This is a genomic window from Bradyrhizobium sp. S3.2.6 (assembly GCF_040546885.1).
GTDB lineage: Bacteria > Pseudomonadota > Alphaproteobacteria > Rhizobiales > Xanthobacteraceae > Bradyrhizobium > Bradyrhizobium cytisi.
Genome location: NZ_JBEPOS010000001.1, coordinates 167,058 through 222,879, shown reverse-complemented (window position 1 = coordinate 222,879; position 55,822 = coordinate 167,058). Strand labels below are relative to the sequence as shown.

General features: G+C 64.2%; 54 protein-coding genes, 1 tRNA gene and 1 riboswitch (2 of these 56 only partly in view). Of the genes, 21 read left to right on the top strand and 34 right to left on the bottom strand.

Features of this window, described 5'->3' with window-relative positions; all coding sequences use genetic code 11:
- Together leuS and ABID58_RS01070 are read right to left on the bottom strand one after the other, a co-directional pair.
- Positions 1-727, bottom strand: the 5' end (the start) of a protein-coding gene (leuS, locus tag ABID58_RS01075) for a leucine--tRNA ligase (protein WP_354031215.1). 1,925 nt of this gene lie to the left of the window's left edge; only the first 727 of its 2,652 coding nucleotides appear in the window; the start codon lies at positions 725-727; the stop codon falls past the left edge of the window.
- A 257-nt stretch (positions 728-984) separates the two neighbouring features.
- Positions 985-2,682, bottom strand: coding sequence for a diguanylate cyclase domain-containing protein (locus ABID58_RS01070; protein ID WP_354031214.1), 1,698 nt, complete (start codon positions 2,680-2,682; stop codon positions 985-987).
- 104 nt (positions 2,683-2,786) lie between these two features.
- Between ABID58_RS01070 and ABID58_RS01065 the strand changes: the two genes are divergently transcribed.
- A complete protein-coding gene (locus ABID58_RS01065; protein WP_354031213.1) occupies positions 2,787-3,476 on the top strand; it encodes a YggS family pyridoxal phosphate-dependent enzyme in 690 nt (229 codons plus the stop codon).
- Positions 3,477-3,615: 139 nt separating this feature from the next.
- On the opposite strand, the gene ABID58_RS01060 is transcribed toward ABID58_RS01065, so the two are convergent.
- Together ABID58_RS01060 and ABID58_RS01055 are read right to left on the bottom strand one after the other, a co-directional pair.
- The gene (locus ABID58_RS01060) at positions 3,616-4,389 is read right to left on the bottom strand and encodes a 2-keto-4-pentenoate hydratase (RefSeq protein ID WP_354031212.1); all 774 of its coding nucleotides are present in this window, start codon (positions 4,387-4,389) and stop codon (positions 3,616-3,618) included.
- Between the two features lie 6 nt (positions 4,390-4,395).
- Positions 4,396-4,965, bottom strand: coding sequence for a L,D-transpeptidase family protein (locus tag ABID58_RS01055; RefSeq protein ID WP_502916376.1), 570 nt, complete (start codon positions 4,963-4,965; stop codon positions 4,396-4,398).
- Between the two features lie 202 nt (positions 4,966-5,167).
- Here ABID58_RS01055 and ABID58_RS01050 point away from each other — a divergent pair, with 202 nt between their 5' ends.
- Together ABID58_RS01050 and ABID58_RS01045 are read left to right on the top strand one after the other, a co-directional pair.
- Positions 5,168-5,854, top strand: coding sequence for a response regulator transcription factor (locus ABID58_RS01050; RefSeq protein WP_007598630.1), 687 nt, complete (start codon positions 5,168-5,170; stop codon positions 5,852-5,854).
- 58 nt (positions 5,855-5,912) lie between these two features.
- Entirely contained in the window at positions 5,913-6,356 is a 444-nt protein-coding gene (locus ABID58_RS01045) for a cyclic nucleotide-binding domain-containing protein (protein WP_148752762.1), read from the top strand.
- 42 nt (positions 6,357-6,398) lie between these two features.
- Here the strand turns inward: ABID58_RS01045 and ABID58_RS01040 are convergent, their stop codons facing one another.
- From ABID58_RS01040 to ABID58_RS00980, 13 genes are all read right to left on the bottom strand, one after another.
- On the bottom strand, positions 6,399-7,874 hold the full coding sequence (locus tag ABID58_RS01040; protein ID WP_354031211.1) for a hypothetical protein: 1,476 nt from the start codon (positions 7,872-7,874) through the stop codon (positions 6,399-6,401).
- A 97-nt stretch (positions 7,875-7,971) separates the two neighbouring features.
- Positions 7,972-8,787, bottom strand: a complete 816-nt coding sequence (gene xth / locus ABID58_RS01035) for an exodeoxyribonuclease III (protein WP_148752764.1) — start codon at positions 8,785-8,787, stop codon at positions 7,972-7,974.
- 128 nt (positions 8,788-8,915) lie between these two features.
- Positions 8,916-9,674 (bottom strand): outer membrane lipoprotein carrier protein LolA, encoded by a 759-nt coding sequence (locus ABID58_RS01030; RefSeq protein ID WP_148752835.1) that lies wholly within the window; start codon positions 9,672-9,674, stop codon positions 8,916-8,918.
- Positions 9,675-9,826: 152 nt separating this feature from the next.
- Complete coding sequence (locus tag ABID58_RS01025) at positions 9,827-12,298, bottom strand: DNA translocase FtsK (protein WP_354031210.1); 2,472 nt, start codon at positions 12,296-12,298, stop codon at positions 9,827-9,829.
- An 8-nt stretch (positions 12,299-12,306) separates the two neighbouring features.
- Positions 12,307-13,521, bottom strand: coding sequence for an aminotransferase class I/II-fold pyridoxal phosphate-dependent enzyme (locus tag ABID58_RS01020; RefSeq protein WP_354031209.1), 1,215 nt, complete (start codon positions 13,519-13,521; stop codon positions 12,307-12,309).
- Positions 13,522-13,826: 305 nt separating this feature from the next.
- Positions 13,827-14,231: a GFA family protein gene (locus tag ABID58_RS01015; RefSeq protein WP_354031208.1), complete on the bottom strand. Its 405-nt coding sequence runs from the start codon at positions 14,229-14,231 to the stop codon at positions 13,827-13,829.
- Between the two features lie 221 nt (positions 14,232-14,452).
- A complete protein-coding gene (locus ABID58_RS01010) occupies positions 14,453-15,901 on the bottom strand; it encodes an ammonium transporter (protein ID WP_148752768.1) in 1,449 nt (482 codons plus the stop codon).
- 38 nt (positions 15,902-15,939) lie between these two features.
- Positions 15,940-16,278, bottom strand: coding sequence for a P-II family nitrogen regulator (locus ABID58_RS01005; protein WP_027535364.1), 339 nt, complete (start codon positions 16,276-16,278; stop codon positions 15,940-15,942).
- Between the two features lie 393 nt (positions 16,279-16,671).
- Positions 16,672-17,274, bottom strand: a complete 603-nt coding sequence (locus ABID58_RS01000) for an ATP-dependent Clp protease proteolytic subunit (RefSeq protein ID WP_148752769.1) — start codon at positions 17,272-17,274, stop codon at positions 16,672-16,674.
- Positions 17,275-17,314: 40 nt separating this feature from the next.
- Positions 17,315-17,665 carry an SRPBCC family protein gene (locus ABID58_RS00995; RefSeq protein ID WP_354031207.1) on the bottom strand — a complete coding sequence of 117 codons (351 nt, stop codon included), beginning with the start codon at positions 17,663-17,665 and terminating at the stop codon, positions 17,315-17,317.
- Positions 17,662-17,976, bottom strand: coding sequence for an ArsR/SmtB family transcription factor (locus ABID58_RS00990; protein ID WP_354031206.1), 315 nt, complete (start codon positions 17,974-17,976; stop codon positions 17,662-17,664). Before ABID58_RS00990 ends, ABID58_RS00995 begins: the two co-directional genes overlap by 4 nt.
- Positions 17,977-18,018: 42 nt before the next feature.
- On the bottom strand, positions 18,019-19,320 hold the full coding sequence (locus ABID58_RS00985; RefSeq protein WP_354031205.1) for an ammonium transporter: 1,302 nt from the start codon (positions 19,318-19,320) through the stop codon (positions 18,019-18,021).
- Positions 19,321-19,457: 137 nt separating this feature from the next.
- Complete coding sequence (locus tag ABID58_RS00980) at positions 19,458-19,796, bottom strand: P-II family nitrogen regulator (RefSeq protein WP_008142802.1); 339 nt, start codon at positions 19,794-19,796, stop codon at positions 19,458-19,460.
- A gap of 235 nt (positions 19,797-20,031) precedes the next feature.
- Between ABID58_RS00980 and ABID58_RS00975 the strand changes: the two genes are divergently transcribed.
- The gene (locus ABID58_RS00975) at positions 20,032-20,919 is read left to right on the top strand and encodes a DUF4339 domain-containing protein (RefSeq protein ID WP_148752773.1); all 888 of its coding nucleotides are present in this window, start codon (positions 20,032-20,034) and stop codon (positions 20,917-20,919) included.
- Between the two features lie 3 nt (positions 20,920-20,922).
- Here ABID58_RS00975 and tesB read toward each other — a convergent pair whose 3' ends face one another.
- Complete coding sequence (tesB, locus tag ABID58_RS00970) at positions 20,923-21,786, bottom strand: acyl-CoA thioesterase II (RefSeq protein WP_148752836.1); 864 nt, start codon at positions 21,784-21,786, stop codon at positions 20,923-20,925.
- A 139-nt stretch (positions 21,787-21,925) separates the two neighbouring features.
- Here tesB and ABID58_RS00965 point away from each other — a divergent pair, with 139 nt between their 5' ends.
- Positions 21,926-23,143 carry a ubiquinone biosynthesis hydroxylase gene (locus tag ABID58_RS00965; RefSeq protein ID WP_148752774.1) on the top strand — a complete coding sequence of 406 codons (1,218 nt, stop codon included), beginning with the start codon at positions 21,926-21,928 and terminating at the stop codon, positions 23,141-23,143.
- Positions 23,144-23,171: 28 nt separating this feature from the next.
- Here the strand turns inward: ABID58_RS00965 and ABID58_RS00960 are convergent, their stop codons facing one another.
- Both ABID58_RS00960 and ABID58_RS00955 read right to left on the bottom strand, forming a co-directional pair.
- Entirely contained in the window at positions 23,172-23,369 is a 198-nt protein-coding gene (locus ABID58_RS00960; RefSeq protein WP_148752775.1) for a Trm112 family protein, read from the bottom strand.
- A gap of 69 nt (positions 23,370-23,438) precedes the next feature.
- A complete protein-coding gene (locus ABID58_RS00955) occupies positions 23,439-23,969 on the bottom strand; it encodes a TetR/AcrR family transcriptional regulator (protein WP_354031204.1) in 531 nt (176 codons plus the stop codon).
- 91 nt (positions 23,970-24,060) lie between these two features.
- On the opposite strand from ABID58_RS00955, the gene ABID58_RS00950 reads away from it, so the two are divergent.
- From ABID58_RS00950 to ABID58_RS00925, 6 genes are all read left to right on the top strand, one after another.
- Positions 24,061-24,411 carry a hypothetical protein gene (locus ABID58_RS00950; protein WP_354031203.1) on the top strand — a complete coding sequence of 117 codons (351 nt, stop codon included), beginning with the start codon at positions 24,061-24,063 and terminating at the stop codon, positions 24,409-24,411.
- Between the two features lie 40 nt (positions 24,412-24,451).
- Complete coding sequence (locus tag ABID58_RS00945; protein WP_354031202.1) at positions 24,452-25,249, top strand: crotonase/enoyl-CoA hydratase family protein; 798 nt, start codon at positions 24,452-24,454, stop codon at positions 25,247-25,249.
- A 3-nt stretch (positions 25,250-25,252) separates the two neighbouring features.
- Positions 25,253-26,065: an SDR family oxidoreductase gene (locus ABID58_RS00940; protein WP_148752779.1), complete on the top strand. Its 813-nt coding sequence runs from the start codon at positions 25,253-25,255 to the stop codon at positions 26,063-26,065.
- 209 nt (positions 26,066-26,274) lie between these two features.
- Positions 26,275-26,553, top strand: coding sequence for a PepSY domain-containing protein (locus ABID58_RS00935; RefSeq protein ID WP_187435015.1), 279 nt, complete (start codon positions 26,275-26,277; stop codon positions 26,551-26,553).
- A gap of 82 nt (positions 26,554-26,635) precedes the next feature.
- The gene (locus tag ABID58_RS00930; RefSeq protein WP_148752781.1) at positions 26,636-27,226 is read left to right on the top strand and encodes a cytochrome b/b6 domain-containing protein; all 591 of its coding nucleotides are present in this window, start codon (positions 26,636-26,638) and stop codon (positions 27,224-27,226) included.
- A gap of 234 nt (positions 27,227-27,460) precedes the next feature.
- The gene (locus tag ABID58_RS00925; RefSeq protein WP_354031201.1) at positions 27,461-29,962 is read left to right on the top strand and encodes an EAL domain-containing protein; all 2,502 of its coding nucleotides are present in this window, start codon (positions 27,461-27,463) and stop codon (positions 29,960-29,962) included.
- A gap of 12 nt (positions 29,963-29,974) precedes the next feature.
- On the opposite strand, the gene ABID58_RS00920 is transcribed toward ABID58_RS00925, so the two are convergent.
- Both ABID58_RS00920 and trxA read right to left on the bottom strand, forming a co-directional pair.
- A complete protein-coding gene (locus ABID58_RS00920) occupies positions 29,975-30,652 on the bottom strand; it encodes an LON peptidase substrate-binding domain-containing protein (RefSeq protein ID WP_148752783.1) in 678 nt (225 codons plus the stop codon).
- A gap of 33 nt (positions 30,653-30,685) precedes the next feature.
- Positions 30,686-31,609 (bottom strand): thioredoxin, encoded by a 924-nt coding sequence (trxA, locus tag ABID58_RS00915; protein WP_354031200.1) that lies wholly within the window; start codon positions 31,607-31,609, stop codon positions 30,686-30,688.
- 274 nt (positions 31,610-31,883) lie between these two features.
- Between trxA and ABID58_RS00910 the strand changes: the two genes are divergently transcribed.
- A tRNA-Gly gene (locus ABID58_RS00910) sits at positions 31,884-31,958 on the top strand.
- Positions 31,959-32,024: 66 nt separating this feature from the next.
- On the opposite strand, the gene ABID58_RS00905 is transcribed toward ABID58_RS00910, so the two are convergent.
- Entirely contained in the window at positions 32,025-32,597 is a 573-nt protein-coding gene (locus ABID58_RS00905; RefSeq protein ID WP_148752785.1) for a TetR/AcrR family transcriptional regulator, read from the bottom strand.
- A 107-nt stretch (positions 32,598-32,704) separates the two neighbouring features.
- Here ABID58_RS00905 and ABID58_RS00900 point away from each other — a divergent pair, with 107 nt between their 5' ends.
- The 4 genes from ABID58_RS00900 (at position 32,705) to ABID58_RS00885 (ending at position 36,795) form a co-directional block, all read left to right on the top strand.
- On the top strand, positions 32,705-33,391 hold the full coding sequence (locus ABID58_RS00900; RefSeq protein WP_354031199.1) for a glutathione S-transferase family protein: 687 nt from the start codon (positions 32,705-32,707) through the stop codon (positions 33,389-33,391).
- A 116-nt stretch (positions 33,392-33,507) separates the two neighbouring features.
- Entirely contained in the window at positions 33,508-34,494 is a 987-nt protein-coding gene (locus tag ABID58_RS00895; RefSeq protein WP_354031198.1) for an NAD-dependent epimerase/dehydratase family protein, read from the top strand.
- A 344-nt stretch (positions 34,495-34,838) separates the two neighbouring features.
- Entirely contained in the window at positions 34,839-36,107 is a 1,269-nt protein-coding gene (locus ABID58_RS00890; protein WP_354031197.1) for a PQQ-dependent sugar dehydrogenase, read from the top strand.
- A gap of 94 nt (positions 36,108-36,201) precedes the next feature.
- Positions 36,202-36,795, top strand: coding sequence for a c-type cytochrome (locus ABID58_RS00885; protein WP_354031196.1), 594 nt, complete (start codon positions 36,202-36,204; stop codon positions 36,793-36,795).
- Positions 36,796-36,832: 37 nt separating this feature from the next.
- On the opposite strand, the gene panE is transcribed toward ABID58_RS00885, so the two are convergent.
- From panE to ABID58_RS00865, 4 genes are all read right to left on the bottom strand, one after another.
- Positions 36,833-37,756: a 2-dehydropantoate 2-reductase gene (gene panE / locus ABID58_RS00880; protein WP_354031195.1), complete on the bottom strand. Its 924-nt coding sequence runs from the start codon at positions 37,754-37,756 to the stop codon at positions 36,833-36,835.
- A 105-nt stretch (positions 37,757-37,861) separates the two neighbouring features.
- A complete protein-coding gene (locus ABID58_RS00875) occupies positions 37,862-38,476 on the bottom strand; it encodes a 2-hydroxychromene-2-carboxylate isomerase (RefSeq protein WP_354031194.1) in 615 nt (204 codons plus the stop codon).
- Between the two features lie 90 nt (positions 38,477-38,566).
- Entirely contained in the window at positions 38,567-39,916 is a 1,350-nt protein-coding gene (locus tag ABID58_RS00870; RefSeq protein ID WP_354031193.1) for an MATE family efflux transporter, read from the bottom strand.
- 85 nt (positions 39,917-40,001) lie between these two features.
- Positions 40,002-40,598, bottom strand: a complete 597-nt coding sequence (locus ABID58_RS00865; RefSeq protein ID WP_354031192.1) for a DUF2239 family protein — start codon at positions 40,596-40,598, stop codon at positions 40,002-40,004.
- Positions 40,599-40,748: 150 nt separating this feature from the next.
- On the opposite strand from ABID58_RS00865, the gene ABID58_RS00860 reads away from it, so the two are divergent.
- The gene (locus ABID58_RS00860; protein WP_148752794.1) at positions 40,749-41,414 is read left to right on the top strand and encodes a glutathione S-transferase family protein; all 666 of its coding nucleotides are present in this window, start codon (positions 40,749-40,751) and stop codon (positions 41,412-41,414) included.
- Positions 41,415-41,434: 20 nt separating this feature from the next.
- Here ABID58_RS00860 and ABID58_RS00855 read toward each other — a convergent pair whose 3' ends face one another.
- Together ABID58_RS00855 and ggt are read right to left on the bottom strand one after the other, a co-directional pair.
- Positions 41,435-42,730: an MFS transporter gene (locus ABID58_RS00855; RefSeq protein WP_354031191.1), complete on the bottom strand. Its 1,296-nt coding sequence runs from the start codon at positions 42,728-42,730 to the stop codon at positions 41,435-41,437.
- Between the two features lie 94 nt (positions 42,731-42,824).
- Positions 42,825-44,576 (bottom strand): gamma-glutamyltransferase, encoded by a 1,752-nt coding sequence (gene ggt, locus ABID58_RS00850; protein ID WP_354031190.1) that lies wholly within the window; start codon positions 44,574-44,576, stop codon positions 42,825-42,827.
- 99 nt (positions 44,577-44,675) lie between these two features.
- Between ggt and ABID58_RS00845 the strand changes: the two genes are divergently transcribed.
- The gene (locus tag ABID58_RS00845; RefSeq protein WP_354031189.1) at positions 44,676-46,061 is read left to right on the top strand and encodes an MFS transporter; all 1,386 of its coding nucleotides are present in this window, start codon (positions 44,676-44,678) and stop codon (positions 46,059-46,061) included.
- A gap of 44 nt (positions 46,062-46,105) precedes the next feature.
- Here the strand turns inward: ABID58_RS00845 and purH are convergent, their stop codons facing one another.
- The 3 genes from purH to ABID58_RS00830 form a co-directional block, all read right to left on the bottom strand.
- A complete protein-coding gene (gene purH, locus ABID58_RS00840; RefSeq protein ID WP_354031188.1) occupies positions 46,106-47,698 on the bottom strand; it encodes a bifunctional phosphoribosylaminoimidazolecarboxamide formyltransferase/IMP cyclohydrolase in 1,593 nt (530 codons plus the stop codon).
- Between the two features lie 25 nt (positions 47,699-47,723).
- Positions 47,724-47,805: riboswitch (ZMP/ZTP riboswitch) on the bottom strand.
- A gap of 57 nt (positions 47,806-47,862) precedes the next feature.
- On the bottom strand, positions 47,863-49,581 hold the full coding sequence (locus tag ABID58_RS00835) for a heparinase II/III family protein (RefSeq protein ID WP_187435021.1): 1,719 nt from the start codon (positions 49,579-49,581) through the stop codon (positions 47,863-47,865).
- Positions 49,582-49,738: 157 nt separating this feature from the next.
- Positions 49,739-51,085 carry an RsmB/NOP family class I SAM-dependent RNA methyltransferase gene (locus tag ABID58_RS00830; protein WP_354031187.1) on the bottom strand — a complete coding sequence of 449 codons (1,347 nt, stop codon included), beginning with the start codon at positions 51,083-51,085 and terminating at the stop codon, positions 49,739-49,741.
- A 189-nt stretch (positions 51,086-51,274) separates the two neighbouring features.
- Here ABID58_RS00830 and ABID58_RS00825 point away from each other — a divergent pair, with 189 nt between their 5' ends.
- Together ABID58_RS00825 and ABID58_RS00820 are read left to right on the top strand one after the other, a co-directional pair.
- The gene (locus ABID58_RS00825) at positions 51,275-51,472 is read left to right on the top strand and encodes a DUF1674 domain-containing protein (protein ID WP_354031186.1); all 198 of its coding nucleotides are present in this window, start codon (positions 51,275-51,277) and stop codon (positions 51,470-51,472) included.
- A 75-nt stretch (positions 51,473-51,547) separates the two neighbouring features.
- Positions 51,548-52,141: a thermonuclease family protein gene (locus ABID58_RS00820; RefSeq protein WP_354031185.1), complete on the top strand. Its 594-nt coding sequence runs from the start codon at positions 51,548-51,550 to the stop codon at positions 52,139-52,141.
- 51 nt (positions 52,142-52,192) lie between these two features.
- On the opposite strand, the gene ABID58_RS00815 is transcribed toward ABID58_RS00820, so the two are convergent.
- A complete protein-coding gene (locus ABID58_RS00815) occupies positions 52,193-52,708 on the bottom strand; it encodes a L,D-transpeptidase (protein WP_148752803.1) in 516 nt (171 codons plus the stop codon).
- Positions 52,709-53,131: 423 nt separating this feature from the next.
- A complete protein-coding gene (acs, locus tag ABID58_RS00810; RefSeq protein ID WP_354031184.1) occupies positions 53,132-55,078 on the bottom strand; it encodes an acetate--CoA ligase in 1,947 nt (648 codons plus the stop codon).
- A 416-nt stretch (positions 55,079-55,494) separates the two neighbouring features.
- Here acs and ABID58_RS00805 point away from each other — a divergent pair, with 416 nt between their 5' ends.
- Positions 55,495-55,822, top strand: the 5' portion of a protein-coding gene (locus ABID58_RS00805) for a DNA topoisomerase IB (protein WP_354031183.1). The gene runs 842 nt beyond the window's last position; 328 of the gene's 1,170 nt are visible here — the first part of the coding sequence; its start codon is at positions 55,495-55,497; its stop codon lies beyond the right edge, outside the window.

Below are 55,822 nucleotides of genomic sequence, written 5' to 3'. Positions count from 1 at the left end.
GCGTGGTCACCTCATCCAACGCGAAGCGGATCAGCAGGCCTTCAGAGCGGCCGATCCAGTTGCGCTGCATCAGCCGCACCTTGTCGGGCCAGCGGTCGAGCCCGTCCAGCGCGGACAGCAATTCCTGCGCGTACTTCGTGATCTTGAAGACCCACTGGCTCATTTCCCGCTGTTCGACAACAGCACCTGAACGCCAGCCGCGGCCGTCGATCACCTGCTCGTTGGCGAGCACGGTCATGTCGACCGGGTCCCAGTTCAGCTTGCGCTTCTCGCGCTCGGCGAGACCTGCGGCCAGCATGTCCAGAAACATCTTCTGCTGATGCTTGTAGTAGCCGGGATCGCAGGTCGCGAATTCGCGCGACCAGTCCAGCGACAGCCCGATCGAGCGGAGCTGCTTCTTCATCGCGGCGATGTTGTCGTAGGTCCAGGCTTTCGGAGCAACCTTGCGCTCGATGGCGGCGTTCTCGGCCGGCAGGCCGAAGGCGTCCCAGCCCATCGGGTGCAGCACGTTGAAGCCCTTGGCGCGCATGAAGCGGGCCAGCACGTCGCCAAGCGTGTAGTTGCGGACATGGCCGATATGGATGCGCCCGGACGGGTAGGGGAACATCTCCAGCACATAATATTTCGGCCGCGAATCGTCATTCTTCGAGACGAAGATCGCCTGTTCGTCCCATTGGCGTTGCCAGCGCGGTTCGGCGTCACGGGCGTTATAGCGTTCGGAGGTCATGGAATCGTTGCGTTTTCGTGGTTTCGGCCGGCTGAATTGGCCGGACTAGGCCATAGAAGTCCTCGGGCGGTCAATGGGTTGCCGCTGGACGCTATGCCCCGCAATGCTGTTCCGCAAAAGTGCGGATGAGGGGATTGGGATCGGATTAAGGGGTGGGTGCGGAGAGCGAGCTCGATCGCGCCGAGGCTGTGGGCTAGAGCATGATCCGGAAAAGTGTGCAGCGGTTTTCCGAAAAGATCATGCTCAAACAATAACCGCTAGCCCGCCATCGCGATTCCAGCGGGGCTGCCCTCGATCCGCAGAATGCCGTGCTCGACGACCTTGTTGCGGCCGCGATGCTTGGCGGCGTAGAGCGCAGCGTCAGCAGCTTCGATCAGGTCGCCCGGACGCAAGGCCTCGTTCGGCCGTGTCGCCGCAACGCCGATCGACACCGTGACCACCATGTGGGCGGAGGTGATGTGCGGCAGGCAAAGCTTCAGCACTGCCGCGCGGACTTGTTCTCCGATCTCGACCGCGCGCATCACGTCGGTGTTCGGCAGCAGCAGGCAGAATTCTTCGCCGCCATAGCGCGCCGCAAAGCCCATCGTGTCGCCCGCGATGCCGGACAGCGACTCGCCGAGCCGGGTCAGGCACGAATCGCCTTCGAGATGGCCGTAGGTGTCGTTGAACAGCTTGAAATGATCGACGTCGATCATCAACAGCGCGAGCTCGCTGCCATATTGCTGCGCGCGCATCCATTCGAAGTCGAGCCGGCTCTGGAAGCCGCGGCGGTTGGCAAGTCCCGACAGCATGTCGATCGAGGCCATCACCGTCAGCCGGTCGTTGCTCGCGATCAGCTCGCGCTCGCGCTGGCTGAGCTGGGCGGCCATCGCGTTGAAGGCGCGCGCCAGCGGCACGAATTCGGAGGGCAGCCGGTTGCGCGCCGCGCGGGCCGACAGGTCGCCCTCGCCGAGACGCTTGGCCATGTCCGCGAGCATCTCGATTGGCTTGATCACCAGCTTCTCGGCGGCGATCAGCGCGCCGAGCAACACGAACACGACGACGAAGGCGAGCTGGAGATAGGCGGTGCGGATGTCGCGGCTGACCGCCGCGGATACCTTGTCCTCGTCGATGCTGGCGATCAGGCGGGCATTGGTGCCGGCGATGCGGGTGTAGCTGACCGCGCGGCGTGAGCCATCGGCGGCGAGGAACGACAACGAGCCTTCGTCCTGGTCGGAGCGCAAGGCCATGTCGGCGATCGCCGACATCAGCGGCATGTTGTCGAGCGGACGTCCGACCGCGCTGTGCTGGTCGGCGGGCGCAGCCAGCACGGTGCCGGCGCTGTCGACCAGCACCGCCGTGATGCCGGCGCGGCCGCCGAGATTGTTCATGACCTTCGACATCCAGTCGAGGTTGACGGTTGCGAGCACGACGGCATCGGCAACGCCGCTGAACGCGGAGACCGGATAGACCGCCATGACGGTCGGCGACTGCACGGGCCGCGACAGGATGAAGTCGGACAGCACGAAGCGGCCGGTCTCCTGCGCCAGCTGGAAATACGGCCGGTCGGAGAGATCGAGGCCGACATACATATTGTTGGTCGCGCACTGGATGCGGCCGTCCTGGCCGGCGATCAGGAGCGTGCGAATCCAGGGAAGGCTCGTCGGCAGGCTCGCGCGCAGCACGTCGCAGCTCTTGCTGACGCCGCCGGCGGAGGCGCGGATGAAGGCTTCCGATTTCAGGATGGTCTCGACCGACGAGATCACTTCGCGTTGCGCGTCGGCGCTATGCCGTGCCACCGTGGTGAACTCGGCCGTGGCCTGCGCAATCTGCTTGGTGCGGGTGTCCTCGAGCGAACGAATGCGCTCGAGCATCAAGGGCGCGACCAGAATCACCGCGAGCAACGCAAGCCGGGCCCTGATGCCGAGGACCTGCTTGAGTTTTGCTCGTTTGCGGTTGAAACTAACGTTTGCCATCTTCGCTGCCCCCGCGGGCAAGGTAAAGCGAAGGGTTCAAAAACTCTTTCTTGAACTTGGTAAAATTGGAACTACCTCCGTTACTCCTGCAGTTGATCGACGTCATGACAGAAGCCAATGCCGCGCCGGTAACCGGCGATTCACCAAGCGCGCTCGCCGCGGTCGAAGCGGAGATTGCACGCGCCTGCAAGGATGCGCGGCGCGATCGTGCCTCCGTGACGCTGATCGCGGTGTCCAAGACTTTCGCGGCAGATGCAATTATCCCCGTTATCGGCGCCGGACAGCGCGTATTCGGCGAGAATCGCGTGCAGGAGGCCAAAGGCAAGTGGCCGGCGTTAACGTCTGTTTACTCCGACATCGCGCTGCATCTGATCGGGCCGCTGCAATCCAACAAGGCGAAAGAGGCGGTGGCGCTGTTCGATGCCATCCATTCGGTCGACCGTCCGAGCATTTGCCAGGCGTTAGCCAAAGAAATCGAATCCCAGAACAAGCACCCGCAACTCTTCGTCCAGATCAACACCGGCGAGGAGGCGCAGAAAGCCGGCGTCGCGCCCGGCGAGGCCGACGCCTTCCTCGCGAGCTGTCGCGACACCTACGGGCTGACGATCTCCGGCCTGATGTGCATCCCGCCAGTGGAGGAGCCGCCGGCGGCGCATTTCGCGCTGACCGCCAAGATCGCCGCGCGCAATGGCTTGCAGAATTTGTCGATGGGCATGAGTGCGGATTATGCGACCGCGATCATGCTCGGCGCCACCCATGTGCGCGTGGGAAGCGCGATCTTCGGGCATCGGTGATAGCCGTTGGCGAGGGCCGGGAGCCAACACGAGCTCTCTCATTCGTCATTGCGAGCGCAGCGAAGCAATCCAGAGTCCCTCCGCGGAAAGATTCTGGAATGCTTCGCTGCGCTCGCAACGACGGCGGAGTACGCCGCACCTACGCAAACCTCACCGACACCTTCCCCAGCACGCCGAAATCCACCGCAAAGTGATCGCCGGCCTGGATCGGCAGTGGCGGATGGCACGTGCCTGTCGTCACCACCTCCCCTGCCCGCAAGGTGATGCCGAGTCCGCGCAGCTCGTTGGCGAGCCAGGTCAGTGCAACACGGGGATCGCCGAGCACGTTCTTGCCGTGACCGACATAGCGCTCGCCGCGCAACGTGATCTGCGGCCGCTCTTCGACGAGATCCATCGCGCGCCAATTGGCTGATGTCGCGGCACCCAGCACGAACAGATGCGCGCAGGCATTGTCGGCGATCAGCTGCGCCTCGCCGACGCTGGCAAAATCGGCGAAGCGCGAATCGGGGATCTCGATCGCGGGATGCAGCGTGTCGACGGCGGCAAGCACCTCGTCGATACTGTAAGGCACCGGTCGCGGCGCCAGGTCGCGTCCCATGCGGAAGCAGAATTCCGGCTCGCCGACGCGCATCGCGTTGCCCTTCATCGATGCGGTGCCGCCATCGGCGATGACAGTGTCGCGCATGATGCGACCAGCGAGCGGGCCTGCGACATTGATGTGCTTCTGTCCGGCCTCGCTCGTCGCGGCGATCTTCCAGCCGAACACTCGATCGCCAAGCGCGGCCTGCACGGCGTAACCGTCAGTGCGGCTCTGCGGCCGCAGCCGCGTCTCGAGCGCGTCAAGCTTGCTGCCGTCACGCCAATGCTGGACGAGGACCTGCGAGGCGGCGGCGATCTGATCCTGGTCGAGCATGTGTCCTCACCCGATGATGATTTTTGTTCTTGGTCCTATCAGCCGCAGCAGTTGCAGCATCGCCGCCTTGGTCATGGAGACGCAGCCCGCGGTCGGGCCGAAATTGTCGCGCGCCAGATGCAGGAACACCGCACTGCCGCGGCCGGCGATGCGCGGCCGGGTGTTGTGGTCGATTTCGATGATGAAGTCATAGAGCTGGTCGGCGCGCTTGAGCCGGTCGCCGCCCTCGCCCTCCCCGCGCCGGATCCACTGGTTGTAGTGGCGATCGCCGGGATCTTCGCACCAGGCGTCGGTGTCGCCGATGGTTCGCGCCGGTAAAAAAGTCTGCGGCCGGCTGTGCCGGTCGCCCCGCCACCACAACCGTCGGGGCCGAAAATGGCCCCTGGGGGTGCCACCGTCGCCCTCGCGCTTGTTGGCCAGAATGCCGCCGCGGCCCAGCGCCACCGGAATCGTCAGCTGTCCGGCTGTCAGCCAGCCCCGCCGCGGATTGCCGGCGGCAGGCTTAACGCGGATCGCCGAGAGCTGCCGGGAGCGTCGATTCATAAGATAAGCGCTTGAACTGGCGTCATTTTTCATGTGAACGGGCAGTGTCGAATTCATTACAGGACATTCATCAGTCCGCCCTGCTATTCTGGGTTAGAGTAATTCCGGCTTGTGAATCGGTAACAGCCCACTACTTCAACACGAACAACAATAAAAACGGCAACCTTTAAACTTCCCATCACGGCTGGGTGCGGCATGCATGCGCGCCCGGTCGACCCCAAAAGGATGATCCCCTATGGCCAATGCCCGCAAGATCCTGATCGTGGATGACGATACCGATCTGCGCGACACGTTGGTGGAGCAACTATCGCTACACGAAGAATTTGAAGCCTCAGCCGTCGACACTGGCGCCAAGGGCGCCAGCGCCGCAAAGGCCAACGCCCCCGATCTCGTGCTGATGGATGTCGGCCTTCCCGACACCGACGGTCGCGAAGTTGTCCGCTCGCTGCGCAAGGGCGGCTTCAAGGCGCCGATCATCATGCTGACGGGGCATGATACCGATTCCGACACGATTTTAGGGCTGGAATCCGGCGCGAACGATTATGTGGCCAAGCCGTTCCGCTTTGCCGTGCTGCTGGCCCGCATTCGCGCCCAGCTGCGCCAGCACGAGGCCAGCGAGGACGCGGTGTTCTCGGTCGGCCCCTACTCTTTCCGCCCCGGCTCCAAGATGCTGACCGCCGCCAATGCGCGCAAGGTCCGCCTCACCGAGAAGGAAACGGCGATCCTGCGCTTCCTGTACCGGGCCGGCCAGATGCCGGTCTCACGCGAGACCCTGCTCCAAGAGGTCTGGGGCTACAATTCCGGCGTCACCACCCACACGCTGGAAACCCACATCTACCGTCTCCGCCAGAAGATCGAGAAGGACGCCGCCAATCCGGAGATCCTGGTGACGGAAGCCGGTGGCTACAAGCTGGTGCCGTGATACGCTTGGGGGGCGTGCGAATCGTTTTAGATCGCGTGCCCTTGAGCCTCGGATCTGAATGTCAATCGACGACGACGTAGCGCTGCTCGAGCGGGTCCCGACACTGCGCCTGTTGGGAGACGCCTCGTTGCGCATGCTGGCGATCGGCTCCGAGCAGCGTGACTTCGTCCGCGGCGACATCCTGTTCAATCTCGGCGACGATGCCGACGCCGGCTTCGTGGTCCAGCGCGGCGCCTTTCGCGTCGATGACGGCGCCGGCGCCGAGATGATCGCAGGTCCCGGCACGCTGATCGGCGAGCTCGCGCTGGTCGTGCCGATGAAGCGGCCCTCGGGCGCGGTTGCGCTGGAGCATTCCTCCGTCATCCGCGTCGCGCGCAGCCTGTTTCAGCGCGTGCTCGAAAGCGACCCTCCCGCCGCACTCCGCCTTCGCGACGAGTTCGCGGTTCGCTCCAGCCAGATCGCGAGCGATATCTTGATGGCCGGTGCGAAGCTGAGCACTTGAGCGCGGCGGATTTCGCCGGGCCCTGCCCCGCAGATTTCATCCTCAGTCGAATTCATACAGCGCGCTGCGGTCGTCCTGGTAAAGCCGCCGCAGTCCCGGCATGACCGCCAGGTGCGACGCATCGACGTCGAGCAACCAGACATAGTCGAAGCGATCGCGCGGAATCTGCGCGATCCTTTGCGCAAGCGTAGTGCTCAGATCGCCGTCGCAGTCGCCTGGGACGACCTCGATGTACTGAGACGGATCTGCGTTGAACGCGGTGCCGCGCGCACGGAGGGGTGTCAGCAGCTGTTGACCACCCGATGCATCCCATTGCGAATTGACGAAGGCGTCCCGCCGGACGATGGCGAGCGACCCCAGATGCGCGACACGCGGTGCGCGCCATTGCTCGCAGGTCGGCGGCCTGGTCAGGACCGCGATGCTCGCGCCGCGCGGGACGTCCTTCAGGGCCTGCAAATGTTGCGCGTAACCGGAATCATAGGCCGCAAATCCGACAGCCATGGCGACGATCCGTATCGCAAAAACCGTCAGCGCCGTGCCGGCAATGACGGCGGAGCCGCGCTGCATGCCGTCGGTGGGCGCGATGGCGGTGAGGCCGATCATGAAAAAGATGGGCCACAGCCGGACATCGGCATAGACCGCGCCGAACATCTCGCCCGGCATCAGCAGGATCAGCACGAGGAAGCTCGCTGCTCCGACCAGCAGTGGCGGGTTCACCCTAACGGCGCGGCTGCGGATTCCAAAGTACAGCAGGCCAATCGCCAACAGCAGGCTCAGCGTATCCAGCCAGACATTCTGGTCGCGCAGCGTCCATACCAGTCCAAGGATCTTCGTGCCGATGTCGAAGAAATGACCCGTCAAGGCGGCGCCATTGCCTTGCCGCCAGACAATCATGAGCACGGCAGGAATCATGATGGGCCAGGCGCGTCGCAAGATGACCATCACCATGGAAGGCCACGCTGCCGGGGCGCGATTCCAGCCGCGGCAGAGCTCAAAGGCACCGACGAGGACGACCAGAACGACCCAGCCATAAGCGTGGGCAAGCCAGACCAGAGAGGCGGCCGCAGCGAACAGCGCGGCGCGCAGCACCGAGCCATTCTTCCCTGTCGTCTCGACCCAGGATGCGAAAACGTGAAACGCGAGCGAGCAGCCAAGCCAATAATTCACGAATCCGAGCTGGAACGGATAGGACATCGCGAACCATGCGGCCGCGAGGGCAAAAGGCGTAAGCTCCCCATGCAGCGCCCGGCTGATACGCCCGATCGCAGAGATCATGAGGAGCGGAAGCGCCAGCGCAATCAGCCAGGCGGCGCGTTCGACGCCGAGCATCGGTGCCAGCGGAGCGATGAGCAATTCGACGCCGAGATTGCCGACCAGCTGCCAGTGAAAATCCCAGTTCTGCTGGAGCGCCGGCGAGTCCGCCAGATGCAGCTGCAAATGGTAGCGGCCGATATGGGCCAGGAAATCGATCAGCGGCGGCGTGTGCACGAACCAGAAGGGCATCGTGCTCAGCAACATCAATCCCGGCACGACGAAACGCGAATTCCACCATGCGCGAACCGGTGGTTCTGAGTGCTCTGACGGCGCGAGCGTGCCCATCCTCGTCTCCGAAGGCCTAAACGTCCAGCGTCACCGTCACCGGCACGTGATCAGACGGTCGCTCCCAGCTTCGCGCATCACGCAGGATTTTGAAATCGCTGACAGCGTCCTTCAGCGCGCGCGAGACCCAGATGTGGTCGAGCCTGCGGCCGCGGTCGCCGACGGTCCAGTCGGCGGAACGGTAGCTCCACCACGTATAGACCTTTTCCGACGGCGGGATGCGGTCGCGCGCGACGTCGACCCATTCGCCGGCGCGCAGTGCGGCCTGCAGCTTTTCGGTTTCGATCGGCGTGTGCGAGACGATCTTCAGGAGCTGCTTGTGCGACCACACGTCGTTCTCGTGCGGCGCGACGTTGAGATCGCCGACCAGGATGTGGCGATCCTCTCCGCGCGGATGCAGCGGTTCGCACGCCTTCATCTCATCGAGAAAGCGGAGCTTGTGGTCGAATTTCTCGTTCTGCGCGGGGTCCGGAATGTCACCGCCGGCGGGCACGTAGAAATTGTGCAGCACCAGCGGCTTTGCAATGTTGGCCTTCTCGCCGAACGACACCGAGATATGACGCGAATCCAGCTTGTCGCAGAAGGTCCGGATGTCCGTGGACTCAAACGGAATCTTCGAGACGATGGCGACGCCGTGATAGCCCTTCTGCCCGTTCAACGCGACGTGCTCGTAGCCGAGCCGCTTGAAGCGCTTCAGTGGAAAGGCGTCGTCGATGCACTTGGTCTCCTGGAGGCACAGCACGTCCGGCCGCTCGCTCTTGAGAAGCTTCGCGACCAGATCGATGCGCAGCCGCACCGAATTGATGTTCCAGGTTGTCAGGGAAAGACGCATGAGAATTGCGTCTTAGCAAGCTCTCGTAGGGTGGGCAAAGGCGCAAAGCGCCGTGCCCACCGTCTTTTCTGGGTTTGGATCGAATGGTGGGCACGCTTCGCTTTGCCTACCCTACGGCACCACGGGATTTACCCCGGTGACGGCACGCTGTAATTGGTGAAGTCGATCTTGAACATACTGGGATCGAGCTTCTTGCTCGTGTCCAGATTATAAACCGCGAATGTGGTGTCGTAGCCCTGAGGATCGGTCACCGTCCATTGCTTCAACTGGCCGTCCTTGGCGCCGAGCATCAGCAAGAGGCGACTGGTGCCGACCAGCGCCTGCTTCTCCTCGATGGTGACGCTGATGAAGAGGTCGTCGGCTGTGACACTGACGACGTTGGTGTCCTTCATCAGGTCGATGCGATCGGATAGCAGGAAGCGGAGCGGTGTCTGTGACAGCGGATAGACGTCCTGCGTCGCGAGCTTGCGGTCCCGCACCACGAGGGAGGATCCATCGGCAACGATGTCGATCGGGCTCGGCGGATCATATTCGACGCGCATCTTGCCGGGCTTCTGGATGTAGAAATCGCCCTGCGTCTTGCTGCCGTCGGGGCCGACCTGGACGAAATTCCCGACCAGCGTCGACAGCGAGGACAGATAGGCGCTGACCTTGGCCGCCTGCGCCTTCTGGTTCGCATCGAAGGTCTGGAAGATGCTGCTAGGTACGTTGCGGCGCGGATCGGGAATGACCGGATTCGGTGGCGCCTGCGTCGCGCCCGTGATCGACGGTCCGCCCGAGGGCGGAGCAGCGTCGCGGCCCTTCGGCGCGGGTTTCGGCACGGGCACGGTCTGTGCAAACGACGCCGCGGTCACCATCGCGGCGGTGACGAGAAGCACGCCCGCCACGCGCGCGCTGCGCGCAGCGAAAGAGGCGGCGAATCGAATGTCCGGATGTTGGGTCAACGCGTCGTCCTGTGTGGCTGGGCGTCGTTTTAGCGTGATTTCGGGCAAAAGCAGATAACGTTTTTGCGTGAAATAGGACTTTGAGGCGGCTTGCCTCACATATGGCTGTCTTCTTCCTCGACCAGAATCTCGCGCTTGCCGGCGTGATTGGCGGGTCCGACGATGCCTTCCAGTTCCATGCGCTCCATCAGCGATGCGGCGCGATTATACCCGATTTGCAGGCGGCGCTGGATGTAGCTGGTCGAGGCCTTGCGGTCGCGCTTGACGATGGCAACGGCCTGCTGGAACAGGTCGCCGCCACCATCCGCGCCCATGCCGCTGGCGTCGAACACGGCGCCGTCCTCGTCCTCGGTCGGCTCTTCGGCCGTGACCGCTTCCAGATATTCCGGCTGGCCCTGCGTCTTGAGGTGGCGCACCACCTTCTCGACTTCCTCGTCCGAGGCAAAGGGGCCGTGCACGCGGCTGATGCGGCCGCCGCCGGCCATGTAGAGCATGTCGCCCTGGCCGAGCAGCTGCTCGGCGCCCATCTCGCCCAAAATGGTGCGGCTGTCGATCTTCGAGGTGACCTGGAAGGCGATGCGGGTCGGGAAGTTCGCCTTGATGGTGCCGGTGATGACGTCGACCGACGGACGCTGCGTCGCGAGGATCACATGCAGGCCGGCGGCGCGCGCCATCTGCGCGAGACGTTGAACGGCGCCTTCGATGTCCTTGCCGGCGACCATCATCAGGTCGGCCATTTCGTCGACGATGATGACGATGTAGGGCAGCGGGTCGAGCGAGAGCTTCTCTTCCTCGTAGATCGCCTTGCCGGTTTCCTTGTCGAAGCCGGTATGCACGGTACGCGTCGGCTCTTCGCCCTTGGCTTTCAACTCGCCCAGGCGCGTGTTGTAGCCGTCGATGTTGCGCACACCGAGCTTGGCCATGTTCTTGTAGCGCTCTTCCATCTCGCGCACGGCCCATTTCAACGCGACCACCGCCTTCTTCGGATCGGTCACGACGGGAGTGAGCAGATGGGGAATGCCGTCATAGACGGAGAGTTCGAGCATCTTCGGATCGACCATGATCAGCCGGCACTGATCCGGGCGCAGCCGATAGACCAGGCTGAGGATCATGGTGTTGATCGCGACCGACTTGCCGGAGCCGGTGGTACCGGCGATCAGCATGTGCGGCGTGCGCGCGAGGTCGATGATGACGGGATCGCCGCCAATGGTCTTGCCGAGGCAGAGCGGCAGTTTTGCAACCGTGTCGATGGTCTCCTTGGCAACCAGCAGCTCGCGCAGATAGACCTTTTCACGATGCGCGTTCGGCAGCTCGATGCCGATGGCATTGCGACCGGGAACGACGGCGACGCGCGCAGACAATGCGCTCATCGAACGCGCGATGTCGTCGGCTAGCCCGATCACGCGCGACGACTTGATGCCGGGTGCCGGTTCGAGCTCGTACAGCGTGACGACCGGACCTGGATTGGCCTTCACGATCTCGCCGCGCACGCCGAAATCCTGCAGCACGCCCTCGAGCGCACGCGAATTGGCTTCCAGCTCGGCCTTGCTGAGCGGCTGGCGATCGCCGGCCTTGGGCGCAGCCAGAACGGACACGGACGGTAGCTCGAACTTGTCGGAGGATTTCCTGGACGCGGGTTTCGGTGTAGCCTTCTTGCGCGACGCGCGCGCGGGCGCTTCCCCTTCCTCCTCCTCGTCTTCCTCTTCTTCGTGCTCGTGGTCGTAATCCTCGTCCGCGGACTGCGGTGAGATCGGGGGCGCGGCGCGGCCGCCGAGATTGGGTTCCTGCCGGCTGAACGAAACTGCCTTGGTCTTCGATCCGCTCGAGACCAGCGAGCGATAGGCCGCGCCGAATAGCCAGATCAACCGCGCCTTGGTGCTCATCAGCGCGTGGAACAGCCAGCCCAGCGACACCGAGCCACGATCGCTCTCCTCGTCTCCGTCGAGCGGCTTGTCGTCGTCCTCGATCTCCGCGAGCTCTTCGTCATGCTCGCGTGCGCCGAGCCCGCAGGCGATCAGGAAGGTCGCAGCCAGCGCGACGAACAGGATGATTCCGAGCACCATGCGATAGATTGCGCCGGGCGGCCCGAAGATCACCGCGGGTGCGCGCACCAGCGCATCGCCGACCACGCCGCCAAGCCCGGTCGGCAGCGGCCAGGCGCCACCATGCGGCCAGCAGCTGACAAAGCCTGCCGCGATCACGGTGCAGAGAATCCAGCAGCCGAGCCGCAGCGCCTCGCGATCGAATGGGCGATGGGTCATCATGCGCCAGCCCCACACCGCAACCGTCAGGATCAGCATGATCGCGCCGAGGCCGAGGATCTGCATCGCGAGGTCGGCGCCGATGGCGCCGGCATAGCCGAGAACGTTGTGGATCGGCCGCGAGGTCGCGTGGCTGAGGCTCGGGTCCTGCACCGACCAGGTCATCAGCGCGGCGGACGCGACGCCCGAGAGCGTGATCAGGCCGAAGCCGGTGAGCTCGCGCACGCGCCGGCTCAGCGCCTCGCGGATCGAGGGCGGCAGATGGCCGACCAGGGGAATGACACGTTCGATTGCCGACATGCTCATGGGCCCGCCTAACCCAGAGTTTCGACCAGCCGGTGCAGCGCCTGCGCCGTGGTCTCACTATCCTGCACCAGCGCCAGGCGAATGTAGCCGGCACCGGGATTGAAGCCGTCGGGCTGACGCCGCGCCAGATAGGAACCGGGCACCACGCGCACGCCGGCTTCCCTGAAAAGCCTGAGAGTCACGGAGACATCGTCGCCGATCTCGGACGTATTGAGCCAGACGCAGAAACCGGCGTCGGGCCGGCGATAGCCGTAACGATTGCCGATGATCTGGTCGGCGAGATCGAACTTGATCCGGTAGAGCCTGCGGTTCTCCTCGACATGCGCCTCGTCGCCATAGGCAACGGTCGCGACATGCTGAAGCGGCACCGGCACCTGCGGCGCCGCGATGTTGCGCAGCTCCAGGAACATGCCGATCAACTTCTTGTCGCCGGCAGCGAAGCCGACCCGCAGGCCCGGCAGGTTGGAGCGCTTCGACAGCGACTGGAACGCGACCACGCGGGTGAAATCGGGGCCCGCGCATTCGAGCGCACTGCCCGGTGCTTCCCGGGTGTAGATCTCGGAGTAACACTCGTCGCTGAGGATCACGAAGTTGTAGCGATCGGCGAGGCTCTTCAGGCGCGTGAAATAATCGCGCGACGCGACCGAGCCCTGCGGATTGGCGGGTGACGCCAGATAGAACGCCACCGTGCGCGCGAGCGTCGCTTCGTCGATGGCGTCGAGATCGGGCAGGAAGCCGTTTTCGATGGTGGTCGGCAGATAGACCGGCTCGCAGGCCGCTGCGCCGGCCCCGGCGCCATAGACCGGATAGAACGGGTTCGGCATCAGGATGGCGGGCTTGCCTGGACGCGGGCCGACATAGCGCGCTGCTGCGATCGCGGCGAGGAACAGCCCCTCTCGGCTGCCATTGAGGACGAGAATCTCGCTCTTGGGGTCGAGCGGTCGCGGCAGCTTGAAGCGCGACGACAACCAGGCGCCCGCCGCCTGGCGGAACGGCTCGGTGCCCTGGTTCATCGGGTAACGGCCGAAATCGGCGATGTGCTTGGCCAGCACCGGACCGACGAAGTCAGGCACCGGATGCTGGGGTTCGCCGACTGCGAGCGAAATCAAAGGCTTGCCAGGCTGGTGCGGCGCCAACAGCTCGTTCAGCCGGACGAAGGGCGAGCGTTCGTCGTCGGAGCTTCCACCGGCTAGCGGCGCACGGGATGAAGCGGTCATAGCCATTCTGGGCGCCAGCACTCTTGGAACGGCCGGCACATGGATATGCCGGCGGGAAAGCGGTTCAGTTCACCATAGATAGGGCGAGGTTAAGACGCGATTAACCATCGGCAGGCCGACCCGTCCAGAGCGGGAATAATGAGGCCGGATAACAACGGGATGCATGGTGCTCAGGGCCCCCGCTTCTCGTCACACGGACGCGACGTCATGGCCGGGCTTAGTCCCGGCCATCCACGGCCTTTCCTGCCGCACCAAGAACGTGGATGCCCGGGACAAGCCCGGGCATGACGAGTTTCCCGACATAGGCCCGTTCAGTGCGCTGGCAGCTTCTCGAACGTCGCCATGCCCGCGGGGATCGCGTGGAACTCCTGCTTGTCGCAGGTGTAGATCGCCATCTGGGGATGGAACTGTTTCGGCTCGTCCAGCGTGCCGACCTTGAGGATCGCGGCCGGCAGGCCCGGAACCTTCGTCACCAGATGCGTGCCGCATTCGGCGCAGAATTCACGGGTGACGGCGCGCTCCAGATCCTTGCGGGTGAACTGCTTGGGGTGGCCGGTGATGTAGCTAAAGCCGGCCCCCGGCATCGCGATGAAGGTGTTGGGCGCGCCGCCCGAAATGTACTGGCACTCGCGGCAGTGACACTGGGCCTGCATCATCGGATCGCCCTCGGCCACGTAGCGCACTTCGCCGCAATAGCATCCGCCTTCCAAACGCATGACGACCTCCCGTTTTGTTGTTCGTTGCGGCCGTTATTTCTGCGCCGGCAATCTGGAATGGCAATCCTTTTCTTCCTTGCGCAGTCAAAAAGAATCCCGCCAGAAAAAAGGGGCTCCAACTTGCGCTGGAGCCCCTCAACGGTCGGGGCATTGCCGGGTATGTGCCCAAACCGTAGTTGTGGACGCGATCCCCGAGGAGAGATCGCGTCCGGGAGGACTGGTTACATGTTGTAGGCGCGCTCGGTGTGGTCGGTGATGTCGAGACCTTCACGCTCGCTCTCGACATTGGCGCGGAGGCCAACGATCACATCGACGACCTTGTAGAGGATCGCCGAACCGACGCCCGACCACACCAGCGTGGTGCAGACGGCTTCGATCTGGGAGATCATCTGCGCCGCGAAGTCGTAATCGGCAACCTTGGGCGGGATCGCGGTGTAGTCGATGATGCCCGCGCCACCGAGAGCCGGATTGACCAGGATGCCGGTGCCGAGGGCGCCGATGATGCCGCCGATGCAGTGCACGCCGAACACGTCGAGCGAGTCATCATAGCCGAGCGCGTTCTTCACCACGGTGCAGAAGAACAGGCAGACCACGCCGACCACGAGGCCGAGGACGATCGCACCCATCACGCCGGAGAAGCCGGCGGCAGGCGTGACGGCCACGAGACCCGCGACAGCGCCGGAGATGATGCCGAGCACCGACGGATGACCCTTCACGATCCACTCCGCGAACATCCACGACAGCGCGGCGGCTGCGGTGGCGACGAAGGAGTTGGTCATGGCGAGGGCTGCGCCGCCGTTGGCCTCCAGGTTGGAGCCGGCGTTGAAGCCGAACCAGCCAACCCAGAGCAGCGAGGCACCGATCATCGACATGGTCAGCGAGTGCGGAGCCATCAGCTCCTTGCCGTAGCCGGTGCGCTTGCCGATCAGAAGCGCGCCGACGAGACCTGCGATGCCGGCGTTGATGTGCACCACGGTGCCGCCAGCGAAGTCGATCGCGCCCTTCTTGAAGATCCAGCCGGCGTCGGCGTTGATCTCGTCGAGCTTGGCCTGAGCCGCAGTCTTCGCTGCGCCATCAGCCGCGGCAGCGAGAGCCTTGGCTGCATCCTGGATCGCGTCCGGGCCGGGCCAGTACCAGACCATGTGCGCGATCGGGAAGTAGATCAGCGTGACCCAGAGCGGGATGAACAGGGCGATCGCCGAGAACTTCATGCGCTCGGCGAAGGCGCCGACGATGAGGGCGGGCGTGATCGCCGCGAACGTCATCTGGAAGCACACATAGACGAGCTCCGAGATGTTGGCGTCTACCGAGAAGGTCGCGGCCTTCGAGTCGGTGGTGACGCCCATCATGAAGGCCTTGGAGAAGCCGCCGATGAAGTCGGAGCCGCCGGTGAAGGCGAGGCTGTAGCCGTACACGGCCCAGATCACGGTGACGATGCAGACGGTGTAGAACACCTGCATCAGGACCGAGAGCATGTTCTTGGAACGAACGAGGCCGCCGTAGAACAGCGCGAGACCCGGGATCGTCATCAACAGCACGAGCACTGTCGATGTCAGCATCCAGGCGTTATCCCCCTTGTTGACCGTTGGCTCGGCATAGGCTGCGGTCGCAGCGAACAGGCCGACTGCGAGAGCCGCCAATCCCGCGCCATAGGGACGCTTAAACGTCATTTCATTTACTCCTGATTGAATTTTGGTTGAGCGCGAAATCAAAGGGCCGCGGCGTCGGCCTCGCCGGTGCGGATGCGGACCGCATGGTCGAGGTTGATGACGAAGATCTTGCCGTCGCCGATCTGTCCGGTTTTCGCAGCCGAGGTGATGGCGTCGATGGTCTTGTCGACCTGCTCGGAGGCGACAGCGACTTCGATCTTGATCTTGGGCAGGAAGCTCACGGCATATTCGGCGCCGCGGTAGATTTCCGTATGGCCTTTCTGGCGGCCATATCCCTTGACTTCCGTCACCGTGAGACCGTGAACGCCAATGGCGGTCAGGGCGTCACGGACTTCTTCCAGCTTGAATGGCTTGATAATCGCCATAACAATTTTCATGGGTCCTATCCCCGCTTGGGCCCGGTCCGGACGTGGCCGGGCGTTTCTCGACTGGTTCGCCACGAGGGAGAAGTTCACTACGCGGGCACAGCCGGGACCGTTAGAATCAAATGCCGTGCCAGATCGGGCGGCTTGCCTAACGGACTATGAAAGCGGGGCTTTTCGCGTTTGGCGGGCATTGCGGTGCAGTGCGCCATTACGTCGCGCTCAATCCCTGGTCAGGCCTGATCAAAAAGCAGGCATGACAGGCTGTCGACACATTTGCTGCTCACGCGTCGGGCAGCTGAGAGGTAACTGACTACAGAAGATGCTGGCGGAAGGGCGTCGCCATGCTGTGAAATATCGAAGCGGCTCGCGGCATGCTCACGGGATACGCGCAACCGACCTGGACCGTCAGGCCGGCTCGCGCTCCGCAAAGACCCGGTCGATCAATCCCCATTCGACCCCCTGCTGCGCGGTCATGAAGTGGTCGCGGTCCAGGGTCCGTTCCACCTCCGCCTCGGAGCGCCCGCAATGCTGCGCGTAGAGCCGGGTGATGCGCCGCTTGGTTTCCTGCATTTCGTTGGCATGGATCAGGATGTCGGACGCCTGGCCCTGGAAGCCGCCGAGCGGCTGGTGCACGTGAAGGCTCGCATTGGGCAGCGCGGCGCGGTGACCGGGCTCGCCGGCCATCAGCAGGAACGACCCCATCGAGCGCGCAGTGCCCATGCACAGCGTATGAACCGGCGCCTTGACGAACTGCATGGTGTCGTACATGGCGAGGCCACTGGTGACCACGCCGCCATAGGAGTTGATGTAGAGATTGATCGGCCTGTTCGGATTCTCCGCCTCCAGGAACAGCAGCTGCGCGCAGACCAGTCCCGACATCGCATCATTGACCTCGCCGTTGAGGAAGATGATGCGCTCGCGCAGGAGCCGCGAATAGATGTCGAAGGATCGTTCGCCGCGGGCGGATTGTTCGACAACCATAGGGACGAGCTGAAGCATGTCGCGCATCGGCGACCTCCATGTCTGCAGGTGATGAAGTCTTTTGTTGTTAGGCCGCCGCGCGCATCAGGCAGCAATTGCTGTTGGCCGGCTGCGGCAGCGTTACATCGCAGGCCTGCTGAATGATGCGGAAGCGGGTGCCGCCGTCTTCGTTCGGCTCGATCCTGAAGATGACGTGGCTCTCGCGAAACGGCGGCTCTGAATCACGAAGCCGATAGCGCACCTCTTCGCCTGCGATCGTTGATTCCGGCTCGGCGCCCGCAAGGTCGCAATCCGGCAGCCAGCGCTCGCGCAAGGCCGGAATGGTCACGGCGCGCCAGACCTTTGCCGGCGGTGCTTCGAAGTCATATTCGAGCACAAGTTCTGCGTCGGAGGGATCAGGCTTTGCTGCGTCGCTCATTGATCCATATCCTTCAAGAGATCGGCGAGTGTTTCCATGCGCTTCGGCCAGTAGGCGCGGTAGCGCGCTAGCCATGCCCCGATGGCGACAATTCCGTCCGGGTCGACTGCGTAATTCACAAAGCGGCCCTGCCGCTGCTCGCGCACGAGGCCTGCCTCGCGCAGCACTGAAAGGTGCTGCGACATCGCCGGCTGGCTGATCTCCAGACCGTCGCGCAAAGCGCTGGCATTCAGGCTTCCGCCAGCGAGCTTCTCAAAGACTTTTCGGCGCGTCGGGTCGGCCAGCGCCTTGAAGATGTTGGCTTCGATCATGACCAAACATAAGCACTTACTTATGTGTTGCGCAAGCCCCGATTACTGAAGCGCCTCGCCGTGCTGCGAGATATCGAGGCCCTCGAGCTCGTGCTCGCGCGACACGCGCAGGGGCACCAACAGGCCGACCAGCTTGAGCAGGACAAAGCTCACGCCCGCCGACCAGACGAAGGTGACGGCGACGCCGTAAAGCTGGATCAGCAGCTGCTGCGGATGGCCCTCGAGCAGGCCGGCCGTGCCGCCGATCGCGCTGGTCGCGAACACGCCGGCGAGCAGCGTGCCGGTCAGTCCGCCGATGCCGTGGACGCCGAACACGTCGAGCGAATCGTCGTAGTCGAAGCGGTGCTTCAGCCAGGTGCAGGCCCAGTAGCAGATTCCGCCCGCGGCGATGCCGATGACGATGCCGTGCCACGGCGCGACGAAGCCGGAAGCCGGCGTGATGGTGCCGAGGCCTGCCACCGCGCCCGAGATCATGCCGAGCACGGAGGGCTTGCGCCGCGACGACCATTCGATCGCGCCCCAGGTCAGCGCGCCGGAGCAGGCCGCCAGATGCGTCGCGATGATCGCCATCACCGCGCGCGAATTGGCAGCACCGGCCGAGCCGCCGTTGAAGCCGAACCAGCCGACCCACAGCAGGCCGGTGCCCATCACCGCGAGCGAGAGATCGAACGGTGACAGATTTTCGGTGCCATAGCCGTAACGCCGCCCCATCACCTTGGCCGCCACGAGGCCGCCGGTGCCGGCCGACAGATGCACGACGAGGCCGCCGGCGAAATCCAGCACGCCCATGCTGTTGAGGAAGCCGCCGCCCCACACCCAATGTGCCAGTGGAATGTAGACGAAGATGAACCAGGCGACCGAGAACAGCAGATAGGCGGAGAAACGCATCCGGTCGGCGACCGAGCCCGCCACCAGCGCCACCGTGATGATGGCGAACGTCATCTGGTACAGCATGAACAGCGCTTCCGGGATCGTCTTCGCTGCCGGGTTGACGCTGTCCATGGTCATGCCGGCGAGGAACCAGCGGTCGAGTGAACCGATCCACGGCCCGCCGCCGACGAAGCACAGCGAATAGCCGAACGCGACCCAGAGAATGGAGATGATCGTCACCGCGGCAAGGCTTTGCGCCATGGTCGCGAGCACGTTCTTCTTGCGCACCATGCCGGAATAGAACAGCGCAAGCCCTGGGATCGTCATCATCAGCACCAGCGCGGTGGCGACGATCATCCAGGCAGTGTCGGCGGTGTTGATCTCGGAGCCTGCGGCGTGCGCCGGCGACGCCATGACCAAAGCAAATCCGATCGGCGCAGCCATAGCAGCTGCGCGGCGTAACAATCCCGCCATGTCATTCCCCCCGGGCATCAATTGACGTCGCACGCTGTGGCATCGTTGCCCGGTGCGATCGAACAAGGCTGTATCAGAGCGTTTTCGAGCGAAGTGGATACCGGTTCGCGTGAAGAAAACGCGTCAAGACAAGAAGTTTAGAGCGCGTCGCTGTCGGTCTCGCCGGTGCGGATGCGCAGCGCGTGGTCGATCGGTGTGACGAAAATCTTGCCGTCGCCGATCTGCCCGGTGCGGGCGGTCGCGGTGATCACGGCGACCGCCTTGTCCGCGACGTCGGAGGCGACCGCGATCTCGATCCGCAGCTTCGGCAGGAAGTTCACGACATATTCCGCGCCGCGATAGATCTCGGTGTGGCCCTTCTGACGGCCATAGCCCTTCACCTCGGTCACGGTCATGCCGTGGACGCCGATCGCCGTCAGGGCCTGACGGACCTCATCGAGCTTGAAAGGTTTGATGATCGCGACGACGAGTTTCATGATCAGGCCTGTTTCCCGGGATGCGCCGCGCCGTATGTCCCCGGCGCTGCGTCAATTTGGCATCTTTCCGGGCAAATGGCACAAAAAACTTGCAGGTTGAAGCGGAAAAACGTTCGGAGGTGTGAACGGCCGCCTCTGTACAGGGCAGCCGTTCATCCTTCACAATGCATTTTTGGCATGGATGTGGTGAACCCGCACCTGCCCAGCGGTACAAAAGTATTTTGGGGGGCGCGTCATGGCGAGTTGGTTCTACGCATCCGAAGGCAAGCAGCAGGGGCCCTACCCGGAGGGACAGTTCCGCGACCTCATTACCCAGGGCGTCGTGCGCGGCGACACGCTGGTGTGGTCCGAGGGCATGGCGGGCTGGCAGAAGGCGGCCGAAATTCCGGGATTGATTGGTGGCGGCGCGCCGCCGATCACTCCGGCCGGAGGGCCGCCGATGATGGGCGGCGGTGGCTATACCGGTGCGGGTAGCGCTGCCGGCGGATCGCTGTCGGTCGATTTCGGTATCCTCGACTTCACCTGGCGCACGCTGGTGATGCTGATCGGCTCGTGCTTCATCATCCCGATTCCGTGGCTGTTCGTCTGGTACACGCAATGGATCGTGTCCTGCGTGAGGGTCCCGGGCCGTCCGAACCTCTCCTTCACCGGCACTGCCATGGCGATCGTGCCGTGGTTCTTCGGCTTCATCGTTCTGGCGATTGTCGTCGGCTACACCGGCATCCAGATTTTGAGCACGGCACTCTACATCGCCCAGATCGTTCTCTACTGGATGCTGCTGAAATGGATGGTCGCGAACATCGCCTCCAACGGGCAGCCGGTCGGCCTGAGCTTCACCGGTTCGGTGCTGGGCTATATCGGCTGGAACCTGCTGTTCGCGATCTCCATCATCACCATCATTGGATGGGCCTGGGTCGCCGCAGCCCAGCTGCGTTGGGTCTATCGCAACATCCAGGGCACGCGGCGCGAGATCATCTTCAGGGGCAGCGGGCTCGGGATTCTCTGGCGCGGGATCGTGGCGGCGATCCTGTGCGGCTTCATCATCCCGATCCCGTGGGTCTATCGCTGGATCATGAACTGGTTCGCATCCCAGACCGAGCTCGCGCCGCGCGGGTCGCTCTAGCGATCAGCTCCTCCGCTCGCGCACCGAGCCTTCCTGCGCGACGGAGGCGACCAGCGTGCCGTCGGGCTTGAAGATCGAGCCGCGGGTCAAGCCGCGGCCGCCTTGGGCGCTCGGCGAATCCTGCGCGTAGAGCAGCCATTCGTCGGCGCGGAACGGGCGGTGAAACCACATCGCGTGGTCGAGGCTCGCCGGCATCATGCGCTTGTCGAACAGCGTGCGGCCGTAGCGCGCCATGATGGCGTCGAGCAGCGAGAAGTCCGAGGCATAGGCGAGAGCGCACATGTGCAGCGCCGGATCGTCCGGCAGCGTCGCCGCCGTCCTGATCCAGACATGGATACGGCCGTCCTCTATCTTCTGGCCGAAATAACGGCCGAGCTCGACCGGGCGCAGCTCGATCGGGCGATCCGATTCGTAGTAGCGGCGGATGAAGTCCGGCATCTCGCGGAACATCGGCTGCTTCGCCACCTCCTCCGCCGTCAGCTTTTCCGGTGGCGGCACCTCGGGCATCTTCTCCTGGTGGTCGAACGCGGTCTCCTCCTCGGCATGGAATGACACCATGATCGAGAAGATCGCATTGCCATGCTGGATCGCGGTGACGCGGCGGGTCGAATAGCTCTTGCCGTCGCGCAGCCGCTCGACCTGGTAGATGATCGGGATCTGCGGATCGCCCGGCAGGATGAAATAGCAATGCAGCGAATGCGGCAGCCGGCCCTCGACGGTGCGGCAGGCCGCGACCATCGCCTGTCCGATCACCTGCCCGCCGAACACCCGCTGCCAGCTCGTCTTCGGGCTGTTGCCGCGGAACAAGTTCACCTCGAGCTGCTCGAGATCGAGGATCGAGATCAGGTCGATCAGGCCTTTGGACATCGGATTCAGCTTTCGCATCGTCAGTGCCGGCTCGCTGCTCCGGAATGACACAATGGGGCGTTCCGCCCTTGTTTCACCGCACTGTTTCGCCCACCTCAAGTCTGCTAGCAAGTCCAAGAATTGGCCGGGAATTTTTAGTATGTCACAGAGTAGCATAGTCATTGGCGGCGGCGCGTTTGCCGGCCTGGCGCTCGCGCTGGCGTTGCGCCAAGGGCTCGGATCCGAGATTCCCGTCATCGTCGCCGACCCCGCGCTCGCCACACGGCCGAGCCGCGATCCCCGCGCGACCGCCATCGTCGCGGCCTGCCGCCGGCTGTTCGAGGCGCTCGACGCCTGGGACGATGTCAAGGCTGAGGCCCAGCCGATCCTCGACATGGTCGTCACCGATTCCAAGCTCGAGGACGCCACGCGTCCGGCATTCCTGAATTTCGCCGGCGATGTCGCGCCCGGCGAGCCCTTTGCGCACATGGTCGAGAACCGCCGCCTGATCGATGCACTGGTTGTCCGCGCCGAAGCTGAAGGCATCGATCTTCGCGCGACGACCGTTGCGTCGTACGATACCAGCGCCGGCGGCATTGACGTCATGCTCGGCGATGGCAGCAGGATTGCCGCAAGCCTGTTGGTCGCGGCCGATGGTGCCAAGTCAAAGCTGCGCGAGCGCGCCGGCATCGCCACCCATGGCTGGGAATACGATCAATCCGGCATCGTCGTCACCGTCGGCCACGAGCGCGATCACGAAGGCCGCGCCGAAGAGCACTTTTTGCCCGCGGGTCCGTTTGCGATCCTGCCGTTGACCGGCAAGCGATCGTCGCTGGTGTGGACCGAGCGCCGCGCAGAGGCCGCGCGCATCATTGGCTTAAGCGAAGAAGAGTTTCACGGCGAGCTCGAGCAGCGCTTTGGTTTGCATCTCGGTGAGGTGAAGGCGCTCGACAAGCCGCGCGCGTTCCCGTTGTCCTATTTCGTGGCGCGCTCCTTCGTGGCCGAGCGCCTGGCGCTGGTCGGCGATTCCGCGCACGTCATTCATCCCATCGCCGGACAGGGCCTCAACATGGGGCTGAAGGATGTCGCCGCACTGGCCGAGGTCGTGGTCGATGCCGCGCGGCTCGGCATGGATCTCGGTGGCGCCGACGTGCTCGATCGCTACCAGCGGTGGCGCCGTTTCGACACCATGGCGATGGGCGTCGCCACCAACTCGCTCAACTTCCTGTTCTCGAACAAGTCGACATTGCTGCGCTCGTTGCGCGACATCGGCCTTGGCATCGTCGACCGCACCCCGCCGCTGAAAAATCTCTTCATCCGCCAGGCGGCGGGCTTGACGGGCGAGATACCGAAGTTGCTGAAGGGCGAGGCGCTGTGAGCTACTCGCCATTCCCTGTTCGCTATCCTCAATCGATCTTGCGCGCCTCTTCCGGCAGCATGATCGGGATGCCGTCGCGGATCGGGTAAGCGAGCCTGGCGCTGCGCGAGATCAGCTCCTGCTTGGCGGAATCGAATTCCAGCGGGCCCTTGGTCAGCGGGCAGACAAGGATCTCCAGCAGTTTTGGATCGACGCTAGGTTCGGGGCGTTCGGTGGGCGCGTTCATCAGGATCTCCGGCGATCGGTTGCATGTAGCATAGAAAATCGCCTCCGCCCATTGCGGCGGCCGGAGCGTTCAGGCGGAAATCATCTTCTGGATCTCGTCGAGCAGGCCCTGGAGCCGCGCGGGCGGCACCGGCGGGCCCGACAGCGCGAAGCCGAGGAAGGTCCAGTACAGGATCTGCGCTCGTCCTTGCGCGGTTGCCGCGGAGAATCCGCGTCGTTGCAGCAGCGCCTCGATATAGTCGAGCCTGCGGCGGTCGATGGCGCGGACGGCCGCTTGCGCCGCCGGATCGAACGCCGCCCAGTTCCGCACCGCGCGCTCCAGATCGAGCCGGGCGCCAAACGTCCTGCGCAGCAGCGCCGTCAGTGGCTCGTCGCTGTCGGCCTCGACACCGGCGATGATCTCTTCGGCCGCGATCTCGCGCCAGCGTTTCAGCACGGCCGCATGGAACGCGCCGAGATCGGCAAAATGCCAGTAAAAACTGCCGCGGGAGACGCCGATGGCCTTTGCCAACGGACCGGCCTTCAGCGCGGTGAAGCCGCTTTTGGTGAGCGCCTTGAGGCCCTCCTTGATCCAGTCGTCGGCGCAGAGCTGGTCGGTCATGTCAGGTTCCGAAATTCTGACCATACACTAGTGTATTGACAGGTGTCGCGCCAGCGCCTATCTCACCGTACACAGATGTATGGAGGCCCCGATGCGTGATCTCTTGCTCCAGTGCGCCGGAATCCTCGCCATATTGGTGGCCCTCATCCACGGCATCCTCGGCGAGACCAAGGTCTTTCCCCGCGCCACGATCGAGCCACCGCGGCTCCGCACCCTGATCCGCCTGGTCTGGCAGGCCTCGACGGTCGCGTGGATCGGCTGCGGCATGCTCCTGATCGCGACGCCGTGGATGGAGTCCGCGCCGGCGCGCCGCTGGATCGTCATCACCATGGTCTGCGTGTTCGGCTTCTCTGCCTGCGCCAACGCATGGGCGACACGCGGCCGGCACTTTGGCTGGATGGCGCTGAGTGTGGTCGTGGTGATGGCGGTGGCCGGCTACTGACGCCGGAACGGCCGGTCACGCATTCGAGCGGAGCGGTGTCATGGAAGATCGTGTTCGGCTGACCATCGTGGACGGCGTGGCCCATGTCCGGCTCAATCGCCCGGACAAGATGAATGCTCTCGATCCCGCGATGTTCGAGGCGCTCATCGCGGCCGGAGCGCAGTTCGGTGCGCGCGGGGAGGTCCGCGCCGTCATTCTCTCCGGCGAAGGGCGGGCGTTCTGCGCGGGCCTCGATCTGGACCGGCTTCTGGCGACGACGAAAGGCGATTCGCTGATCCCGTCAGCCGACCTGACACAGCGAAGCCACGGCATCGCAAACTATGCGCAGCATCTCGTCTGGCTCTGGCGCGAGTTGCCAGTGCCGGTGATTGCCGCGGTCCATGGCGTCGCCTTCGGCGGTGGGTTCCAGCTCGCGCTCGGCGCGGACCTTCGTTATCTGGCGCCGGCGACACGGCTCGCCGTCATCGAGGCCAAATGGGGACTGGTGCCCGACATGGCCGGCACGCAGTTGATGCGCCACCTCGCCCGCGAAGATGTCGTGCGCGAGCTGACCTATACCGGCCGCGTGTTTTCGGCTGACGAAGCGCTGGCCTATGGTTTTGCGACAGGGCTTGCCGACGATCCGCTGGCCGCCGCATTGACAGTCGCGCACGAGATCGCAAGCCGCAGCCCCGATGCCGTGCGTGCTGCCAAGCGGCTCCTCAATCTCGCCGCGACCTCGGACGTCGCCACAGGCCTCGCCGCCGAGACCGCCGAGCAGGCCGCGCTGCTCGGCACCCCCAATCATGTCGAGGCCGTCAGCAGCAATCTTGAGAACCGCGCACCACGATGGAGGTGAAGCATGGCGTTGACACTCGTCACCGGCGGCACGGGCCATCTCGGCAGGGAGATCGTCGATCGCCTCATTCGCGATGGACATCGCGTCCGATTGTTTGCGAGATCACCGGAGGCCCGCTCGGACGTCGAATGGACCAGGGGCGATCTTGCCACGGGCGCCGGCTTGCGGGACGCGTTGCGTGACGTCGACACCGTCATCAATGCGGCGACCTATTCGCCGATCGCGCGGCGAGGCGGTATTCGGCCGGTCGATTTCTTCAGTTCCCCTTCCGCCGTGGATGTCGAGGGAACGGAGCGATTGCTGTCGCTTTGCCAGGAGCAATCCGTGCGGCACTTCCTGCATGTGTCGATCGTCGGGCTCGACGAGGCCACGTTGCCCTATGCACGGGTCAAGCTCGCCGGCGAGCAGCTGGTTCGCGCTTCCGCACTGTCGTGGTCCGTCGTTCGCGCGATGCCGTTCTATTATCTGCTCGACAAGATGCTTGCGGGCCTCGCCTGGCTTCCACTGTGGCCGATGCCGACGACGCCCTTCAATCCCGTCGATGCCTCCGATGTTGCCGATCACGTGGTAGCATGCGCCTTCGACGGGGCGCGCGGCGAGCGCGCGGAGATTGGCGGTCCCGAAGATCTCAGCGTCGCCGCGCTGGCCGGCCAGTATCGGGATGCGCGAGGCCTGCATCGAAAAATCCTGCCGATACCCATGTCCGAGACAAGAGCGCGTCGCATGGGCTTTGTCGTCAGTCAGGGCGTGCGCGGGCGCCTCGCCTGGGCAGACTGGCTGCGACGCCAGTATCCCGGCGCGCGCCATGCGGCCTAGCGAACTTCGCCACGTTCGCGGACGAATCCGAGCCGTGAGGCGTAAGGCCGCAGCGAGCGGCCAAATAAGCGTTGCGCGCGGAGCGCGCTGACGTTTTGACGACGGTTAGAATATCTCTAACGCTGGGCCGATCCGAACCCGGTTGACTTCATCCTATGCTTTGTTTCCTTCGGGCGCGCTTCGCGCACACGACAGAGGAGGAGACATTCGTGAGAGTCATTCGTGTTCTTGCCATTGCACTGACGGTGGGGATCGGCATGGGGTCGGCGGCGATGGCCGACGGTTTCAAGAACTGCACCAAGCTCGACAAGGCATCGTGGAAGCCGGCTGGCGATGCCGAAGCCAAGGCCAAGGCGGCCGGCTACGAGGTGCGGCGTTCCAAGATCGAAGGCTCGTGCTATGAGGTCTATGGCGTCAAGGAAGGCAAGCTCTACGAGCTGTTCTACAGCCCGGAAGATCTCAGCCTGAAGCACACGATTGCCAAGTGATCTGCGCCAAGTGATCTGATGCCAAGTGAACTGATGCCAAGTGATCCGCGTTAAGTGAACGGCGCAAGGTGAACCGAGGCTTATGAACGAAGCGGTACCCGAAGCGAGCGGGGCGTCCAACAGGACCCCCGCGGACAAGGCCACTTCGCGGACGGTCGAGGTCTGGGACCTTCCGCTGCGCCTCTGGCACTGGGCCCTCGCGGTCAGCGTTCTGGTCGCGTGGTTCACGCCAACCGTCTATGACGGGCTTCACCGCATCGTCGGCTATGGCGTGATCGGGCTGTTGGCCTTCCGTCTGGTCTGGGGATTCTGGGGAAGCCGCTATTCGCGCTTTCGCGTGATCGGTGTCAGGCTCCGCGCGGCGCCCTTCTATCTCTGGAATCTGCGACGCGGCATCACCGGCCGCTATATCGGGCTCAATCCTGCCGGCACCTTGATGTTGGTCGCGCTGCTGCTGTCGCTCGCAGTCTCGGCAATCACGGGCGCGATGTCGGTGACCGTCACCTTCTTCGGCGTCTGGTGGATCGAGGACACCCACGCTTATGCGTCGGACGCCGTCATGGTCCTTGTCGTGCTGCACGTCGCCGGCGCAGCGCTGATGGGAATGCTCCAACGCGAGAATCTGATTCGCGCGATGATCACGGGACGAAAACGCATCCGCCATCATCCCTGAGCGGGATGTGTTGTCCTGGACGGAAGGATTGCACCGCCGTTATCCCGCAGCGCATATAAGCCACGTAGTTCCACGGGAGCTGAACCCCTCACCCGCACCGAACTACCGCCCATTGGCGTCTTTGCCAGGCAACGTTTACCTCACGATAGGCATGCAACCGGGCATTGTGGAAAATTAACGCGGCGAAAGCTCACTCCGATCAATTGTCGAAGCATTGACGAGGGAGCGATTTCAATGTTCCGCGTTTTTACCTGCCTCACAGCCGAGCATGATTGGCGGCTTGTCATGCTCGCCGGCTTGGTCTGCTTCGCTGCAAGCATCGTGGCCGTCAGTATCTTTCATCGCGCGATTGCCTCGCGAGCCAGGAGGCGGCTGATCTGGATTGCGATCGCAGGCGCCGCCATCGGCTACGGAATCTGGGCTACGCATTTTGTTGCAATGCTCGCCTACGAGCCTGGCGTCCAGACCGGTTACGGCATCGCGCTGACAGGGCTGTCGCTCGCGGCCGCGATGATCTTGACCTCGGTCGGTTTTGGCGTTGCGGTCAGCTACTCCGGCCGATGGCGCGCAGCTGCCGGCGGCGGCATCATCGGCGCTGGTATTGCGAGCATGCACTATCTCGGCATGTGGGCCCTCGAAGTGCCGGGTCGCGTGACCTGGTCGCCCGGGCTGGTGTTCATCTCGATCGCCCTCGGCATGTTGCTGGGCTACGCTGCACTCGCGATCGCCCTGGGTCACAAGGGTAAGTGGGGGACCTTCGCCGCCGCGTTGCTGCTGACGCTCGCCATCGTGTCGCACCACTTCACGGCCATGGGGGCTGTGCAGATCGTTCCGGACCCGACGCTGAACAACGATACCTTGTCGCTTTCTCCCGCCTTCCTCGCCGTGGCAATCGCGGGTGTGGCCCTGTCAGTGCTCGGGATGAGCCTTGTCGGTGTGCTGGCGGATTCGCGCCTTGCGACCAGAACCAGCAGATTCAAGGAAATCATCGGCCAGCTTTCGATCGCCCGGCAGCAACTCGAAGGTTCGCAAAGAGAGCTCCAGGAGCAGAAGCTCAGGCTCGATACGGCCATCAACAATATGGTTGAGGGCGTTTGCATGTTCGATGCGGAGAAGCGACTTGTCATCTGCAACGAGCGTTATGCCCGGCTCTACCGGCTGCCGCCGGAATTGCTGAGAACGGGGACACCGCATACCGACATCATCCGGCATCGCATTGTGAACGGTATCCTCAAGGGCGACACAAGCGAGGGCGCGGCCGAGCAATTCGTCTCGAAACTGGCCGCGTTGCCGTTCGATGCGGTCTCGAGCAGGATCGACGAGTTCGCGGACAGGCGGTTGATCTGCGTCACGCGGCAGCCAATGGCCGGCGGCGGGTGGGTGGCGACGCATCTCGACGTCACCGAGCAGCGCCGGTCCGAGGCCAAGATCACTCATATGGCGCAACACGATGCGCTGACCGATCTGCCGAATCGCGTGCTGCTCAGAGAGCGGATGGAGCATGCCATTGCAGTTACGCGCAATGGCGGCCTCGATCTTGCGGTGCTCATGCTCGATCTCGATCGCTTCAAGGAAGTCAACGACACGCTGGGACATCCGGCGGGCGATTCCCTGTTGCGCGCCGTCGCGGCGCGTTTGCGCGATTGCACCACGGAAACCGCGTTGATCGCCCGCCTCGGCGGCGACGAGTTCGCGGTGATCGACTACGTGACCAACCCGGCCGTGGAGGCGGCCTCGCTTGCCGAAAGGATCATAAAGGTGCTTCGCGAACCCTTCGATCTCGGCGATCATCGGGTCACGGTGGGCACCAGCATTGGCATCGCCATCGCGCCGCGCGATGGCGATGATTCCGACGTGCTCATGAAGAGCGCGGATCTCGCCCTCTACTCGGCCAAGAGTGGCGGACGTGGCGCGTTCCGTTTCTTCGAGCCGGAACTCGACGAGCTCATGCATGCGCGACGCAACCTGGAGCGCGACATGCGGGATGCGATTGCCGGCGGTGAATTCGAGCTCCACTACCAGCCATTTGTCGTTGCCACGACCGGCGAGATCCGCGGCTTCGAGTCCCTGCTACGCTGGCATCACCCGAAGCGAGGTCTGGTCATGCCCAGCGAATTCATCCCGCTTGCGGAAGAGACCGGCTTGATCGTGCCGCTGGGAGAATGGGTCTTGAGGACCGCCTGTGCGGAAGCCGCCAAATGGCCTGCCGATCTCAGAATTGCGATCAACCTGTCTCCCGCTCAATTCAGGAGCAAGGAGCTTGTCGCGGTCGTTATCGGCGCGCTGGCCGGTTCGGGCGTTGCGCCGCACAGGCTTGAGCTCGAGGTCACCGAGACGGTGATCATGCATGATAGCGAAGCCGTCTTCGCAGCACTCGGTCAACTGCGCGAGCTCGGTGTGCGAGTAGCGCTCGACGATTTCGGCACCGGCTATTCATCGCTGAGCTTTCTGCAGAGATTCCCATTCGACAAGATCAAGATCGACCGCAGCTTCGTCAACGAACTATCCAGCGCGAGCGAAGAGGCGCAGCACCTCGCGCGAGCGGTGGTTCGTTTCGCAGTCAGCCTCGGCAAGACGACGACGGCCGAAGGCGTCGAAACGAAGGAGCAGCTGGACATTCTCCGCGAAGAGGGGAGCGTCGAAACCCAGGGCTATTATTTCAGCCGGCCGATGCCTGCATCCAGCGTCGCAAAAATGCTGCGGCGAGGTGCCAGGGCAGCCATCCGTGCTGCGTGAGTATTCAGGCGGTCACTGCAGCGGCGGATCGCCCGAGGTGCGCTTCTTGGCGAGGTCCATCTCGGTGACCGCGATCAGGATCTCGGCGCGGGTCTTCAGGTCAGGCGCTTCCAGCATCGCCTGCTTCTCGGCGGGGCCATAGGGCGACATCATCGCCAGCGCGTTGACCAGCGCCTCGTTGGGCGCGCTCTCTACGCCTTCCCAGTCGACCTTGAGATTGTTGGCCTTCAAGAAATCCGCCAGCGCCACCAGCAGCGCCTCGCGGTTGACCTCGTCCTCGCCCATCCGCGCGGTGAAATCGTCGGTAAAGGCGAAGAAATCGACCTTGCACTGGCGGTAGGCGGTCAGCACCTCGAGCTCCTCGAGCACCCTGAAGCGCGCGACGCCGGTGAGCTCGAGGATGTAGCGGCCGTCGCCGGACTCGGCGAGCTGGGTGATGCGGCCGACGCAGCCGACCCGGAACAGCGCCGGTCTGTCGGAATTCTTTGGCGAATGCGCCGCATCAGGCTGGATCATGCCGATCAGGCGATGGCCATCGCGAAAACTGTCGTCGACCATCTCGAGATAGCGCGGCTCGAAAATGTTGAGCGGCATCTGGCCGCGCGGCAACAGCAACGCGCCCGGCAGCGGAAACACCGGAATGATTTCCGGAAGGTCGGCGGGCCCGCGATATTCGATGTTGATCGGCATCTGGTCCCCGCTGACGTCGCCGGCACGTTTTCCTTATGAAAACAGGATCGTCGACAAGCGCTTGCGTCCCTCGACGGTTGCCTCATCCGTGCCGCCCCAGGCCTCGAAGAACTGCACCAGCTGCTTGCGGGCGCCGTCGTCGTTCCATTTGCGGTCGCGCTTGACGATCGCGAGCAGCTGCTCGGTGGCGGCGACCCGGTTGCCCTGCGCGTTCAGCGCGGTGGCGAGGTCGAAGCGTGCCTGATGATCGAGCGGATTTGCGGCGACTTTCTGTTCCAGCTCGGTGATGGGGCCGAGCTGTTCCGCCTGTTCGGCGAGATCGATCGCGGCCTGCACGGCCTTCACGGCCGGATCGTTGCGCTTGGATTCCGGTACCATGGCCAGCGTCTGCTTGGCCTGCTCCATCGCACCGGAGGTGACGTAGCATTTTGCCAGGCCGGCGAGTGCTGCGATGTTGGTCGAATCATACTGGAGCACTTCGGCGTAGATCTGCGCGGCGGCTGCGGCGTCGCCCTCGGCGAGAACGGCCTCGGCCTCCTGCAGAATCTCGGCGACGTTGGGCTCGCCGGGCGCAGTGACGCCCTTGGTCAGCTTTTCGATGAAGGCATTGACCTGGCTCTCCGGCACCGCGCCCATGAAGCCGTCGGCGGGCTGGCCGTTGACGAAGGCGATCACGGCCGGGATCGACTGGATGCCCATCTGGCCCGGAATCGCCGGATGCTGGTCGATGTTCATCTTGACCAGCTTGACCTTGCCCTTGGCGGCCTTGACCGCCTTCTCCAGCACGGGCGTGAGCTGCTTGCAGGGACCACACCACTCCGCCCAGAAGTCGATCAGCACCGGCTGGCGCTTCGATTCCTCGATGACGTCCTTCACGAAGGTCTGGGTGGTGGTGTCCTTGATCAGATCGGCCGCAGCCGGGACTGCGGCTCCGTTACCCTGGTCGATGATCGTCACGGGATCCCCTCGTCTGATGTCTGGAATGGCGGGTCTTTAGCACGTCGCCATCGCATATGCTTCGGTGTCGGCCCTAAAATTGGGCCGGGTCGGCCGAATTTCAATCCACCGGCGTCGATTCGGCGGTTCCGGGATGTTTGGTGGCGATTCGGCCGGGTTCGGGCTCATATTGGGGCTCCGAAAGCCAATCTATGCCGCCGGTAGCTGTTGCATTCGCCCTCCGCTTTTGGCATACGACAGCCGTTGCCGGCGCGTCACGCGACCGACACAGGATGCGGGTGTAGCTCAGTGGTAGAGCACGACCTTGCCAAGGTCGGGGTCGAGGGTTCGAGCCCCTTCGCCCGCTCCAGTTTTTTCCAGAGCATCCAAAATCCCGTAAGCGCAATTCGCTTCGGCCTGTCTCGAGCGCTGCTGATCAGGGAATCAATCCCGAGACGCGGTAGGCCTCGATGGAGCGATCGTAGACCGAGATATCGTTGCGACCGCGCGCAATCAGCTGTGCGCCTGCGACCGCGGCATAAATCGCCATCGAGCGCTCGTTCCTCTCCTCTTCGCTGGGAGATGGCTTGGTGGTTGCCAGCACACGCGCGATCCATGCGATATTCATGCGCGGAAAACGATCGATCTCGTGCCTCACTTCTTCAGGGAGATCATCGAGCTCGGCGCTCATGACGCCGCTCAGGCACATGCGATTGCCGTTGGCCAGCGCGGCACGAAAGATCCCGACGTAGCGGTCGAAACAGGTACGCGGATCGGGTGCCGTGGCGAGAATCTCCTCCAGATAGGCGGCACCCTCCTCGGTGTAGCGCCGCGCCAGGGCCACGCCGAGATCGCCCTTGGTGGGAAAGTGGTAGTGCACGCTGGCGCTCTTAATCCCGACCTCCTTGGCCAGCTCGCGGAAGCTCAGCGCCGTGTATCCGCGCGCTTGCACAGTGGCCCGCGCCGCCGCCAGGACGGCTTCCCGCATGTCAGTTTTGGTTTTTGCCATCGGTTTCATTACCTATCGATCGATAGATAGCTGTTGACCGCCCCGATGAAAAGGGCCTATTTGGTTTTCAGTAGCCTATCTATCGATAGACAGATAAAAGGTGACAAATGAGAATCTATGATCGTCCAGGCTTTCCCAACCCCGCCCGCATCCGCATCGTGCTTGCGGAAAAGCAGCTCGACTCTCAGGTCGAGTTTATCCCGGTCGACCTTATCGGGGCCGAACACAAGAGCCCTGCGTTCCTGCAAAAGAACCCCTCGGGCGTCTTGCCCGTTCTTGAGCTGGACGACGGCACCTTCATCTCGGAATCCACGGCGATCACCGAATATCTCGATCACATGGACGGCCACCCGACGCTGACGGGCACGACGCCGAAACAGAGAGGGCTGATCCATATGATGCAGCGGCGCGCGGAGGCCGAACTGATCGATCCGGTCGGCGAGTACTTCCATCATGCGACACCCGGTCTCGGCCCGAAGCTTCAGGCCTTCAAGAGCCTCGACTGGACCGGCCGCGCCGAGTGGGGACGACGGCAAGGCGAACGTGCTCGCGCGGGAATGACCTATTTCAACGCTGTGCTGGGGCAGCAGCCCTACATCGCCGGCGAGGTGTTCTCGATGGCGGACATCACCATCTTTGCCGGTCTGCTGTTCGCGGATGCCGCGGGCCTCACCATTCCCGAAAACTCTCACGCCCTCCTCGCCTGGCGCGCACGAGTTGCCGAATTGCCCAGCGTGAAGCATCGCAGCGGTCGGGCGTTTCTCGCCGACGATGCGCGTCGCCTCGGCCTGTGATTGACCGGCGGCAGTTTCGGGCACAAACGATTGCCGGTTGGCAGGCTGGTGCGTGAGGCGGGCTGGACCAATTCAGCCCGCCCTGCGTGCCGCCGGAACGCCGTTCGGGAGGTGCAATGACAATCCTGATCACCGGCAGTGCCGGCCACCTCGGAGAGGCCATTCTCCGAACGCTCCGGCGTCGCGGGTCATCTGCGCGCGGGGTCGACCTGAAGGCATCGCCCTTCACCGACGCGGTCGGCTCGATCGTCGATCCCGGCTTCGTCCGGGCGCAGATGGACGGCGTCACCGCCGTCATCCACAGCGCGACGCTGCACAAGCCGCATGTGGCGACCCACAGCAAGCAGGACTTTGTCGATACCAACGTCACCGGCACGCTCAATTTGCTCGAGTCGGCCACGGCGGCCGGCGTGAAGAGTTTTGTCTTCACCAGCACCACCAGTGCATTCGGCTCCCAACTCCGGCCGGAGGCGGGCCAGGCCGCGGTGTGGGTCACCGAGGATCTGCCGCCAGTGCCGAAGAACATCTACGGCACCACAAAGCTGATGGCGGAAAGCCTGTGCGAGCTATTCTTTCGCGAGCGCGGACTGCCGGTCGTGGTGTTGCGGACCTCGCGGTTCTTTCCGGAGGACGACGACGATCCCGCAATGCGATCAGCCTACCCGCTGGACAACGCGCAAGCCAACGAGCTGCTCTATCGACGGCTGGATATAGCGGACGCGGTGAGCGCCCATCTGCTCGCCGCGGTACGCGCGCCGGAGATCGGGTTCGCCCGCTATATCGTCTCGGCTACAACCCCGTTTGGACAACACCATCTCGCGGCGCTCGCACGTGACGCGACCGGTGTCGTGCGCGAGCTCTACCCGGATTGCGCCGAGTTCTATGCGGCACGCGGCTGGCGGCTATTTCCCGGGATCGACCGCGTCTATGTCAACGATCGCGCGCGGCGCGAGCTGGGCTGGCACCCGGAATTCGATTTCGCCCATGTGCTGCGCAGCCTGCGCGATGGCTCCGATTTCCGCAGCTCCCTGGCGCGCGAGGTGGGAGCGAAGGGCTATCACGACACGCCATTCGACGATGGACCGTATCCCGTCGCCAAATAGTCGCCGCTTTCGTCAATTCGCACGATGTTTCAGACGTGTGGCCAGTGTCACCGCGCATCGTCCGGCTTCCGCCGTTCTACTGTGCATGGGGTTGTTTTCGCGTTTTTGGATTGGTCGACCATTCTGCTGCTCTCAAAAGAGGCACGCGCCATCTCGATTTCGCGTTGCAGCGAGCTTGTCGTCGTCGCGGAGGGCAGCTGCAACGCATGCGACGCGCTTCTCTCCGGTCGCAGATGTGCTAACCTTTTTGGGTCTGCCTCTCTGACAGACTCCGAACTTCGCCTCTCGACTATCCAGAACAAAATAACGTGCAGCCCTGACGGCTGCCTTAGGGGAGTGACGCGATGACATCGATGATCCATCGATCCGTGTTGGCGCTTGCGGCCGTGGCCCTTCTTGCCGGGACCAGCGCCGGCAGTGCACAGGACAAAAGCAAACCGCTGAAGAAATACGAATCCGGCACCAAGGAATTCTGGACCCATCCGCCGGATGACTGGTTCCTCGGCGACGAGAACGAGGCGCAGAAGGGTCTCGCGCCGCCCTCGGGTCCGCCGACCGGCGCCTCCGATGCCGAGCTCGCCAACATCATCAAGAAGGTGAAGCTGCCGGCGGGCTTCAAGATGGAGGTCTACGCCTCCGGCGTGCTGGCCGCGCGGCAGATGGCCTGGGGTGACAAGGGCACGCTGTTCGTCGGCTCGTTCGGCCTCGGCAACGTCTATGCCATCAAGGACAACAACGGAAAGAAAGAGGTCAAGACCATCCTCAAGGGGCTCAACATGCCCACCGGTCTGGCCGTCAAGGACGGTGCGCTCTATGTCATCGCGGTCGACAAGCTGATCCGCTACGACGACGTCGAAAACAAGCTCGACAACCTCGGCGAAGGCAAGGTCGTCTATGACGACATGCCGTCCTATGCCGCGCATGGCTGGAAGTACCTCGCGGCCGACAAGGACGGCTGGTTCTACATTCCGTTCGGACCGCCCTTCAACGTCGGCATTCCCCCGACCAGTCTCTCGCAGATCCGGCGCGTCGATCCCAAGACCGGCAATGCCGAAGTCTATGCGCTCGGCGTTCGCAACTCGGTCGGCGGCGACGTCGATCCGCGCACCGGAAAATACTGGTTCACCGAGAACGCCCGCGACTGGGTCAGCGACGATCTCCCCTCCGACAAGCTGAACATGATCTCCAAGCTCGGCGAGCATTTCGGCTATCCCTACTGCCACCAGGGCGACCTTCCCGATCCGAAGTTCGCCATGGGCCACAAGTGCTCCGAGTTCACGCCGCCCGTGCTGAACCTCGACGCCCACGTCGCTCCGCTCGGCATGAAGTTCTACACCGGCGACCAGTTCCCGGCCGAATACAAGAACAACATCCTGATCGCCGAGCACGGCTCCTGGAATCGCCACAAGTACCAGGGCGGCCGCATCGTGCGCGTCATCGTCGGGCCCGACGGCAAGAACGCCAAGCAGGAGGTGTTCGCCTCCGGCTGGATCGAAGGTGACCAAGGCTATCTCGGCCGCCCCGATGACATCATCCTCGCCAAGGACGGCTCGATCCTCGTCGCCGACGACTGGGCCGGCGCGATCTATCGCATCAGCTACAGCAAGAAGTAGCGCGACATGACCAGGAGGCTGCGGTGGCCGAGAGGCGCCGCAGCCTCTTTCATTTCAAAGTCTCACGCTGTCGTTCCCAATCGGAATTCCTTCCATGCGCCGGCAGTTCATCTCGCACACAATCAGCGCGGCTGCGCTCCTCACGCTTGGCGCCCTTTCCGCAAGCGCCGCGGACAATACTGCCGTCCAGGAGAAGGCTGCCGTTTGCTCCGGCTGTCACGGCGAGAACGGTATCTCGCAGACCGAGAACATTCCCTCGCTGGCCGGTCAGCCCGATCAATTCCTGCAATGGCAGCTCGTGTTCTTCCGCGCCGGCTCGCGCAAGAACGAGCAGATGCAGCCGATTGCCGCGGAGATCACCAACGAGGACGTTCGCAATCTCGGCGCCTATTTCGCGGCCATGACGCCGCCGAAGGCAGCAGACGACAAGGATCCGGACCTGTCGAAAAAAGGCGCGCAAGTGGCCGCCGGCCGCCGCTGCGCCTCATGCCACACGGATAGCTTTGCCGGCACCAAGGCCGTCGCGCGGCTCGCGGGTCAGCGCGAGGAATATCTGGTCAAGGCGCTGCACGACTACAAGACCAGCCAGCGCGTCGGCGGCGGCGTCGCCGCGATGGCCGATGTCGCCTATCACATGAGCGATGAGGAAATCACCGCCGTCTCGCACTATCTCGCGTACTTCAAATAGCGCTCCGCTTCGCTGCGCTTGTCCGGGACGACAGCGATTACCCCGCCCGCTGCTTCTCATACGCCTTGAGATGCGTGTACGCGATGCGCAGCTTCGGAACCGGGACCTTGGCGGCGTCGGCGCGGGCGATGAGGTCGCCGATCACATGATCGGCCTCGACCGGAAGACCCGCCTTGATGTCGCGGAACATCGAGGCCGTCATCGGCGAACCCTCGGTGGTGAGATTGCCCTTGACGCGCTCGAAGAACGGACCGCCCGGCGTGTAGCCCGACGCGGTGGCGATCGAGCTGGTTTCATCGAGCATGCCGAGCAAGAAGTCGCGGCCGCCGGGCGCGGCGAGGATGTTGCCGACCGAGGTGCGCATCAGGCTGGTGCTTGCGGCGAGCGAGGACAGGAACACCCACTTCTCCCACATGTCCTGCATGATGTTCTGGCTGGCAGTGGCCCCAACGATGCCGCTCTTGAAGGCTTCGTCGATCGCCTTGACGCGATCCGACAATTTGCCGTCGCGCTCACCGTAGTTGATCGACTGCATCGGCTGCAGCTGCACCACCTCGCGCTTCTCGTTCAAGGTCGCGGCGATGGCGCAGAGACCGCCGAGCACGCGCTCCTCGCCGAACTTGGCATCGAGCGTGTCGAGATGCTTCATGCCGTTGAGCATCGGGATGATCGCGGTGTTCGGGCCGACTGCGGCGGCGAATGACTTGATGGCATCGTCGAGGTCGAACGCCTTGCAGCTGAGCAACACGACGTCGAATTTCTCCTTGAGCGCTTCGGCCTGCACGGTCGGCGGGTTCTTCAGTGTCACGTCGCCATTCGGGCTCTTGATGACGAGACCGGCACTCGCAAGCTCGTTGGCGCGGCGCGGCCGGACCAGGAATGTGACGTCGCGGCCGGCCTGCAACAGCCTGCCACCAAAATAGCCGCCGATGGCGCCGGCGCCGACCACGAGGATACGCATTGTAAAGCTCCGTTGAACGAGGCGAATGGCGAGTAGGGAATAGCGAATAGGGCGAGAGGCCGCAAATGACGAGTCACAATTTCACGACTCGCTATTCGCCACTCGCTATTCGCCACCTTCCAGCACCATCTCCTCGACCTCCCGCAGCTGCTCCTTGCCGAAAAACATCTCGTTGCCGACGAAGAAGGTCGGCGAGCCGAACGCGCCGCGCCCGACCGCCTCCTCGGTGTTCTTGATCAGCTTGCCTTTCACCTCGGGCTCCTGGGCGCGGGCGAACAGCTTTTGTGCATCGAGGCCCGAAGACGCCAGCGCCTTGGCTGCGACCTCGAGGTCGTCCATCTTCTTCGGCTCGCGCCACATGTGGTGGAAGGCGGCGTCGACATATGTCTCGAACACGCCCTCGAGCTGCGCCGCGATCGCGGTGCGCATCAGGTTCAGCGTGTTGACGGGGAAGTTGGGATTGAAGACGTAAGGCTGGACCTTGAAGCGCTTGACGAAGCGCTCGGTCTCGACAGCCTGGAATTCGCGCTTGTTCTTGACGCCGGCGAGCGTCTCGGCCGGCGATTTGTTGTTGGTCGACTTGAAGATGCCGCCGAGCAGGATCGGCACATATTCGAATTTGACGCCGATGCGCTGCTCGATCGCCGGGATCGCCAGATGGCTGAGATAGGCGTTCGGACTGCCGAAATCGAACAGGAATTGCGGGGCTGTGCGGGTCAAATTCGTTCTCCCTAAAGTCACTTTTCACCCATTGTGGCGCAGCGCGCGTCACAGGTCTACCGTTTAATGATGGTCATAATATCTCGCTGATCAGACCAGGCGCCGGATCGCCTTCTTGCGCCACACCAGCAGGTAATAGCCCATCTGCAAACCGAACATGGCGCAGAACACGATCGGATAGGCCGCCCACACGCCCTTTAGTCCCACGGTGCGGCTCAGGATCACCGCAGCCGGCAGCTCGATCGCGACAATGGCGAAGATCGACAGCAGCATCGGCGTCAGCGCAACGCCGGCGGCACGCATCGCGCCGGAAAACGTGGTCGCAAGGCCGAACGGCACCGAGCTCCACAAGGCGACAAAGAGTAAGCTTTTCGCCAAGTCGAGCACGGTGCCGTCGGTGATGAAGATGCCAAGCACGGCGCGCGGCGCGAGATAAATCAGCGCCACGAGCCCGCCAGTCAGGACGAGGTTGAACGCAAGGCCCGTACGGACGATACCGTCGAGCCGCGCCCGGTCGCCGCCGCCGATGGCTTGCGCGCCGAGGATCGAGACCGCGATCGAAATCGACATCGCCGTGAACTGGGTGTAGCCCATCACCTGATTGACCGCGCCATAAGCCGCCGTTGCGTCCGAGCCGAAGCCGTTGACGAGGCCGAGCAGAACCAGTTCGGCGATCGCCATGACGACCATGCCGACCGCACTGGGTAATCCAATGCCAAGGATTTGTCCGATCACAGCACGATTGAGCCGCACATGGCGCAGCAGTGCGACGTCCGGCGCGAGCGCATGCTTCTTTCGTAGCAGATACGCCGCCAGCGCGGGCAGCGTCACCGCATTGGAGATCGCTGCCGCCAAGGCCGGGCTGGTGATGCCGAGCGCCGGCAGCCCGAATGCGCCGCGGATCAGCATCGGCGTCAGGATCAGGCCGATCGCAGTCGACAATGCCAGCGCGAGCAGCGGTGTCACTACGTCGCCAACGCCGCGGATCATCGCCGTCATGAGCAGGAACACGAATCCGAGCGGCATCGTCAGCAGCATGATGCGGGCATAGGCGCTTGCCTGGTCGAGAATGTCCGTGGGTGTCGCGAGCGCCATCATCAATTGCCGGCTGAACAGGCCGCCGGCCAATCCGACAGACATCGAGAGCAGCAGGCCGACTGCGAGCGTCGTGCCGACGACGATTCTGATCCTCCCGTGCTCGCCCGCGCCGAAGGCCTGCCCGATCAGCACGGTGGCGCCGGTGCTCAGGCCCATGACGAAGGCGAACAGAAAGAAAAACACCGGGAAGAACGTCGAGACCGCGGCGAGTGCGTCGACGCCGATCATCTGGCCGAGATAGACATTGCTGACGGTGCCGAACAGCGATTGCAGCGCGTTGCTCAGCATCAATGGCGCGAGGAAGCGCAGGAAGCTTTTCCAGAGCGGTTTTGGAGCGGACATGGATGTGCCTTTCATCGGGGCGAGCAAAGCCGTTGCCGCGCGCAGCACGCGCGGCTTGGCCGTCTGGGGTTGTTGGAGATCGCGCCTAGGCGCGGTCGCTATAGGCGAGCTTGACGATGTGGTCGCGGATGTCGGCCGGCCAGTCGGCGATCAGTCCAGTGAAGCGCCGCCTGTCATCCGCAAACAATGCACGCGAGGCTTCCTCGAACTGCGCCAGATTGCCGGCCATGGTCGACATGAAGTGATAGGCGGCATCGCGCGCCTGCCGATCGCGGTCCTTGTCGCCGCTCGCGCGTCGCGCGTCGTCGACGAGTTTTCGCAAGGCGACCGAAGCGCCGCCGGGCTGCGCGCCGAGCCACTCCCAGTGCCGCGGCAGCAGCGTCACCTCGCGCGCGACCACGCCGAGTTTCGGCCGGCCGCGGCCGCGCGGTTCGGATGGTGGAGCAGTCTCCTCAACTGGCGGCGGGATCAGCTTCGCCAGACGCGCCAGGACCTCGCGGTCCCCGCCGCGCAGATCGAAGTCGATCGATCTGCCGGTGGCGTCCTCGAAGATGATGATGGGCTCGTCCGGCCGTGGCGCCACGCGCTTGACGACCAGCGCGACCTCTCCTGCCGGCCCGGACACCAGGCGACGCTGGCCCTGAAAGGCGGTGAAAGTTCTCTGCATTGAAATCATTGCCATATTGACGACGTTGGCCGCTTTAATATCCGGGTAAATTGCGAAGGTCAATATACCCGGATGAAAACATCCATCCGGATGGCTCGACATTGCGGTCTCGGGCTGGCAGGTACGCGACCGACCGACCACGCCTAGTAACCTAAGGATCTCGCGATGCTGACCGTCCACCACCTCAACAATTCGCGCTCGCAGCGGGTGCTGTGGCTGCTCGAGGAGTTGGGCGTGCCCTACGAGATCGTGCGCTACCAGCGCCAGCCCGATATGCGCGCGCCGAAAGAGCTGCGCGCGATCCACCCGCTCGGCAAGTCGCCCGTCATCACCGACAACGGCAACACCATCGCCGAGTCCGGCGCGATCATCGAATATCTCATCGCGACCTACGGCAACGGCCGGCTGATCCCGCCGCCAAACACGCCGGAGCGGCTGCGTTTCACCTATTGGCTGCACTATGCGGAGGGATCGGCGATGTCGCCGCTGCTGCTGAAGCTGCTGTTCACGTTGATGCCGAAGCGCGCGCCGGCGCTGCTTCGCCCGCTGGTGCGCAAGGTCTCGAACCAGGCGCTGACCGCGCTGGTCAATCCGCAGCTCAAGCAGCACATGGATTATTGGGAAGGCGAGCTCGGCAAGAGCGAGTGGTTTGCCGGCAATGAATTCACTGCAGCCGACATCCAGATGAGCTTTCCGCTTGAAGCAGCGCAAGCGCGCGGCGGGCTCGAGCAAGGCCATCCCAAGGCCATGGCGTTTCTTGAACGCATCCACGCGCGGCCGGCCTATGCGCGTGCCCTCGAGAAGGGCGGGCCGTACCAGGTGGGACGGTAGTTGGTCTCACCGATCCAACACTAGTCCGCGTGCAGCACGCGGCCACGCGTCTCCGGCAGCGCGAAGGCGGCGGCGAAGAACAGCACGTAAGCCACCACCGCGAAGATCGCGATCGCATCGGCAAGCGATGTCGACGCTGACAGAGCGCCGACGAGGAATGGAAACAGCGCGCCGATGCCGCGGCCGAAATTGTAGCAAAAGCCCTGGCCGGAGCCGCGCAGCCGCGTCGGATAGAGCTCGGTCAGAAACGCGCCAATGCCGGAGAAATAGCCCGAGGCGAAGAAGCCGAGCGGGAATCCGAGCACCCACAGGATCTCGTTGGTCAGCGGCAGTTGCGTGTAGAGCAGCACGATTGCCATCGCTCCGATCGAGAAGATCAGGAACAGATTGCGCCGCCCGATCCGGTCGGCGAGCCAGGCGCCGACGAGATAGCCGATGAAGGATCCGATGATCAGCGTTGACAGATAGCCGGTCGAGCCGACGATCGACAGATGACGCTCCTTCGTCAGGAATTGCGGCACCCAGAACGTGACGGCGTAGTAACCGCCCTGGCAGCCCGTCGCCATCAGGGACGCCAGAATGGTGGTCTTCAGGATCGGCCCGGAGAAGATCTCCCAGAGCGGCGGACGATGGCCGCTCGCGGCCTGCTTTGCACGGGCCTCCGCCGCGATCTCCGGCTCGGCGACGGAGCGGCGGATATAGAATACCAGCAGCGCGGGCAGCGCGCCGATCACGAACATCCAGCGCCACGCCGTTTCCGCCGGCAGAGCCGAGAACAGGATCGCCTGCGACAGCACGGCAAGGCCCCAGCCGACCGCCCAGCCCGATTGCACCGAGCCGACCGCGCGTCCGCGATATTGCGGCCGGATCGCTTCACCCATCAGCACGGCGCCCGCGGCCCATTCGCCGCCGAAGCCGAGGCCAAGCACGGCGCGCGCGATCAAAAGCTGCTCGAAATTCTGCACGATCGCGCAGACCAGCGAGAAGAACGAGAACCAGATGATGGTGATCTGGAGCGTCCTGACCCGGCCGATATGGTCGGAGAGATAACCGCCAAGCCAACCGCCGATGGCGGAGGCCAGCAGCGTCACCGTGCCGGCAAGGCCGGCCGAGGCCGCATCGACCTTCCACAGTGCGATGATGGTGCCGATCACCAGCGGATAGATCATGAAGTCCATGCCGTCGAGCGCCCAGCCTGCCGCGCAGGCCCAGAACGTCCTTCGCTCCGGCGCATTCATGTCGCGGTAGAAGGCGAGAAGGCTGGTGTCCTCGATCTCGGCGCGTTCGATGCGCTCAGTCGGATCGGCTATGGTCATGTGCGTTTCCCCGGCAGTGTCTTTGGCCGGGCGGTGGTAGCACGCGCGGCGCCGGGCGCAAGCCGGCGCACGGTCGTACCATGCAGGGGCAGGGTTACTGTCCTGCTGCTTCCGCGCCGCGCGAGCGCGGGTCCGGCGCGCCGAGGGGGCCGTTCGGCGTCACGAGAATCGAGTTGGCGGAGGTCTGTCCCATCGGCTCGACGATGAGATGGTCCATCGCCTTCAGCTCAAACAGCACATCGTCGGGAAAGCCGCGCTCGACGCGCACCTCGTCCGGCAGCCATTGATGATGCAGCCGCGGCGCGGCCACCGCGGCCGCGACGTCCATCTTGTAGTCGAGCACGTTCACGATCACCTGGAGCACAGTCGAGATGATGCGGCTGCCGCCGGGCGAGCCCGTCACCAGCACCGGTTTGCCGCCCCTGAGCACGATGGTCGGCGACATCGAGGACAGCGGCCGCTTGCCGGGCCCGGGCAGATTGGCCTCGTAGCCGACGAGGCCATAGGCGTTGGAGGCGCCAACGGCGGCAGTGAAATCGTCGAGCTCGTTGTTCAGCAGCACGCCGGTGCCGTCGGCGACGAGGCCGACGCCGTAGCTGAAGTTCAGCGTATAGGTATTGCTGACAGCGTTGCCGCTGGCATCGACGACGGAGAAGTGCGTGGTGTTGCTGCCTTCGCGCGGCGCGGGCGGGGCGGAAACGATCTCTTTCGACGGCGTCGCGCGATCGATCGAGATGTTCGCACGCAGCTTGGCCGCATAGCTCTTCGCCGTGAGCGTTTCGATCGGTGCATTGACGAAGGCGGGATCGCCGAGATAGCGCGCGCGGTCAGCATAGGCGCGCTTCATGGCTTCGATCAGCAGATGCAGCGATGCCGGTGAGCCCCGCTTCAAATCGGCGAGCTGAAAGCCTTCCAGGATGTTGAGCGATTCCACCAGCACGACGCCGCCGGACGATGGCAGCGGCATCGAGACGATGTCATAGCCGCGATAGTTGCCGCGCACCGGCGCGCGGACCACAGCCTGATAGGCCTTCAGATCAGCCGCAGTCATGACGCCGCCGGCGTCGGACACCGCCTTGGCGAGCTTCTCCGCCACCGGACCCTCGTAGAAGCCGCGCGGCCCTTGCGTAGCGACACTCGCCAGCGTGTCGGCGAGATCGCTCTGCACCAGCCTGTCGCCTTCGCCAAAGGGCGCGCCGTCCGGCTTTGCGAAAATCCTGGCCGAGGACGGCCAGCGTGCCAGCCGCGGGTACCAGCCCGGCAGGGTATCGGCGATGTCATCGGTGACGATAAATCCGTCGCGCGCAAGCATGATCGCGGGTTCGAGCAATTGCGCCAGCGTGAACTTGCCCGAGCCATATTTCTCGAGCGCGAGCGCCAGGCCCGCGACCGTGCCGGGCACACCGATGCCAAGTCCGGAATCGCGCGACTTGGCGGGATCAGGCTTGCCGTCGGGTCCAAGGAATATCTGCGCCGTGGTCGCTGCTGGCGCGGTCTCGCGATAGTCGATCGCGATGTCTTCATTGTGCTCGGCGGAATGGATCACCATGAAGCCGCCGCCGCCGATATTGCCGGCACGCGGATAAGTCACGGCCATCGCAAAGCCGGTCGCGACGGCTGCATCGACGGCATTGCCACCACGCCGCAGGATGTCGGCGCCGACCTGCGCAGATATCTTCTCCTGCGCCACCACCATGCCGTGCTCGGCGGGGATCGCATGCACCGTGTCGAGCGCCGGGGAGACATAAGCCCGCCGCGCATCCTGCGCAGCCGCCGATGCAAGACCAAACGCCAGAGTGGCGATGAGTGCGAAAAAAGTCCGCCGTGTCGAAAATGATGCCATCATCAAATTTCCGCCGGGCCTTCAGGCCAATCCAAATGCGTCGCTATAATGCTATACGGTTGGGCTAAGAGAGACAAAACTGTTTGTGATGAGGACTGCTTCATGACGACAATCGCCCCGGCGGCGTGCATGGCCGCCGCTCCACGGACCTATCCGCCGCGCGCCGCCGTCGTCAGCTGGATCTTCTTCGATTGGGCCGCGCAGCCCTATTTCACGTTGATCACGACCTTCGTGTTCGCGCCTTATTTCGCCACCGGCATCGCGTCAGATCCCGCCACGGGCCAGTCGCTCTGGGGTTTTGCGATGGCAGCAGCTGGCATGGCGATCGCGCTATTGTCGCCCGTGCTTGGCGCCATCGCGGATGCCTCGGGCCGCCGCAAGCCGTGGATCGCCGCGTTCGGCACAGTGCTCGTGCTGGCCTCCTGCGCGCTGTGGATCGGCAAGCCCGGCGATCACGCCATCATTCCGCCGCTGCTGATCGCGGTCGCGTTTGCCAGCGTCGGCGCGGAGTTCGCCACCGTCTTCAACAATGCGATGATGCCGACACTGGTGCCGCCGGAGCGCATCGGCCGCCTCTCCGGCACCGGCTGGGCTACGGGTTATATCGGCGGCATCGTCAGCTTGATCATCGTGCTCGGCTTTCTCGCGGCCAATCCAGAGACCGGCCGCACGCTGCTCGGCTTCACGCCGCTGTTCGGGTTGGACCCCGCCACGCATGAGGGTGATCGTGCCGCTGGACCGTTGACCGGGCTGTGGTTCATCATCTTCGTGACGCCGATGTTCCTGTTCACGCCGGACTATCCGGCAAAGCTGCCGGTGCGCGAGGCGCTACGCGAGGGCCTCTCCGATCTGAAGCAATCGCTGACGAGTTTGCCGGAGCAGAAGTCGCTGGCGGCGTTTCTGCTCGCCAACATGATCTACACGGACGGCCTGGTATCGCTGTTCGCGTTCGGCGGCATCTATGCCGCTGGCACCTTCGGCTGGCACACGATCCAGATCGGCACGTTCGGCATCATCCTCGCCATCGCCGGCACCTTTGGTGCGTGGCTCGGCGGCAAGCTCGACGACTTCCTTGGTCCGAAACGCGTTATCGCCGGCAGCATGCTGATCCTGCTGCTCTCGGTGGCGGCGATCCTGCTTGTCGATAAGGACAGTGTGCTGTTCGTCAAGGTTGCGCCGCCGCAGCCGGGCGGCCCGCTGTTCGCTGCCGCCGCTGAGCGTGCCTATATCGTGCTGGGCTGCCTGATTGGCGCGGCTGGCGGCCCGCTTCAGGCGGCATCACGCACGCTGCTGATCCGCCTCGCGCCGAAGGACCGCATCGCGCAGTATTTTGGTCTGTTCGCGCTGACCGGGAAGGTCACGTCCTTCACCGGACCGCTGCTGATCGGCGTGATCACCGCGGCAACCGCGAGCCAGAAAGCCGGCATGGCCGTGCTGGTGGTGTTCTTCGTCGCGGGGCTCGCGCTCTTGATGCGGGTGCGAGAGTAGGTAGCCCGGACTTCGCTTCGCTCCATCCGGGCTAGGCTGATCAATCAGTGCCTGAAATGCCGCGTGCCGGTGAACACCATGGCGATGCCGTGCTCGTCGGCGGCCTTGATCACCTCGTCGTCGCGCATGGAGCCGCCGGGCTGCACCACGGCGGTGGCGCCGGCTTCGATGCAGGCGAGCATGCCGTCGGCGAACGGGAAGAATGCGTCCGAGGCCACGACCGAGCCCTTGGTGAGCGGCTCGGCAAGCTTCAGCTCATTGGCCGCATCCTGCGCCTTGCGCGCCGCGATCCGCGCTGAATCCACGCGGCTCATCTGGCCTGCACCGATGCCGACGGTGGCGAGATCCTTGGCGTAGATGATGGTGTTCGACTTGACGTGCTTTGCGACCCGGAATGCGAACTTGAGGTCGCGCATCTCGGCATCGTCAGGCGCACGCTTGGTCACGACCTTGAACGTCATGTCGTCGACGACCGCGTTGTCGCGGCTCTGCACGAGCAGACCGCCCGCCACTGTTTTTGCGGTCAGGCCCGGTGCACGCGGATCGGGCAAGCTGCCGGCGAGCAACAGCCGAAGGTTCTTGCGCGCGCCGATGATGGCGATCGCTTCCTCGCTCGCATCGGGCGCGATGATCACCTCGGTGAAGATCTTTGTGATCTCCCGCGCGGTGTCGGCGTCGAGCGCCCGGTTCATCGCGATGATACCGCCATAGGCCGAGGTCGAATCGCAAGCCAGCGCTTTGCGATAGGCATCAACGAGGTTCGCGCCCTCCGCGACGCCGCAGGGGTTGGCGTGCTTGACGATGACGCAGGCAGCGGTGCGCTTCGCGTCGAACTCGCCGATGCACTCATAGGCCGCATCGGTGTCGTTGATGTTGTTGTAGGACAGCTCCTTGCCCTGCAGCTGCCGTGCGGTCGAAACGCCCGGGCGCTTATCGGGGGTTGTGTAGAACGCCGCGGTTTGGTGCGGGTTCTCGCCGTAGCGCAGCGACTGGATCAGCTTGCCGCCGAAGGCGCGGAAATCGGGCGCGTCGATTTCGAGCTGACGGTTGAACCAGTTCGAGATCGCGGCGTCATAGGCTGCGGTGCGCGCATAAGCCTTCGCGGCAAGCCGCCGCCGCAGTGTGAGCGTCGTCGCGCCCTTGTTGGCGGCGAGCTCGTCGAGCACGGCCTTGTAGTCGTCGGCTTCGACCACGACGGCGACGTCGTCATGGTTTTTGGCGGCGGCGCGGATCATCGCGGGGCCACCGATGTCGATGTTCTCGATGCAGTCCTCGAAGCCCGCGCCTTTGTCGACGGTGGCCTCGAACGGATAGAGGTTGACGACGAGGAGGTCGATCGGTGCAATACCGTGCGCCTTCATCGCCTCGGCGTGCTCCTTGTTGTCGCGGATCGCCAGCAAGCCGCCATGCACTTTCGGATGCAGCGTCTTGACACGCCCGTCCATCATCTCGGGGAAGCCGGTGAGGTCGGAGACGTCCTTCACCTTGAGGCCGGCTGCGGCGATCGCTTTCGCGGTGCCGCCGGTCGAGACCAGCTCGACATCATGCGCGGCAAGCGCCTTGGCGAATTCGATCAGGCCGGTTTTGTCGGAGACGGAAAGCAGGGCGCGGGTGACGCGGCGGGGATGGTCAGTCATGAGCAAGATCCTCTGTCTTAAGGAGTGTCTATGCCCAGGCGCGCGGCGGATATGTGTCGCGCTTCCCGATGGTGCTCCATCCAAGGTCGCCAGTCGCGCGAACGAGCGCTCGATAGCAGCTTTTGGCCGTTTTCACAACGACGAGATGGGGCGGATCGTGCCTGTTACAGCGGAAGTTCCGGCTCGCGCCGGGCGTTGCGGCGGGCATTGGTGATCGCGGGAGAGGCCGTGGAACGCACAAAGCTCCAGCGGATAGAGGGCGCCTGGCGGGCATCCTGGCGGATCACGATCTGCGCGGTGCGGCGGGGGCCGTCATTGCCGGCCAGGAACACACTGTCCTCGAGGTCGACCTTGTCGTCGAGCGCTTCGAAGGTCCAGACGTCGCGGTTCGGCAGCACCAGCATGACGCCGCGGGCATCCGACAGCCGGCTCGCCTTCACCGCGGGATGCAGATGAAAGCGCAGCGCGAAATCGGCGTCGGCGCCCTTGATGCGCGCTCCTTGCGGCGGGGAGAGTGTATCCTCACCGTCGATGCGCCCGCCGTCATTGGCGATCATCAGCACGCGGCGATGGATCACGCCGAACTTGGCGAGATAGCCGTCATGCGAGGTCGTGAGCAGCGTGCCGTCCTGCAAGATCTCGCGATAGCTCTCGACCTCATGGGGGCCGCTGACGATCGGCGAGCCGCGCAGCAGTCGCTTCATCGCCGACATCTCGACGAACTGGCAGGACGACGTGTCGCGATAGGTGAGGGTCGAATGCGCCGCGGTGCCGCGCGCGAACGGCCGCCAATTGTCGCGGCCCGTGGTCGGCATGCCGCAATTGGTGACGATGCGGCTGATGCCGGAGGACAGCTCGAACGACAGGCAGCCGGCATGTGCGTCGTGGCTGACGCCAGGCGGCGGCGGCGGGCCGGTGTCGATGATCAGCGTGGTCGGGCCGGCATCGAGGCGCTGGAAGCCGGTGTGCGGCATGTTCGCCATCGGGGTGCCATGGGTGTCATCATAGGCGAGCAGCGTGGCAAGCAGGTCCGAAGACGTCGCGCTCATGGCGTTGAACAACGCGAAATTGCCGTCGCCGTGCCGGAAGAAGCGCAGCATCGGCATCATGCGGTCGATCGCATTGAGCAGCGCCGGCGGCGGCGCGATGTTGCGGGCGGCAAAAGTCTGCCGCAGCGGCAACAGGTCGATCAGCAACTCGATCAGCGCGCCCGGGTTGCGCGAGATATGGCCGCCGTCGGGGAGAATCTGCCGCTGCAATTCGTCGGAGAGCTTTTTCGACGCGCTGCGGATGTTACGGGCCTGGTTGGCGAGGCAGAGCGTCGTGTAGCACAGCGCGATCTGCACCTGGAGCTTCGGCACGCCGTCAGGAATGTTGACCATGGTGTAGCGCAGGAAGCGGATCTCGCGTGCGAGCGCGCGTAGATAGCGGCGGTAGAATTTGTTGTCGGTGTCGTTGAGCACCAGCGGTGCCTGCGACAATAGCGAGATCACGCGCCGCGCCAGCACGTCGGCGCGGCGGGCGACGGGCCGGCGCCTGTTGGCGGGGTTGCTGATCCAGTCCTCGACCAGCGCGCGTGCATTCGCCCGGGTCAGCGCGGTGTCGGCGGCGCGTAAGTGCCGCAGCCAGCCGAAGCCGAGCAGCGCGACCTCCCAATCCTCCGAGGGCGGATCGAGATCGAAGATCGAGCGGCCGTGGCAGTTGACGATCTTGCCGGCGAAGACGAAGCGCCCGGCATAGATCTCGGCGGCGCGTGTCGCATCCGCGGTGCGCAGATCATGCGGCGCAATGATCAGCCGATCGGTACGGGCCGGCCACACCCGCGACAGCGCAACGGAGCCGCCGCTCGCGCGCGCGAGCATGTTCCGCGCGAAGCGGTTCATCACCAGCGTCGAGATACGTCTGCGTTGAGCGACCGACACGCCTTGCCTTGAAGGGGGAGAGGATTCCGACGAATCCTTATTAACCCCAAAATCGACCGGCTGACACCACCTTGAATGGCCCCGAATCAGTCCAGCGGTAGCAAAATCCGGTGCAAAATCAGGATTTAACGAGCCGGGCCGCAAAAAATCCGTCGAGGCCGCCGAGCTTCGGGTCGGCGTGCGGCAGGTGGCTCGGCAGGGTCCGGAGATCGCCCTCGGCGGTGATGATCTCGTCGAGCCCGAAGACCTCGCTGGCATCGATCGGCACGCGGCGAAGCGCAGGCTCTGCGGCCAGCAGCGTGGCGACGGCCTGCTCGCCTTCCTCTGGTTCCAGCGAGCAGGTGCAGTAGACCAGCATCCCGCCGGGCTTGAGCAGCGAGACGGATTTGCGCAGCAGCCGCTGCTGGAGAACGGTCATCGCAGCGACGTCGGAATCCTGGCGCAGCCACGCAACATCCGGGTGCCGACGGATCGTCCCGGTCGAGGTGCAGGGCGCATCGATCAGGATTCCATCGAGGCCATCCGCCGGGCCCGCCCATTCCACGGCGTCAGCGACGACAGTCTCGGCCTGGAGCGACAGCCGGTTGAGGTTCTCACGCAAGCGCGCCACCCGGGCCGGCGAGCGGTCGATCGCCGTGACATGCGCGCCGGCCTGCGCCAGCTGCGCGGTCTTGCCGCCGGGTGCAGCACAGAAATCGGCAATGGATTTGCCTTTGATATCACCGAACAGCCGGACCGGCAGCGCGGCGGCGGCGTCCTGGACCCACCATTGTCCTTCGGTGAAGCCGGGCAGCATCGTCACGGCGCCGTGCAGCACGGTGCGCACCGATCCGGTCGGCAGCACTTCGCCATGCAGCCGGCTCGCCCATTGTGCGGCGTCGGACTTCACGGTGAGATCGAGCGAAGGTTCGTGGCCGAGCGCGAGCGCCATGTCCCGTGCAGTCGCCTCGCCGTAATGCGCGCTCCAGCGCGCCAGCAGCCAGGGCGGCAGGTCCAGCGATTGCGTGGCGACCTCCTCGACCAGCGCCTGGCCTTCGCGCGCGCAGCGGCGCAGCACGGCGTTGACGAGGCCGGCATAGCGCGCAGCGCGCCGGTCGGATTGCACCAGGCGAACCGAGAGATCGACCGCGGCGTGATCGGGCACATCCATCCAGAGGATCTGGGCGGCGCCGATCAGGAGCGCGCTCTGCGCGCGCGGTGCGTCGGAGGGAATGCCTTTGTCGAGCAGGCGCGACAGCACATGGCCGAGCGTGCCGAGGCGGCGAAGGATGGTTGCGACCAGCCGCCGCATCAGCGCGCGGTCTCGGTCGGCGAGGGTCTTCAGTCCGGGATGGGCGCCGGAACCGTCGAGCTGGTCATCGAGCGTGCGGCGCTTGTGCAAGACGCCGTCGACGATGTCGGCAGCGATCCGCCGCGCCGCGAGACCGGGCACTTCGGACGGAGGGGCGAAACGTTGAGATGGCATGCGGACGTAAGGTTCTGAGCGAGCGGCAGTTCCGCCAATATGGGCGCATGCCTTAAGAACACCAGCTGTGGCATGCGAATATGCCAAATGTAAGAATGGATCTCTGGCGATTTCAGCCCGTCGCGGCCATTTCAGCAATGCGTTATTGGACGTCGCGCCATCCTCGATCCTGCGCTAGGACACCCGGCAATGAGTGACCAGCCTCCCGTTCCCGATCGCAAGTCCTTGCCGCCGGCGGCCCAGCGCGCGCTGGCCGAAGCCGAGGCGCGCCGGCAGGCTGCCGCGGCGCACGCCGAGGCGGCGCCGAAGGAATTGCAGGGGCCGAAGGGACCCGAGCCGACACGCTACGGCGACTGGGAGCGCAAAGGTATCGCTTCGGACTTCTGACGCGTTGGCCTTCTCAGGCACCGGTTGTTTGACGCTCTCTTGCCGGCCCGCCCGACTCAGCCATAGCGTGCGCGGATGTCGCGCTTCGACCCCAGCCATCCCTATCGGCCTTCGTACAACGGCTCGCCATTCGGCCGCCGTTTCTCGGGGCTGCTGCCGTGGATGTTCGTGGTCGGAGTCGTCGTGGCGGTCGTGCTCACCTTCCGGCACGGGACGAATTGGCCGGTTCCCTATCCGGCCAACGAGCGCACGCAGGACGCCGAGATCATCCTGCAGCAGGCCGGCAATCCCGACAGCCGCCTGCCGATCGACGTCATCCGCACCATCGACGGCGACACCTTTCTTGCGCGCGTGCATCAACGCGACGGCCGCGAGCTCGTCGCGCGGGTTCGCCTGCGCGGCATCGATGCACCCGAGATGAAGGCATCCTGTCAGGACGAGCTGGACAAGGCGGAGCACGCCACCGCGGCGCTGCGCAATCTGCTCGGCCAGGGCGGCGTCACGATCTACAATCTCGGTTCGGAGAAATACGGGCGCGTTCTCGCCGATGTCGCAACAAAACGGACCGCCAGCGTTTCGGCGGCGATGCTCGCGGGCGGCTACGCGCGCAGCTACAATGGCGGCCACCGCGACGGCTGGTGCGCGCGCGGCTGGCGCTTCTGGCAATAAAAGAGCCCCGTCGAAACGCGGCTCTTTCAATCTCTGTTTTGGTTGCGACGGTCAGCGCGCCACGACCACCGTCGTGCCGACGGAGACGCGGCCGTAGAGATCGGAGATGTCGTCGTTGAGCATGCGGATGCAGCCATAGGAGACGAAGCCGCCGACCGAGCCCGGCACGTTGGTGCCGTGGATGGCATATTCACCGCCAGCTAGTGTCATCGCCGCGACGCCCATCGGGTTGCGCGGCGAACCGCCCGGGATGACGTCGGGAAGCTGCGGCTTGTCGCGCTTCACCTCGGCGGGCGGCGACCAGGCCGGATTGCGGTACTTGCCGTCGATGCGGGTGGTGCCGGCCCACTGCTTTCCGGATTTGCCGACGCCGACCGGATAGCGCACGGCGTGGCCGTCATCGAGAATGAGATAGAGCCGGCGCTCGCTGGTTTTGACCACGATCGTGCCGGGCGAATAGTTGGCGACGTGCGTCCCCACCATCTCCGGCCGCGCCTCGGCTGCCGTCGACATCAAGACCCCAGCCGCGACGGTGGCGGCCAGCGCCAGTGCAATCTTCATCGACATCAATTTTCCCCTTGCCCCGAACGGATCGTCCAAATTCACGCAAAACCGGCAATTGCCCGTTCGCCCAGACATTCTTAACCGCGCCTGTTAACCGGATGGTTTCCACGCGCGGCCGCCAAGGGCGGACCAGCAGGGGGAACAAAGGAAATGTTCGAAATAAAGTAAATGACTTGAAAACAACACCAGGCGGGAAAGATGCGGGGGCGGCGGCGCGCGCCCTGACAAGTGCGTGAGGGTGTGAACGGCGGTTGTTTCAAGCGGTCTCGTGTCCCGGACAAGCGTAGCGAAGCGGAGCGCCGATCCGGGACCCAGAAGGCCACACGTTCTGCCGCTGTATGGGCCCCGGCTCAGCAGCGCACCGCACCGGACGGTGCTTCGCATCGCCCGGAGCGCTGCGCTGCGTCCGGGGCACGGAGCGTGGCTTTACGCCGACTTCTTGTTCTGCCGGTTCTTCACGAGATCATCGACCACAGCGGGATCGGCGAGGGTCGAGGTGTCGCCGAGGCTGCCCGGCTCATCCTCGGCGATCTTGCGCAGGATGCGGCGCATGATCTTGCCGGAGCGGGTCTTGGGCAGCCCCGGCGAGAACTGGATCTGGTCGGGCGCGGCGATCGGACCGATCTCCTTGCGCACCCAAGTGACGAGCTCTTTCCGCAGTTCGTCGCTCGGCTCGACGCCCGCCATCAGGGTGACATAGGCGTAGATGCCTTGGCCCTTGATGTCGTGCGGGTAACCGACCACGGCAGCCTCCGATACCTTCTCATGCGCGACCAGCGCGCTCTCGACTTCTGCGGTGCCCATGCGATGGCCGGAGACGTTGATGACGTCGTCGACGCGGCCGGTGATCCAGTAGTAGCCGTCGGCGTCGCGCCGGCAGCCGTCGCCGGTGAAGTATTTGCCCTTGTAGGTCGAGAAATAGGTCTGCTCGAAACGGGCGTGATCGCCATAGACCGTGCGCATCTGGCCCGGCCATGAACGGGTCAGGCAGAGATTGCCTGATGTCTCACCCTCCAGCACCTTGCCGTCGGCATCGACGATTTCAGGCACCACGCCGAAGAACGGCTGCGTCGCCGAGCCCGGCTTCAGCTTGGTCGCGCCCGGCAGCGGCGTGATCAGAATGCCGCCGGTCTCGGTCTGCCACCAGGTGTCGACGATCGGGCAGCGGTCGTCGCCGACGACGCGGTGATACCACTCCCAGGCTTCCGGATTGATGGGCTCGCCGACCGAGCCGAGCAGGCGCAAGCTCGCGCGCGAGGTCTTCTTCACGGGCTCGTCGCCCGACTGCATCAGGGCACGGATCGCGGTCGGCGCGGTGTAGAAGATGTTGACCTTGTGCTTGTCGATGACGTTCCAGAATCGCGAATTATCGGGGTAATTCGGCACGCCTTCGAACATCAGCGTGGTCGCGCCGTTGGCGAGCGGCCCGTAGAGAATGTAGCTGTGCCCGGTGACCCAGCCGACGTCGGCGGTGCACCAGTAGATGTCGCCGTCGTGATAGTCGAAGACGTATTGATGCGTCATCGACGCAAACACGAGATAGCCGGCCGACGTGTGCAGCACGCCCTTGGGCTGACCGGTCGAGCCCGAGGTGTAGAGGATGAACAGCGGGTCCTCGGCGTGCATGTGCTCGGCCCGGCATTCGGTCGTCACCATCGCAGCCGCCTCGTGGTACCAGAGGTCGCGCGTCGGGTTCATGTCGATCTTGCCGCCGGTGCGCTTGACCACGACGACCCAGTCGACACCGTCGGCCTTGGCGAGCGCCGCGTCGACATTGGCTTTCAGCGGCACCTTCTTGCCGCCGCGCAGGCCCTCGTCCGCGGTGATGATAACCTTGGATTGGCAGTCGTTGATGCGCTGCGCGAGCGAGTCCGGCGAGAAGCCCGCGAACACCACGGAGTGAACAGCGCCGATCCGCGCGCAGGCCAGCATGGCATAGGCCGCTTCCGGGATCATCGGCAGGTAGATGGTGACGCGGTCGCCTTTCTTGACGTTGCGGGTGCGCAGGATGTTGGCCATCCGGCAGACCTCGTCGTGCAGCTCCTTGTAGGTGATGTGCCTCGACTGCGAGGGATCGTCGCCTTCCCAGATGATCGCGGTCTGGTTGGCGCGTTTGGCGAGATGCCGGTCGATGCAATTATGGGCGACGTTGAGGATGCCGTCCTCGAACCATTTGATCGAGATGTTGCCGGGCGCGAAGGAAACGTTCTCGATTCTAGTGGGTGTGTGCATCCAGTCGATGCGCTTGGCCTGCTCGGCCCAGAAGGCGTTCGGGTCCGCGATCGAGCGGGCGTACATGTCCTTGTACTTGGCCTGATCGACCCAGGCGTGCTTGGCCAATTCCGCGGGGACGTCGTAAATCTTCTCGGACATGTTTCCTTTCCCTCCACATACGGCAAGCCAACGCTGGCGAGGCGCAAGCCGACTTGATCGTTGAACCGATTATGCGTCGGGCTAACCGGGCCCGACAAGGAGCACAAGCTGGACCTTTGGTCAGCGGCCGGCCATGAGGAGAATCAAGCCGCAAAAGACCGGCTGTCGCACATGTGAAACAGGCTGGGCAGAGGTTTTCGGCTCTTTACCCAGATCTCCGGAATAGGCCTGCGCAGGGCGCCCATGCGTCGCAGGCGGTATTTAGAAACCTCTTTTCACTGATTCGGGACTCGCAATGCGGTTCGGAACACCCTAAGTGGCTAACCCGTGTCCCAAGAGACCTTCCAAGCGACCCTTGGAACAAAAATCAGAACAGCGACATTGACCGGCAACAGGCAGGGCTAAGGTTTAAGACTATGATGGATCAGCGGAATCTCGGGACGATGCGGCCCGCTTCGGCCGATCCTGCTGCCATTGCGCTGGCCAAAGCCCTCGGACAATGGCCGAAGGTGGCCGGTTCCACACGTCCCAGCCCCAAAAAAATGTTCGACTCGGCGCCCGCGGCGACGGTCGAGGCGCTGGCCAAGGAGCTGGGCCTGCGGCTCGGCGCCCAGAACGAGCTGACCATTCGCCGCATCCGCCGCGGCAAGGGCTATTCCTTCGTCCGCCCCAACGGCGCCCGCATCCGCGACGCCCGCACTATCCGCCGGCTCCACGCCATGGCGGTGCCGCCGGCCTATCGCG

Bases quoted from the DNA above. Each gene is read 5' to 3' on its own strand.
- ABID58_RS01070 (WP_354031214.1), bottom strand. From the start codon at position 2,682: ATGGCAAACGTTAGTTTCAACCGCAAACGAGCAAAACTCAAGCAGGTC.
- ABID58_RS01065 (WP_354031213.1), top strand. From the start codon at position 2,787: ATGACAGAAGCCAATGCCGCGCCGGTAACCGGCGATTCACCAAGCGCG.
- ABID58_RS01060 (WP_354031212.1), bottom strand. From the start codon at position 4,389: ATGCTCGACCAGGATCAGATCGCCGCCGCCTCGCAGGTCCTCGTCCAG.
- ABID58_RS01055 (WP_502916376.1), bottom strand. From the start codon at position 4,965: ATGAAAAATGACGCCAGTTCAAGCGCTTATCTTATGAATCGACGCTCC.
- ABID58_RS01050 (WP_007598630.1), top strand. From the start codon at position 5,168: ATGGCCAATGCCCGCAAGATCCTGATCGTGGATGACGATACCGATCTG.
- ABID58_RS01045 (WP_148752762.1), top strand. From the start codon at position 5,913: ATGTCAATCGACGACGACGTAGCGCTGCTCGAGCGGGTCCCGACACTG.
- ABID58_RS01040 (WP_354031211.1), bottom strand. From the start codon at position 7,874: ATGTTGCTGAGCACGATGCCCTTCTGGTTCGTGCACACGCCGCCGCTG.
- xth (WP_148752764.1), bottom strand. From the start codon at position 8,787: ATGCGTCTTTCCCTGACAACCTGGAACATCAATTCGGTGCGGCTGCGC.
- ABID58_RS01025 (WP_354031210.1), bottom strand. From the start codon at position 12,298: ATGAGCATGTCGGCAATCGAACGTGTCATTCCCCTGGTCGGCCATCTG.
- ABID58_RS01020 (WP_354031209.1), bottom strand. From the start codon at position 13,521: ATGGCTATGACCGCTTCATCCCGTGCGCCGCTAGCCGGTGGAAGCTCC.
- ABID58_RS01015 (WP_354031208.1), bottom strand. From the start codon at position 14,231: ATGCGTTTGGAAGGCGGATGCTATTGCGGCGAAGTGCGCTACGTGGCC.
- ABID58_RS01010 (WP_148752768.1), bottom strand. From the start codon at position 15,901: ATGACGTTTAAGCGTCCCTATGGCGCGGGATTGGCGGCTCTCGCAGTC.
- ABID58_RS01005 (WP_027535364.1), bottom strand. From the start codon at position 16,278: ATGAAAATTGTTATGGCGATTATCAAGCCATTCAAGCTGGAAGAAGTC.
- ABID58_RS01000 (WP_148752769.1), bottom strand. From the start codon at position 17,274: ATGCGCGACATGCTTCAGCTCGTCCCTATGGTTGTCGAACAATCCGCC.
- ABID58_RS00995 (WP_354031207.1), bottom strand. From the start codon at position 17,665: ATGAGCGACGCAGCAAAGCCTGATCCCTCCGACGCAGAACTTGTGCTC.
- ABID58_RS00990 (WP_354031206.1), bottom strand. From the start codon at position 17,976: ATGATCGAAGCCAACATCTTCAAGGCGCTGGCCGACCCGACGCGCCGA.
- ABID58_RS00985 (WP_354031205.1), bottom strand. From the start codon at position 19,320: ATGGCGGGATTGTTACGCCGCGCAGCTGCTATGGCTGCGCCGATCGGA.
- ABID58_RS00980 (WP_008142802.1), bottom strand. From the start codon at position 19,796: ATGAAACTCGTCGTCGCGATCATCAAACCTTTCAAGCTCGATGAGGTC.
- ABID58_RS00975 (WP_148752773.1), top strand. From the start codon at position 20,032: ATGGCGAGTTGGTTCTACGCATCCGAAGGCAAGCAGCAGGGGCCCTAC.
- tesB (WP_148752836.1), bottom strand. From the start codon at position 21,786: ATGTCCAAAGGCCTGATCGACCTGATCTCGATCCTCGATCTCGAGCAG.
- ABID58_RS00965 (WP_148752774.1), top strand. From the start codon at position 21,926: ATGTCACAGAGTAGCATAGTCATTGGCGGCGGCGCGTTTGCCGGCCTG.
- ABID58_RS00960 (WP_148752775.1), bottom strand. From the start codon at position 23,369: ATGAACGCGCCCACCGAACGCCCCGAACCTAGCGTCGATCCAAAACTG.
- ABID58_RS00955 (WP_354031204.1), bottom strand. From the start codon at position 23,969: ATGACCGACCAGCTCTGCGCCGACGACTGGATCAAGGAGGGCCTCAAG.
- ABID58_RS00950 (WP_354031203.1), top strand. From the start codon at position 24,061: ATGCGTGATCTCTTGCTCCAGTGCGCCGGAATCCTCGCCATATTGGTG.
- ABID58_RS00945 (WP_354031202.1), top strand. From the start codon at position 24,452: ATGGAAGATCGTGTTCGGCTGACCATCGTGGACGGCGTGGCCCATGTC.
- ABID58_RS00940 (WP_148752779.1), top strand. From the start codon at position 25,253: ATGGCGTTGACACTCGTCACCGGCGGCACGGGCCATCTCGGCAGGGAG.
- ABID58_RS00930 (WP_148752781.1), top strand. From the start codon at position 26,636: ATGAACGAAGCGGTACCCGAAGCGAGCGGGGCGTCCAACAGGACCCCC.
- ABID58_RS00925 (WP_354031201.1), top strand. From the start codon at position 27,461: ATGTTCCGCGTTTTTACCTGCCTCACAGCCGAGCATGATTGGCGGCTT.
- ABID58_RS00920 (WP_148752783.1), bottom strand. From the start codon at position 30,652: ATGCCGATCAACATCGAATATCGCGGGCCCGCCGACCTTCCGGAAATC.
- ABID58_RS00905 (WP_148752785.1), bottom strand. From the start codon at position 32,597: ATGGCAAAAACCAAAACTGACATGCGGGAAGCCGTCCTGGCGGCGGCG.
- ABID58_RS00900 (WP_354031199.1), top strand. From the start codon at position 32,705: ATGAGAATCTATGATCGTCCAGGCTTTCCCAACCCCGCCCGCATCCGC.
- ABID58_RS00895 (WP_354031198.1), top strand. From the start codon at position 33,508: ATGACAATCCTGATCACCGGCAGTGCCGGCCACCTCGGAGAGGCCATT.
- ABID58_RS00890 (WP_354031197.1), top strand. From the start codon at position 34,839: ATGACATCGATGATCCATCGATCCGTGTTGGCGCTTGCGGCCGTGGCC.
- ABID58_RS00885 (WP_354031196.1), top strand. From the start codon at position 36,202: ATGCGCCGGCAGTTCATCTCGCACACAATCAGCGCGGCTGCGCTCCTC.
- panE (WP_354031195.1), bottom strand. From the start codon at position 37,756: ATGCGTATCCTCGTGGTCGGCGCCGGCGCCATCGGCGGCTATTTTGGT.
- ABID58_RS00870 (WP_354031193.1), bottom strand. From the start codon at position 39,916: ATGTCCGCTCCAAAACCGCTCTGGAAAAGCTTCCTGCGCTTCCTCGCG.
- ABID58_RS00865 (WP_354031192.1), bottom strand. From the start codon at position 40,598: ATGGCAATGATTTCAATGCAGAGAACTTTCACCGCCTTTCAGGGCCAG.
- ABID58_RS00860 (WP_148752794.1), top strand. From the start codon at position 40,749: ATGCTGACCGTCCACCACCTCAACAATTCGCGCTCGCAGCGGGTGCTG.
- ABID58_RS00855 (WP_354031191.1), bottom strand. From the start codon at position 42,730: ATGACCATAGCCGATCCGACTGAGCGCATCGAACGCGCCGAGATCGAG.
- ggt (WP_354031190.1), bottom strand. From the start codon at position 44,576: ATGATGGCATCATTTTCGACACGGCGGACTTTTTTCGCACTCATCGCC.
- ABID58_RS00845 (WP_354031189.1), top strand. From the start codon at position 44,676: ATGACGACAATCGCCCCGGCGGCGTGCATGGCCGCCGCTCCACGGACC.
- purH (WP_354031188.1), bottom strand. From the start codon at position 47,698: ATGACTGACCATCCCCGCCGCGTCACCCGCGCCCTGCTTTCCGTCTCC.
- ABID58_RS00835 (WP_187435021.1), bottom strand. From the start codon at position 49,581: ATGAACCGCTTCGCGCGGAACATGCTCGCGCGCGCGAGCGGCGGCTCC.
- ABID58_RS00830 (WP_354031187.1), bottom strand. From the start codon at position 51,085: ATGCCATCTCAACGTTTCGCCCCTCCGTCCGAAGTGCCCGGTCTCGCG.
- ABID58_RS00825 (WP_354031186.1), top strand. From the start codon at position 51,275: ATGAGTGACCAGCCTCCCGTTCCCGATCGCAAGTCCTTGCCGCCGGCG.
- ABID58_RS00820 (WP_354031185.1), top strand. From the start codon at position 51,548: ATGTCGCGCTTCGACCCCAGCCATCCCTATCGGCCTTCGTACAACGGC.
- ABID58_RS00815 (WP_148752803.1), bottom strand. From the start codon at position 52,708: ATGTCGATGAAGATTGCACTGGCGCTGGCCGCCACCGTCGCGGCTGGG.
- acs (WP_354031184.1), bottom strand. From the start codon at position 55,078: ATGTCCGAGAAGATTTACGACGTCCCCGCGGAATTGGCCAAGCACGCC.